Genomic DNA, 57,671 nt, shown 5'->3' on the forward strand with positions numbered 1-57,671 from the left:
AGAAGCTCCTTAAACCGGTTCATGCCTCTGCCTCCAGCCGATAGCCTAATCCGCGGATGGTACGAATAACAAACCCGTATTTATCAGGAGCGAACCGTTCGCGTAAACGGTTGATATGCACATCGAGCGTCCGCTCATTCCCTTCAAAATCATAACCCCATATCTCTTCGATTAGCCTGTCTCTAGTCAATGTCTGCCCCGGATAGCTGCCCAGCTTAAATAACAGCTCAAATTCCTTAAGCGGCAAGGTGACTTCTCCATACGCTGAGGATACCTCGTAGGTTTTACGATTCATTCGCAGCCGGCCAATCCCCACACTTTGTGCAGCAGAGATTTGGTAACGTTTGAGCAGCGCCTTTACTCGCGCAATAAGCACCACTGGCTCAAAGGGTTTGACGAGATAGTCATCACTTCCCAGCTCAAAGCCCTTCACAATTTGTGAGGTCTCTCCCTTAGCCGTCAGCATCAATATCGGAAAATCATAGGTTTGGCGCATCTTCCGGCACAGCTCCCAGCCATCCAAATTGGGCATCATCACATCAATAATGGCTAAGTCTATGTTATGGCTCTCCAGAATCTGAAGAGCCTCCAGTCCATCAGAAGCTCCATAGATGTCATCCATCCCCTCAGCTCTCAGAAATACTTCTACCAATTCGCGGATGTGCGGATCGTCGTCCGCTACTAGTATTTTTGTCATGTATCACTGGAGCCTCCTCTTTATTGTCTTGAATCTCAAGGTTATTCATCTGCAGCTGCTGGGTGGCAAATTCACGATATAGCTCATGGTTTTCCAGCAGTTCTTCATGTCTTCCCATCCCGGTAATCTGGCCCTTTTCCATAAAAATAATCTGCTCAGCATTTACAACAGTAGCCAAACGGTGCGCAATTACAATCGTAGTCCGGCCCTTCATCAAATTGGACAGTGCCTTCTGCACTACGGCCTCTGATTGGCTATCCAGACTGGAGGTCGCCTCATCAAGCATAAGAATCTTTGGATTCCGCAGCAGCGCTCTAGCAATAGCAATCCGTTGCCGCTGTCCACCCGAGAGCTTCACACCTCTCTCACCGACATCCGTATTATATCCTTCAGGAAGCTCATCGATAAAGCCATCTGCATAAGCCATTGCTGCTGCTGCGCGCATCTCCTCCATGCTAACGTCTCGATCCAATCCATAGGTTAAATTCTCAGCAATCGTACCTGCCAACAATGGGCTTTCCTGTGAGACGTACCCGATCAGTTTCCGCCATGAGCGTAATGAGAAGGTTGACACTGGTTTATCGCCTAGCTTAACCATACCTTTCTGAGGCTCATAGAATCGTTCGAGCAGTGAAAATAATGTAGTCTTGCCTCCCCCGCTCGGTCCAACAATAGCCGTCACCTGACCCGGAAGCATCCGGAAGCTTACATCGGTTAGCACATTCTCACCATTTTTATATCCAAAGCTTAGATCTTCTACCGAGATCGGACCCTCTGCACCGTTCGCCTCTTCCTGGCCCTTATATACCTCCTCTTCTGCTGCCAGGGTTTCAATAATGCGCTCTGATGCCCCTTTAGCTTTCTGAATCTGTGTAAAGAACGTGGTCAATTGAGTAAGCGGCATAATAATCTGAATAAGATACAGGATAAAGGCTACCAGCTCTCCAGCTGTCAAAGCACCGGAAGATACCTGCATTCCGCCATAACCGATAATGACCACAAGTAACATCATAAAGACAAAAGAGACAAGTGGACTGATCATAGCGCTGATTTTGCCTTCACGAATGCCAAAGGAGAGCAGGTTCATAATTCCGGTTTTGCCTGCTTCGTACTCTTTTTTCTCTGCACCCGACGATTTCACCAGACGGATCTCTGACAATACACCACTAAGTGTGGCGGTAAAAGAAGCTGTTTCGTCCTGCATGCCTTTGGAGATTTTGTACATCTGCCGTCCAAGCGGCACCAAAATCAACGCAGATAGTGGAAGAACGGTGAACAGAACAAGCGTCATCTTCCAGTTCAAAAATAAAAGCACAGCAATGGAGCCCACAATGGAAATCACTCCGGTAAATAAGCTGGCCAGATGTTCAGAGATCAGCGTTTTGATGATCCCTGTATCATTCGTCATCCGGCTGACGCTTTCTCCTGTCCGATTATCATTGTAATAAGCTACTGGCAACACTAAAAATTTACGCCATAACCGGTCACGAAGACCTGCAACCATCTTCTGGCCTACATAATTCAGCAGATAGATAGAGATTCCCCCGGCGATCGTCTGCGCGATAAAAGCACCCGCTATGCCCACAATTTGCAGCTTGCTGACAGAAGCCAAAGAAAAGCCATCCACCAGATTTTTGGTGAACATTGGGATCACCAGACTAACCAATGTCGAGATCATGCTTAGTGCAATGGCTATTGCCAATAAGCCGTATGAAGGCTTGGTTTCTTTTAATAATGTGAGGAATGGCTTCAGCGCCGTTTTCCCCTTAGCTTCGGATTTTTTCATGCAAAAACTCCCCTTTTCTTGGTGAATCTGCGAGAAGAGTGTATCATCTCTGTTTCGCTTAACCCCATCCTAGCCCTGAATTGTAAACTGAAGTTAAACCCATTGATTCTCTTTTATACAAACGTAGATAGGATAATCCTCAGGCATATTCCTAATAAGGAGGAGCGAACTCTTAACATTTCTACCACCTGCAAACTTGTTATATGCGTTTTTTGTCACTTAGCGGATCAAATTTAAATAAACGTTAAAAAAATGTAAAAAAGTAAAAAAGGAAGTTTGTATCCCTTTTCAACACGTGTTACAGTGATAGAAGGGCCTAATATTGGTCAGTATATCCATGCAAGACATCTAGTGGGAAAGGAGTGACGCATTTGCGGAAAGGCGTTAACTATCCATCTTCTTTCACGTCTTTAAAATGGTTCAATTTTTTTGTATACGGAACCATGGTCCTCTTCTCCAGCTTCTTTCAACTATACCTGCTGGATGTAGGGATGAACAAATTAGAGATCGGTGCCGTATTTTCTATGGGTGCGCTAGTATCCATCTTTGCAAATCCATTCTGGGCAATCTGGACTGACCGATACCAGAATATCCGGAGAATCGTTTTGCTTATGTTAATCGGAACGTTAGTGTTATCCCAGCTTATGTTTCGGGCAAATACATATGAGATGATCTACATCTCCATTCTTTTGTTCTATTTCTTCCAAGGACCGTTATTTGCTCAGAGCAATACGATGATTCTCAGCTATATTGACGGAACTAACTATCGCTTCCGTTCTTTTCGGCTTTGGGGTTCATTGGGGTGGGCACTAATTGCAATTGCCGCCGGATTGGTCCTAGATTGGGCTGGTGTATCTATCTTGTCCTATCTGTTTGCAGGCTTACTATGTGCATCAATGTTATCCATTCTTGCATTACCGAAACTTAACCATACCATTGGCATGGCTCCTATGCCGTATAGAGGCTTCAGCAAACTAATTTATAATCCCTTTTTCTTGTGTTTCATATTGTTTGGTATCCTAGTTTCCATACCGAACACCATGAACACTACATTCATGTCTTTGTATATTACGGACCTAGGCGGCTCCAAGGGAATGATTGGTCTCGCAGTATTCCTCTCCTCTATTTTGGAAGTGGGTGTATTTGTTCTCTGCGACCGATTCCTTAAACGTAAAATATCTGTTCTGCTCGGCTGGCTTGCGCTGGTTAGCGCTTTATTCGTACTACGATGGTGGTTCATGGCGGACGCGACTACAGCCCTCCAAGTAGTGCTCATTCAAATTTTACACTGCATAACATTTGGGGGTTTCTTCTATGTAGGCACTCAACTGACCATGCTTCTTATTCCAAGACCTTACCGTGCTTCAGGACAAGCGCTCTACACACTGACTTGGAGCGGTATAGCCGGTATTGTTGGAGGAGTTCTCGGAGGGTGGATGTATCAAAATCTAGGGGCACAGAGCATGTATCAAGCGGGTGTCTTCTTGACACTGTTTGGAACGCTAGGCTTTACTTTCATGTGGCTCTTTGTAAACCGTGGAGGCTACCGGCCCCCTACAGAGGATGAGGAAGAACTCTCTCACATCGAAATATTATAAGCGAAAATATAAAAAACAGGCACAAACGTACCTAAACGGGACGTTTGTGCCTGTTTTATTATAAAGAACCTGAACGAATCAAGTGTTAGCCTTGTTTTGGAGGCTGAAATGAACTCTTCAGTGAAACGATAAGATTGAATACGAGATGCCCAGGCGCCGAATATTTGCTATCTACATTAAAATAGCCATGACGGAAGAACTGGAATTTATCCTGAGCCACACTGTCCTTAAGCGCGGGTTCCACAAAACCTTGTAGGATTTCAATGGATTTAGGATTAAGCTGATCCAAGAAGCTAGGCTCCGCTTTCTCTACCGTGGAATCCAGACCTTCAACTTCTACAGCTTCATCTACTTCTTCAGCAGAAATCAGTGGCTCGTATAAACGGAATTCTGCAGGCACAGCTTGACTAGCTTCTACCCAGTGCAGAGTACCTTTTACCTTACGGCCTGTAAATCCACTGCCACTCTTTGTTTCCGGATCATACGTACAATGCAGTTCAACAACCTCGCCATTCTCATCTTTAATGACTTCATTACATTTGATGAAATAAGCATGCTTCAGGCGTACTTCATTGCCGGGGAACAAGCGGAAATATTTATTGGGCGGATTCTCCATAAAGTCGTCGCGCTCAACATAAATCTCACGAGAGAACGGAATTTGGCGTACACCCATTTCTTCATTCTCTGTATTATTCTCCGCTTCAAGCCATTCTGTTTGGCCTTCCGGATAATTGGTGATAACAACCTTAAGCGGACGAAGTATAGCCATGGTGCGAGGCACAGTTAACTTAAGGTCTTCCCGGATAAAGTGCTCCAGCATTTGCAGGTCCACTAGACCCTGACTCTTGGAGATCCCTGCTTCGTACACGAACTTACGAATCGCTTCCGGCGTATATCCTCTGCGGCGCAGGCCGGAGATCGTTGGCATCCGCGGATCGTCCCAGCCATCCACATGTTTTTCGTCTACCAGCAGCTTCAGCTTACGTTTACTAGTCATGGTTTGAGCGAGATTCAGACGGCCGAATTCATATTGATGCGGAACAGAAGGCATCTCACATTCCGCTACGACCCAATCATAAAATGGGCGTTGATCTTCAAACTCAAGCGAACAAAGGGAGTGAGTTACACCTTCAATGGCGTCCTCAAGTGGATGAGCGAACGTGTACATCGGGTAGATGCACCATTTATCCCCTGTATTATGGTGATGCGCATGAGTAATCCGATAGATGACAGGATCACGCAGATTAATATTTGGTGAAGCCATATCGATCTTGGCACGAAGAACCTTCTCACCATCTTTGAATTCCCCTGCCTGCATACGGCGGAACAGATCCAAATTCTCTTCGATGCTGCGCTCACGATGTGGGCTGTTCTGTCCTGGCTCCGTCAGCGTTCCCCGCAATTGGCGAATTTCATCCGCGCTGAGGTCATCTACATAAGCTTTACCTTTAGTAATTAATAATTCGGCACGTTTGTACATTTCCTCAAAATAATCCGATGCAAAACGCAGCTCTTCCCATTCATAGCCCAGCCACTTTACATCTTCCTGAATGGAGTTCACATATTCCGTATCTTCTTTGGCAGGATTCGTGTCGTCAAATCTTAGGTTAGTCTTGCCACCGAACTCGTCCGCCAGTGTAAAGTTAATCCAAATCGCCTTGGCATGTCCGATATGTAAGTAACCGTTCGGCTCCGGCGGAAAGCGTGTGACAACTTCTTTTACTTTACCCGTACGGAGGTCTTCGGTAATAACATTTTTAATAAAATTGGAGGGGGTAGTACGGTTCTCCACAGCTATCAACCTTTCGTTCTGTAGTGTTACACTACTTCTTGTATAAACATGTTTCCTACTAATATACCCGTTAACTGTAGATTGTTCAATAAAAGGGGGCACATGGCCTGGATCAATTTTTAGCATCTTTAGACCTTTTGACTTCTCTGCGGGCGATAGAGTAGCATGATAATCATAAGAAAAAATCCATAATCATACATAAGGCCTTGTGCCGAAAAGGAGGCAACCGCTTGTTTAATTATGTCATCGACGAAGAGCTTATCTTAAAGCCACTCATGCCTGAGCATGCTAGGCACATATTCGCGTTAGTGGAGCGCTCGCGGGAACGACTTAGGCAATGGCTTCCTTGGGTTGATGCCGTTACGGAACAGGATCACACCCTTAATTTCATTAAAAATGCTATAAAACAAGGCACCGACAATGGCGCCTTCACTGCTGGACTTTGGGTCCGCGGCGAGCTCGCTGGCGTCATTGGGTATCACCAGATTGACTGGCATAACCGTTCCGTAGGGATTGGTTATTGGCTTGGTGATGGCTATGAAGGCAAAGGTTATATGACCAGTGCCTGCCGAGTTCTAGTAGACTACGCCCTGCTGGAAATGGAGCTGCAGCGGGTAGAAATTCGCTGCGCAACCGCCAACGTAACTAGCCGGGCAATTCCTGAACGGCTTGGTTTTGTGCTCGAAGGTGTGATCAGACAGGCAGAAAAGCTGCCCGATGGCTACGTGAATCACGCCGTATATGGTTTATTACGTAGTGAGTGGCAGCTGCTCGGCTAAGTTGATTAAGGAAAGTTATACAAACACGCAAGCAGAAATAAACCTGGCCGGCATACGCCCCCAGGTTTATTTTATTGAGCAGACCAAGATTAGATCTCTGGCATACCCAGCTGTTTTCGAAACTTGTTCCGTACTACGGCTGAGAGGGCTTCCAGCTCCACAAGCTCTGCCAGAGCAGCCTCCTCTTGCAGCCCAACCTGCATTAAATGCAGTACATGCGCCACGGAAGCATGGCTGTCTCCGTTTTCTTTTTTGACAATTGCATCGCCGGTTGAAATCATTCCTTCACGAAGTACACGTAAGTAAAATCCGCTATACCTTGTATCCAGAACTTGAGCCGGTAGATCTGCGGGTCCATGCTTTTGTGAGATTTTGAAGCAAGGGTATCGTGGTTGGCTAACCTGAAGCAAAGTGGTGCCTATTTCATATACATCGCCAATACACACCTCTGTCTCCAGTAGACCCGTTGTGGTGATATTTTCTCCAAAAGCCGAGTACTCCAGTTTCTTTCCCAGCTGCTGTTCCCAATAAGGATAGTGCTCAATGGGATAGGCACATACCGCCTTGTCAGGACCTCCATGATGTTTAAGATCTGCCTGGCCATCTCCAACAAATCCATTGGTATGTAGCTGAACTGATCCATCTACAGGCGTTTTATAAATTCCGGTCTCCAAAGGTTTTCCCCGATAATCCACCGTCACCGGCCGACCGACATTAAGCGAGACGATCTCCATATCCATTTCCTCCTGTCAGCATGCAGCTCATAAATATCTCATCCACATAACGACCGCCAAGATAAAACTCCTCCCGCAGACGCCCCTCTTCCACAAAACCGCATTCCCGGTAAAAAGAAATCGCTGATTCATTGCAGGATAATACACGCAGGCGAAGTTTACGAATAGCATGCGCCGCAGCGTGTTCCTTAATGGCTTCCATGAGCTGCCGGCCGATGCCTAAACGTTGATAGTTCGGATGAACAGCAATATTAACCTCGCACACATGCCGGTTGCTCTCCATTCTACTAGGGCAGCCAAACCCGACATATCCACATAGCTTGTCATCTTGCAGCGCGACGAGCTGTGAGCCCGGGGGAGCATTCAGTAAGAAATCTTCTTGTGAGCGCCACAACATAGGTCCCGGGCTAGTGTCCTCTGTCCAAATCAGATGGTCCAGATCAATCAGTTCTCGCACGTCTTTAATCTCTGAGGGTCTAATAGTTAACCTTGCCTTGTTGATTTGTTTCATAAGATGTACACCCCTTGCCTTGCACCTCTATAGAATTCACAGCAGATGTTGGAATCCACTGTGTATAGTTATCCTACGGACCGCTCTAACGAATGGTCTTTACGATTGAATAAAGCATGGATGACGAAAAAACCTACAGACAGCAGCGCCATCGCACAAGCCAGCCAGGCTGTTGGTGCCAAACCACCGCTATCATACAGTCTGCCCATGAAGTAAGGGCCAATGACTCTCCCGACTGCACCAATCCCTCCGCTTAGTCCCAAATAAAACGGTGCGCTGCGCCCCGCATGATCCGAGATAAAGGATGGCATCGCTGGAGAAATCAGCATTTCTCCCAGTGTAGCAAGCACCATTCCAAGCACTAATCCAGGATAATTAGGCATCCACAAAAGAAACGCATAGCCACCCAAATAAAACAGGGCACTTGCAGTCATTTGCGCCGTTGAGGTAGACGCGAACCAGCGCTTAATCATTGTTACCAATGGCTGAGCTGCAAAAATCAAAATACCGTTCAGTGTCCAGAGAAAACCATAAGTTTTCTTAGGCCAGCCCTCTGAAATAATGAACGGAGATACCCCTGTATTCCAGATAGAGTTACCGAGAAGCAGGAACAAAGAACCGATCCCCATATAAAGATAAATACGAGTATGCCCCATTAGCTTCCACGTGGATTGTTTCTCTGGTTCATTCTTCTGATGCCCCATTACCTCATGCGCAGGTTCTCCACCGATTTTCTTCAGATATATAAAAAAGAAACCCGCAAATACCGCCGAAGTTACACCATTCATTACAAAGCTTAGCATATAGGAAATATCGGCCAAAAAACCACTTAATGCCGTCCCCAGTGCTACACCAATATTATTGGCGACATAAATAACATTAAACAGCTCACCACGCTGCTTCGTGAAACGAAAGCCGATAAATGCCTGAATGGCAGGTAATGATAAGGAATTAAATAATCCTACCAGTCCCATTGCTACCATAAATAACGTCCAGTTGTTACTAGCTGCCGGCAAGGTGAACAGTGCCAAAGCATTCATGGCGAGCGCTCCGACAATCAGCCGGTTCACGCCTACCTTATGATAGAGTGAGCCCCCGAGTAGTTGACCCACGATCCCACCAACCGATTGAATAAGAATCACCAGTCCAGCATCTGACATGCTGCGTCCAAGCTCATCAAATACATACATCGTAACGAGCGGCCACATCAGCGCACTACCTGTTGCGTTAATTAGGCTGGCAATGAGAAATATTTTCACTTCTTTTGGATATGCCTGTAAAAACTTCATAAGTAGTGTACATCCCCTGTTATATATGTGTCATTAATTCATCCAGTATCATCCCAAAACAGGGCTATGAGCAAGCATACACATTGACGTTTTATCGTGATAAAGTACGCATGAAATCTAAAGGATAAAACGCACATATCGCATGAAATATCCCGTCTCCCTTGGGGTTCACGTCCGCAGTCCTCCCTAGTTCTAATATCTATTCTTATTTTAAAGCCGTGGCTGTCGTCCGTAAAGCAAACAAACAAGAAGAAACTGATTCGCTTTTAGAAAGACGGGGTAATAGAGCCTAGAAACACTCCCCCTTCAAAATTCGCCGTGATCCGATTTCGTTCCCCCGAGCGCGGATATATCACGGCGGATTTTTTTGTGTCTACATAACAAAAAGCACCCCTAAAACATTAACGCCACCAATAAGGCAGACCTTGAATGTTCTATGGAGTGCTCTATAAGACGAGCTTAAGCGTGTTTTTTGACACTGCTGCCGGACATGCTATCTACGGATTGAATAGCCGTAGGTGCTTTACGCAAGTATGCCATCCAATAGGCAGCTGCGACAAATATTGCCCCACCCGTTAGATTTCCGAGCCAGACGGGAACAAAGTTAGTGAAGTATTGCCCCCATGAATAATAACCTTCAAAAATAGCTGCTGGAATTAGGAACATGTTAGCTACAACGTGCTGGAATCCGATCGCAACAAAGGCCATCGTTGGGAACCAAATACCAAGGATTTTGCCGCTGAAGTTATCTGCTCCATAGGAGAGCCATACGGCCAGCGCAACGAGCCAGTTACAGCCGATACCCGAAACAAATGCCGGAAAGAATTCTGCATCGATTTTATGACCAGCCATATCCACCAATTTTTCTAAATACACACCCTCTGAAGTTAAACCCACCACATGACCGAAGAAATAAGCTACAAATAATGCCCCTGCCAGATTACTAATCGTAATGAGCAAAAGATTCTTCACAACTTCCCAGAAAGAAATCTTCTTAGCCATAAAAGCAAGCGGCACGGCCATCATATTCCCTGTCAGTAGTTCTCCACCTGCAAGGAGTACCATGATCAGCCCAACGGGGAAGACTGCGGCTCCGATAAAGTTAGCAATGGAACCCCATTCCTGTGGTGCGCCAGCAATGACGCGAATATCTAATAAAAACCCGAGCGCAATAAACGCTCCTCCCAAAAAGCCCAGAATAAGTACGGTACTTAGCGGATTATGAGCTTTTTTTATGCCGTTCTCTACAGTTACTTCGGCAATTTGCTGCGGTTTGCTATAAGCCATGGTTCCTATCCCCTTCATCTATTTACTTCAAATTTGTTCCTTTATGACCATTGTAGCGTGTCGTAAAACACATTAACGTGATAATTATCACTTTGAGAAAACTAAGTGAAAGTTTTCACTGACATGTCAAATTTACTGCAGCCTGTGCACAAATAGAAGTTTGCGACTGGCCTACTAAGCCAGCATATCTTGTTTTGTTGGATTACATTTGAGCGTACGCAGCAGCTATCGGACACAGTTGTCCTTATATGCAGCAAGATCTCACTGTAGCTATACCTCACTGTAGTCATACCTCACTATCGTCATACTTCACTATCGGCATTCTATCGGACTCGGATGACTCTAATCGTAGCTTTTGAGCATATTTGGCCCACACCCGGACATCGGACTCAGATAACCTTATTCGTAACTTTCGAGCACATTTGACTCGCTATCGGACCCCATAGTCACTATTGGCACCAAAAACACACTAGTTTTACCTCCTTCTATGTAATAGCTGCACTGGAGTCCGAAACCACGCTCAAACGGCGATTTATTGCTAATTAGCGGCCTCTGAGTCCGAAAGCTTCTACGGAGGGCGATGACTCAGCACTATCGGACTCAGTTAACCCTAATCGTAACTTTCGAGCATATTTGGCTCGCTATCGGACCCTATAGTCGCTATTGGCACGAAAAACACACTAGTTGTAACTCGTTCTATGTAATAGCTGCACTGGAGTCCGAAATCACACTCAAACGGCGATTATTTGCTATATAGCGGCTTCTGAGTCTGGAAAATTCTGAGGTGGGCGGTGACTCCGCACGATCGGACTCAGTTGACCTTATACGTAGCTTTTGAGCACATTTGATTCGCTATCGGACCCCATAGTCGCTATTGGCACGAAAAACACACTGTTTGTACCCCATTCTATGTAATAGCTGCACTGGAGTCCGAAATCACGCTCAAACGGCAATTATTTGCTAAATAGCGGCTTCTGAGTCTGGAAAATTCTGAGGTGGGCGGTGACTCCGCACGATCGGACTCAGTTGACCTTATACGTAGTTTTTGAGCACATTTGATTCGCTATCGGACCCCATAGTCGCTATTGGCACGAAAAACACACTGTTTGTACCCCATTCTATGTAATAGCTGCACTGGAGTCCGAAATCACGCTCAAACGGCAATTATTTGCTAAATTGCGGCTTCTGAGTCCGAAAGCTTCTGCAGAGGGCGATGACTCGGCACGATCGGACTCAGTTGACCCTATTCGTAGCTTTTGAGCACATTTGGCTCGCTATCGGACCCCATAGTCGCTATTAGCACCAAAAACACACTAGTTGTAACTCATTCTATGTAATAGCTGCATTGGAGTCCGAAACCACGCTCAAACGGCGATTATTTGCTAATTAGCGGCTTCTGAGTCCGAAATCTTCTGCGGAGGGCGGTGACTTACCACGATCGGACTCAGTTGACCTTATACGTAGCTTTTGAGCATATTTGGCTTGCTATCGGACCCCATAGTCGCTATTAGCACGAAAAACACACTAGTTGTACCTCATTCTATGTAATAGCTGCATTGGAGTCCGAAATCACACTCAAAAGGCGATTATTTGCTAAATAGCGGCTTCTGAGTCCGAAAAATTCTGCGGAGGGCGGTGACTCAGCACGATCGGACTCAGTTGACCTTATACAGAGCTCCTGAGTCCGGAAGCTTCTGCAGAAGGCGATGACTCAGCACGATCGGACACAGTTGACCCTAGTCGTAACTTTCGAGCACATTTAGCTTGCTACCATCACCGAAGCCATTGGATTGCACCTACCCATGCAGCTAATCATTCTGCACCTAACAAAAAAAAGCAGTGATCCTCCCGTAACAGGAGGATCACTGCTTCTCTAGCTTTACAAGGCTGTCTTATTCTTCGATAAATCACTCAGGAACAACGTCCCTTTTTAAACCGTTACAGCCTCTTTGCTTGGTACTGTTGTCGGCAGCGCTTGAAGACCTACTGTATTCAGGAAGTTCCAAGGTTTGTTGTAATGCGGTTGGAAGAAGAAATCGATAAAGGCAAGTTGGTCGATTGTCATATGATTTTGAATACATACAGACACTGTGTTGATCGATTGCGTCAGATCCATCTTGGACATAATTTGAGCCCCGAGAATACGGCGTGTGGCACGATCAAACACTACTTTTAACTGAACCTGCTCAAAGGTGGGCATAAATTCTGGACGGTAGTTATCAATAATCATGGCGGTTTCTACGTCCATTCCTTCAGCCTTAGCTCCTTCTTCAGTAAGCCCTGTTGCAGCGATATTGTCTTCATAAATCTTAATGCCCGAAGTTCCTTGTGTACCCATATAAGGAATGGTCTCTGTTACCAAGTTGCGCGCAACTAAGGTTCCCATCCGTACGGCATTGGTTGCCAGTGGGATATAGGCGTGTTTGCCTGTAGGGTTGTAATGAATCGCACAGCTGTCGCCAGCGGCATATACATCCGGGCAGCTAGTCTGCATATAGTTATTGACTACAATGGCACCATTAGGCAGCATATCGACTTGACCTTTTAAGAGTTCAGTATTAGGACGGAAACCAATGCAGAGAATGACCAGATCTGTCTCATGCTCACCTTTGCTTGTAATAACCTTTGTTACCTTACCGTCTTTGCCTGCAAAAGAGCTAACCTTCTCATTCAGTGCCAATTTAATCCCATGATCCTGAAAAGATTGTTCGATCGGTGCAGTAAATTCCTGGTCCAGATATTTACTCAGAATGCGATCTTCACCATCAATTAGTGTAACTTGCTTGCCATTCATTTGAAAAGCTTCTACCAGTTCTACGCCGATATATCCAGCGCCGACGACGGTGATTTTATTTGCTTGTTTAGCTTTTTCTATAATAGTGTTGGAATGATCATAGTTCTTGGAAAGTAAAATCCCCTCGAGTTCAAATCCTTCAAGCTTCGGTACAATCGGCCATGAACCTGTAGTCATAATCAGCTTATCGTAGGTATCAGCGAACTCGTGGCCTGTCTCCAGATTGCGTACACGCAATGTTTTGGACTTCGTATCCACTGCATTTACTTCATGACGCATATTGGTCTTTACGCCAAGCTCTGCAAGCTTTTCTGGTGAAGAATAGAATAGCCCCTCTGGGTCTTTAACCACTCCACCTACATACAAGGCAATCCCACAGGATAAGAAGGAAATATTATCATTACGCTCATATACAGTAATCTCGGCATCCGGGTAAAGCTGAGCAGTATTCACAATTGCGGCGGTTCCGGCATGGGTACATCCAATGACAGCTACTTTCATTATTTCTTCCTCCTTCAAATGGACAATCGGGTTATATATTTGACTTGCATGACCGATCAATGATGGAATCTGATCAACAATGGGTTAGTTGTGATTTATTTCACTTTATAAACTGATTATATTGTGATATTTATCACATTACAAGTCTTTTTTACCTATATCCTCATATTGTTCACAATTTTAAGTTTTTTCCGCCACTGCTGCCGAATGCGACTCCGTTAGCTTTGCCACGTGGGAGGTACATTATGATCCGTATTTGCAGGAATCCAAAGGAAGCATAAAAAAAGGCCTCCCCTCTAATACCAACAAGGAGAAGCCTTTTATTAAAACACTTTTACACCAAACCGTGAATCTCTCCGTCCTCATCCATCCATAGTCCCTCAGCGGCTGGCTTAGCTGGCAGACCTGGCATCGTAACGATGTTGCCTGTAATAACTACCGCAAAACCTGCACCAAGCGAAAGGGTAATATCTCGGACACCAATCGTAAAGCCTTCCGGTGCTCCGAGGAGTCTAGGCTGGTCGGAGAAGGAATAAGGCGTCTTCGCCAAACATACTTGAAGATCATTTAGCCCAAGCCGCTCGATAACCGCCAGACTCCGCTTAGCCGCCGGAGAAAAGTTCACTTCTGCCCCGCGGTAGATCTCACGGACAATTTTGTTGATTTTGGATGAAATGTCGAGATCCTTCTCATACAGAGGAGCAAACTGGCTCGGGCCACTATTGTCCAAGAGCTTGTTCAGTTCAGAAGCCAATTCCTGTCCACCTGCACTACCTTCCGCCCATACTTTTGAGATCGCGGCTGGCACGTTTAAATTGCGGCAGGCCTCCAATACATCATTAATCTCGCCCTCACTGTCCCCTTCAAAATGATTTATGGCAACTAAAACAGGGACTCCAAATTTACCGAGATTCTCTACATGACGTTCTAAGTTCACCAATCCCGCGCGAAGCGCCGTCCGATTCTCGGTTAGAAGCTCACCTTTAGGCACACCACCGTTATATTTTAAGGACTTAACAGTTACGACAAGAACAGCAGCAGAAGGGGTTAACCCGGCCTGTTGGCATTTGATATCCATGAATTTCTCTGCACCAAGATCCGCTCCGAAGCCTGCTTCGGTGACCACAACATCTCCCAGCTTAAGGGCATAACGAGTGCCAATAACACTGCTGCAGCCATGAGCGATATTCGCAAACGGCCCCCCGTGTACAATAACAGGCGTACCTTCCAGAGTCTGTACCAAGTTTGGCTTAACTGCTTCCTTAAGCAGCGCTGTCATCGCTTCAACGGCCCCGATTTGCTCGGCTGTTACCGGTTGTCCCTCTTGGTCATATCCAATCAGAATACGGTTTAAACGCTTCTTGAGATCAATAAGGTTATCGCATAAGCATAACACAGCCATAATCTCAGAAGCCGTTGTAATCTGAAAGCCACTTTCCCGTACCGCTCCATTTCCGTCCCCGAGCCCAGTCACAATACTGCGTAGGCTGCGGTCGTTCATATCCATGACACGTTTCCAAACGATACGCTGCGGATCCAGTCCCAGCTCATTGCCTTGGAAGATATGATTGTCAATCATTGCGGACAATAAATTATGCGCAGAAGTTACCGCATGAATGTCACCGGTAAAGTGCAAATTAATCTCATCAGCCGGAACAATCTGCGACTTCCCGCCGCCTGTTGCACCGCCCTTCATCCCTAAGCAAGGCCCAAGCGAGGGCTCACGTAAAGCAGCCACAGTCTTCACACCTGCTGCATTCATTGCCTGCGCCAACCCGATGGTTGTTAAGGTCTTACCCTCTCCAGCAGGGGTCGGATTCACCGCAGTGACCAGAACCAGCTTGCCATCTGGCTTGTTTTTCATATCCTCCCATAAGGAAGGTGAGAGTTTGCTTTTATATTTGCCGTATAGTTCCAGATGCTGCTCGTCGATTCCTGCTTGTGCTGCTACCTCTGTAATTAACTTCATGCTTGTATAAAACCCTCCTGCCGTTATTATCCTGCTGTACTCCGCTTTTTTATGCATGTTCGCACAGTTGCTATATTCTCTTCAAAGGATACATCGTCTTTTTAAAGCGTCAAGTATAATTTATCACAATAAAAATTCAAGGCAATCTCCATTAATCCTTTAAAAAAAGAAAATCCCCGCGAGCATCGGTCGAAACCGAGTCGAGGGGATACTTGGAAGATCACTCTGCAACTGACCCCATAATGGATCTACAGTAGTGACTCAATATGTTGTTTCATCGTTTCCGGCGATTCTTTGGGCTCCACACGAGCCACTACATTGCCGCTGCGATCAATTAGAAATTTCGTGAAATTCCAGCTAATGTCACTGCTGTCCCCAGCACCAGGCTGCTGCTCCTTCAAATAATTGAAAAGCGGGCTGGCATCCGGTCCATTAACATCAACTTTGGCGAATACCGGAAAGGTAACTCCATAATTAATCTGACAGAATTCCTCAGCCTCTTCACTCGTACCTGGCTCCTGGCCCGCAAACTGGTTGCAGGGGAATCCTAATACTACAAGTCCTTGATCGCTATACTGTTCGTATAGTTTCTGAAGATCTCCATACTGTGGCGTAAGTCCGCACTTACTAGCCGTATTAGCAATCAGCAGCACCTTACCTTCATACTCCGCAAACGGCACTTCTTTACCCGAAGGTGTAACGCCGGCAAAATTGTAGATCGACATCTTTATTCCCCTTCTTTCCTTTTACTTAGACTACACTACGTATCTTACCCGAACTGTAAGGGAATGCAACTTCTGAACTCTTTTTATAGCCATAGAAAAAGCAGCCCTACAAATTTCATAGGACTGCTCTCTGCGTCTGTGTTATTTCGATACCGGAATTGCGTCATAATATTCTTCCAACGTAATATCCTTCTCATTGATATAGGCAGCAATGTCCTTACCTACATAACGGATATGCCAAGGCTCGTACTTATATCCGGTAATGTCTTGCTTACCTTCAGGATATCTGATGATAAAACCATATTCCCCTACATGCTTGGCCAACCACTCGGCTTCCTTCGTCCCACCAAAACAGCTCTCAGCGGCACACTTGCCATCACTTCCCGAGACATCAATAGCCAGCCCGGTCTGATGCTCGCTATAGCCAGGGACTGCACTGTAAGTACGGGCTTTTTCTTCCCCATCTCTCTCCACATAACGGTTATACAAAGTCGTCTGGGTTGCCTGTGAGCGGTAGGCAGAAACGCCTGCTAAATAAATTCCGTCTTCCTCTGCACCTGCGAACATCTTCTCCAAGGCTTTAGCGGCTTCGCTGCGCATCATACGCTTTTCGATTTTCTCTTTGAAGGTAAACCGGACATCAGGATAGACAAGATCCGTTGGTTTATAATTATCAGGCAAACCATACTGCTTATTTACCATCACTGTAATACTATCAGGCTCTGCAGATATAGGATCTGGAACACTACCTGCATTATCACCGCCTGATTCAGGCGGACTAGAGGGTTCTGATGGATCTGGTGTATCCGATGGATCAGCTACTGCCGGGTCTGTAATCCCCCCTCCATCACTTTCCCCCGTCTCCCCAGGCTCACCTTGAAGATTATCCCCCACATTTATATTTGAACCGTTACTCTCCGAAGCAGAAGGAGACGTGTACTTTCCTATTCCCCAACCGACAGCAATAACGACAATTAACAAGATTATAATTTTAAATTTTTTTGACATCTGTAAGTTCTTCCTCCTCGAAGCCGAACATTCTATTTATCTATTAGACAGGCTTTCCTTCATAAATGTTTCACTAAGAACCTATTTTTAATATAAAAATCAATATGTTCCACGCTATAAAATAAAGGTTACCATAGGTCATTAGCTTCAGCGCTAACTACCCTATGGTAACAAGTTTCATCTATAAAACTCTACTAACTTTATCTGGAAGTGCCGCGACCGCCGCTTTTAAAGCCACCGGATCCATTGCTACGGCCACCGCGTGAAGATCCGCCGCCGCTGTTGCGGCCGCCTTTGCCAGCAGCGCCACCCTTGGCACCGGCGTATCCGCCTTTGCTGCCTTTACCACCTTTGCCGCCTCTAGACGGGCCTGCACCGTAGCCGCTGCCTAAGCCGCCACGTGGAGTGCCTCCAGTGTAGGCACCGCCGTCCGCACCTCTAGCTACGTTCTCACTGTAGCCAGTGCTTGGTCCGCCCTTCCGGTTCGCACCGCGCGAACCGGCGCTAGGCGTTGCCGCGTTACCGCTGGCAGACGCTTCGCCTCGGGAGGCGAAGGCGCCATAGCCGCCGCCTACTCGCACTACGCCGGCAGCCTTGCCGCCGCCCTTAGGAGCAGCAGCGTCATAGCCGCTGCCGCCACGCTTGCCCGCCGCCGCATCGGAACGACCGCGGCGACCTTCTGCAGGCGCGCCCCAGCCGCCTGCTTCTTTACCGCGGCCACGGCCACCTTGCCGCGCTCCGCCTTCGCCGCGCGGAGCTCCTCCGCGGCCAGAGCTGCCGGTCTTCGGCCCGCGGCCCGTGCGCGCTGCTTCAGCGCCGCCGCTTTGGCGACCGCCGTGGCGTCCGCCGCCTTGCACAGGGATGAATTCGCCAACGCCGAATTCATCCTTCTCGTAACGGCGGCGATCCAGCCGCTGCGAGATGCCATGCTCGATCAAATCCAGACCCTCTTGATCACGTGGAGATACGAAAGTAATCGCAAGCCCTTTACCTCCAGCACGGCCAGTCCGGCCGATCCGGTGAATATAGCTATCCACATCAAGCGGCATATCATAGTTAAAGATGTGAGTGATACCTTCAACATCCAGACCCCGAGCTGCTACGTCTGTCGCTACAAGCAGCTGCAGCTTCGCATCACGGAATCTTTTCATCACGCCTTCACGTTTACCTTGGGACAAATCACCGTGCAGCTCGTCACATTCATAACCGGCTGCTTGCAGCGCTTCGTTCAGATTGGATACCCGCCGTTTCGTCCGGCAGAAAATAATTGCCAAGTAAGGACGATCCCGTTCAATGAGGGATTTGAGCGCTTCTTCTTTATTACGGTCCGAGCATTCCACTACTTGCTGTTTGATATTATCCAGCGGAATCGGAGAACCACTCTTAATGATGATATCCAATGGCTCTTTCATGTAATTAGCAGCGAGACGTTTAATCGGATCAGGCATTGTCGCGGAGAACAACATAGTCTGACGGCGATAAGGCACAGCCGTAATGATAGTCTCAACATCCTCCAAGAAGCCCATGTGCAGCATTTGATCGGCTTCGTCCAGAACGAGCATTTTTACGCCGCTAAGATCCAGCGTCTCCCGGCGCATATGATCCAAAAGTCTGCCCGGTGTACCGATGATAAGATGTCTGCCGCCTTCCAGCTTGCGCAGTTGCTTCTCTACATCCTGACCTCCGTAAACTGCCAATATTTTGATATCCGTGTGACGCGCCAGCTTGCGTGCCTCTTCTGTAATTTGCAAAGCCAGCTCACGTGTTGGAGCCATAATCAGCGCCTGAGGGTAAGCCCGCTCTGTATGGATCTTGTCCATAATTGGCAGCAAAAAGGCCAAGGTCTTCCCTGTACCTGTCTTCGCTCTAGCTATTACGTCCAAGCCCTGCACCAATGGCGGAATGGCTTCCTGTTGCACTGGCGTAGGCTTAACAATGCCTTGACTTTGAAGCAATGTACACAGTAATTCTGAAACTCCTAAATCTTTAAATCCCGGCAAATTCTCCACCTCACTATTTTCTCGGTTTAATTTGATTACATCTCTTTCTTAACTTCCGTCTTCAAAAGCCCTGTATGAGGCAGCCTGCATAGGCTGTCCTGTTCTGGGGCATATGCTTCAGATTCAGCTATATTCAAACAAAAGCGGAAGAACACCGTCACCGGCATCCTTCCGTCCCATGTATCCCTTGACCCGTTAAAAGAGTGCGGTCAAAGTTCGGTTTCTGGGCAGCAGCGATCCACCGGACGTTAAGACGGCACTCCATTTGCGTTCCATTCCACTTTATACAATAGAAGTAAAGTTAAGCTTAGAAAGTTATCTTTTATATTGTACTTGATAGAAAGGCATTTGTGTGAAACTGCTGAAGAATAATTATTCAAATCCCTTAAGCTAGAACCTTCCCGATTTAAAAATCGCATAGATCAGCCACAAGAACATCAGAAGAGCCACTACGCTGCCAACCTCCACTGTAGGGAAATTCCATAACACTGAGGGCTGTCCACGCATCGCAGTACCAATTATGAGTCCTGTCATGATGATGCTAAATGCGAGCATCACAATACTGAAAGCTAAACGGTTACCTACCCGGTCCAGCTTACGCTCCAGATTCTGCATCTCAGGTGCCACAATCTCCACCTTTATCTTCCCCTTACTGATCAGCGCGGATAACTGCTTTGCCTGCCCAGGAAGCTCCAGCAGACTCTCTGTTAAGTCCGCTACGCCTCCCAGGAACTTACGCTGCAATCGACTGCCGCTAAAGCGCTGCTTCACAAGTTCCCGCCCAAAGGGTTCCGCCATCTCCAAAATACTGATGGTTGGATCTAAGTTGCTGATGACTCCCTCCAGCGTGAGCATTGTCTTCCCTAACATCGTCAAATCCGGCGGCAGCACTAGACGGTGTTTTCGCGCTATGCCGAACAGATCATTCAGGGCTTTGCCTATGCTCATTTTGCTAAATGGAACATCATAATATTCATCCCGCAGCCGATCCATATCATCATGCAGCGCACTTCGATCAGCATCCTCAGGAATGACTCCAAGACGCAAAATTGCCCGGACCATTGCATCCGTATTTTTGCGCATCAGAGCGATAATAAGTGCAGACAGCTGCTCCTTCATCTCCTCATTCAGCCGACCCATCATGCCAAAATCAATCAAAGCCAGCTTTCCATCACCCATCCGTATAACATTGCCCGGATGAGGATCAGCATGGAAAAAACCATGAATGAAGATTTGTCTAAGCATCATCTCCACAAGTTGCTGAGCGATGGCTTTAAGCTTAACGCCTTTACTCAGCAACTCATCGCGACGACTCAGTGTTGTCCCTACCACATATTCCATCGTCAGCACTCGTGTTGACGTATAGTCCCAATAGATATCCGGGATGTACACTCCCTCATAATCCATCTGTTGATCGATTTTCTCTGCATTACGCCCCTCTTGGCTGTAATCCAGCTCGCCAAGCAGCGATTTCGAGAACTCCTCTACCATACGGCATAGCTGATATTGCCTCGCCCAAGCGAGCCGCTTTTCAGCAAGCATGCTTAAATCTTTGAGAATTTCCAAATCCCTGCTCATCGTTCGCAGAATACCCGGACGTTGAACTTTAACAGCTACGACTTGTCCACTGTGAAGCACAGCCCTATGCACCTGACCGATGGATGCCGCAGCAAGTGGCGTATCCTCAAAAGAATTAAAGATTTCATCCATATGCTGGTCCAGTTCCTGCTCAATGATCGCGCGCACGCGGTCGACAGGAAAAGGAGGCACATTATCCTGTAGTTTTACCAATTCCTGAATAATAGAATCAGGCAGCAGATCTGAACGGGTACTGGCGAGTTGTCCCAGCTTAATAAAGGTTGGACCCAAATCCTCCAGCACCAGCCGAATCCGCTCCCCGAGCGTAAGGCTTGTGTGTGCTTCCTGCGTTACAAGACGACGTGGAAGGGATAGTAAGTGATAGAGCCCCAGCTCTTCCACCATATAGCCAAAACCATGGCGCATAAGCGCCATGGCGATTGCCCGGTAACGTCCGGCATGTCTAATGCGTACTGCCATTTAGTCCGAACGCGTTTCCGCCGATGTTCCCTCTAGATGGGAAATTCCCTCTAGCTCGGCCAACCGGCGCTCCAATACTGCAATTCGCCCTTCCAGCTCGGCAATATCGTTTTGTACAGGCACATTCATTTCCTTCAGCACGCGTTGTACTTGCTCTTGTACAGCAGATTTGAACATGCCTCGTTCTTCCTCACCACGTTCAATCAACCGATCGACGAGAGCCCTAGATTCCGAAGGAGCAAGCTCCCCGCGTTTCACTAGTTCTTCAACAACCTTCTCTACTTTTTCCTTACTGACAATGGTGAGGCCCACTCCTAAAGAGATCGCTTTTTTAAACAAATCACTCATGGCACTTTCCTCCCAAAGATTCCGTTTCATTACATAACGGAGTTTATGATTAAAGTATACCCCACTGTGTACGTATTTCAAAAAAAACACAACATTGCTTAGTTAGTGACCGGAATACGGGCAGCCCAAGTAGCCGCCTGTAGAATTAGTTTACGTAGTGCCGGATGACGGAAGGAGGGTTCATGATGACCAGGCATAAGGAATACTACTCGTCCTAAACCATAGCTATGGCACCATGCAGCTGGAATCCATTGCCCCTCAGATTCATATTGAAGCAGAATAGTCCGTTCTGTGAACGGGTCAAATTCAAAATGATAGGGCTCCTCATCCAATTGGAAATCTTCCACACCTTCGGTGATGTCATGCTCTAGAACTTTGAAGTTCAGGGGTTCGTAAGCTGTGTGTCCGTTAAATCGACCCCCGATTAGCTGTGCAAGCTCGTTACGTTTCGTCAGCGAAGCTCCCGTATGAAGAACAATGAGTCCGCCTCCTCCACTTACGTAGCTGAGCAAACCAGCCGTTTGTTGAGGGGAGACTGTTTCGTTCCACAATTCATTGTAAGCAATACATAGGTCATAACTTGCTAAATGCTCAATGCGCATTAATTTTTTATTTTCTGAACATTGCACGGTTAATAAATCATTTAAGATCTCACTAATTTGTTGGTCCACTCCTTGAAGTGGATGAAACCGGGGATGGGTGTAATCACCAAGTAATAGACATTTTCTCTTGTCCATGGGATCCTCCTCCTTATTCGTTGTTATTATTCGTCACATGTTGCCTATATTCTAAGGAAAACTGCCGCGAATGTCCATGCAGATGGCAGGTATATTGCTCTTTGGGCTTATTTTTCCGGGTAAAAAAGCATCCCCGGCCATGATAACAGGCGGGAATGCTTCTGTGCGATAACGTCATTCGTGTAAAGCTGACGCAACTTGTGACTTAGCGATTCGCCGCCACATATTTGCCTAGCTCTACAATCATGCTTCCCATCCGTTCATGCTCAGGCATAATGATACGCTGTACGCCCTCTTCTTTAAGCGCCTCAGAGGTAATCCGTCCTACAGAAACAGCAAGCACTTTATCCTCGAAAGACTTCAGCATTTCTTCCAGCTTTCCCTGTTCCCGGGCAAATTGACAGAGGAAACGAAACTGTGGTGCACTCGTAAAAGCCACGGCATCAATTTTGCCTGATATGATTTCTAGAAGCAATCTTTCCAGTTCGCCCGGCTCAGGTGGGGTATGGCGATACGGCAGCACTTGGCGGGTAGTAGCCCCAGCCTCCTGCAGCCATGCAAGCATATGAGGAGCTGGATCGCCGTGCAGCTGAAGAACGACTTCTTTCCCCTGCAAATTCAGGGATTGAAGCCCACGAATCAATCCGATTGTACTTCCGTCGTCGTCACGAACCTCCGGCGTAAGTCCTCTTTTTTTCAAAGCATTCACTGTCTTATAACCCCGTGCGGCAATAATAGAACCAGAAAGTACTTCTAAGAAACGTTCTTCGATCCCCATTCGCTCAGCCATATCGAAGAGAGCATCAAGTCCCATCCCTGTAGTCAGGATCGCCAAGTAGGGAGGCTGATTGATCCATGCATTCAAACCTTCCTGCAAGGCCTCGTCATCAAGAAATACAGTTCCTTGAGCAGGCCGGCCTACTGCCGTCCCCCCCATATTCTGAACCAGCTTGGCCATTTCTTCCGATTTGCGTGGACCCGCCAAGGCGACAGTGATCCCTTTTAATTGCTCTGCCATTTCCTATTATCTCTCCTCTCTCCATTGCCTAACCCAACATTATTGTTTATCAGTATACTTGCAAAGGAGTTCAAAAGGGAAGATAAAAAGCACGGTTCTCCTATCAGAAATCATTCTTATTACCAGAAGCGTTTATCTTAAAGCGACTCGCCAGCTTCTGCAGTTCTTCTGCAAGACGGCTAAGGTCGGTAGACGAGGATGCCATCTCCTCTACAGAAGCAAGCTGCTCTTGTGCGGCAGTTGCGATAGTTTCTGTATTCACAGCCGCCTCTTCCGATATGCCGCGAATTTCCCCAATAGCCTTCTCCATATCATTAGATTCCACCAATAAAGTCTGCACAACCCCACCCATGGCTTCAATCTTCTCCGCGGCACTCTTTACTGCTCTTCGGATACGGGAGAAAGAACGTCCGGAAGTATCCACAGCCTCAATGCCTTCGGATACGCGCTGTTTGGTGTCTTCCATCGTATGAGTTACCAGCAGCATTTCACTATTAATAGCGGTAATCTGTTCGGCAATCAAATGTGCGGATCTCTCTGATTCCTCTGCCAGCTTACGCACCTCGGCAGCAACCACCGCAAATCCACGCCCTTGTTCCCCGGCTCTGGCTGCCTCAATGGAAGCATTGAGAGCCAGCAGGTTGGTCTGGCGGGCAATCCCGGTGATGACACCAACAATGCCCTCAATTTGACTGGTTCTTTCATTCAGCTTGTCAATTACACTGCCCAGCTCTCCGACCGTTTCATGGATACCATTGATTTTATCCACCACGCTGATAACCGAATCATTACCTTCCGATGCTGAGAGTGAAGTCTTGTCCATCATTGTGGATACTTGCTCCATATATGTGGAAATCTGCTCGACCTCACTAGCTGTAGCGGCAGTGCTCTCCATTCCTTTTCGTACACTAACCACCTGTCGCTCCGTCCCTGCCGCTACGTCCTGAATCGCTATGGTCACCTGCTCAATCGTTTGGGCAGTCTGATCCGCACTAGCCGTCAGTTCTTCCGCTGAGGAGGATACATTGCTTGTCATCTCCTGCACGCCAATGATCATCTCGCGCAAGCTGATCAGCATTAATTGAAAATTCTCTGCCAGCAGCCCTATTTCATCTTTACGGAAAACACCCATGTCTTCCGACAGATCACCTTTGGCTATCACCGCAGTTGCTTTCCGCAGCCGGAAAAGCGGTCTCAAAATCGATTGAATATTAAAATAGATCACAACCAGCGCAAGCAGAACGGAAACTACAATAACAAGCAGAGCTGTATCGCGGATTCCACTAGTTGCTGAGTTAACCTCGTCAATGCTGATCGTACCTCCGATTCTCCAACCCGTCAGTTCATTGACCATAAAGGTCATCTTTTTGGACGTATCCTTGAAGACATAATCGAAGACCCCTTGTTCTTTCTCGAACATTTTCTTAACAAAATCATCAGACGATTCCTGCCCGATAGCTTCTGTAGGATGAACTAGAAACTTCTTGCTGTTATCAACGATAAGGATATAACCTTCCTTGCCTACCTTAATTGAGGTCAGCTCCCCTAAAGTAGACAGGTTAAGATTCATTGTGATCACCCCATCACCGCCCTTAAGAACCGTTGATATCGCAATCGCGGTTTCCTTATTTACGGTTTGAAAAGCCGGAGAAATCACTGCCCCTTTTCCTTGCTTCAGAGAATTAATATAGGCGCTTTCCTGCCTTGGATCATAACCCTCTGGCAGCTTAGCATCTAAAGCATGAATACCCTTGCCATTGCTTGTACCCACATAAATGTCCAGTACATCCGGATGCAGCGCCACATATTCCTTCAGTCTGGCTTTTACAGCAGAGGAAGTCCCCCCAGATCCCTCACTGTTGATCCCCTCAGATGAAAACTCCGCGGCAAAATAGGAAATCGCATCTATTTTGGATTGAATATTAGAGTTAATGATTTCATTTACGGCCAACACACTTTCGGTAGCATTGTTCACCAGTTGATCTTCCACTTCCTGGCTGGCAGCTTGATAGGTTCGCCAGCCTATTATAATACTGGGCAGCAGCAGTATTATTAGGTATGTAAGAATTAACTTGGTACGGATAGTCATACCCGCATTTTTTTTCATAGACGTCATCATCTCTCTCTCATCTGAGTCTTAGGCAAGGATACATTTACCAGACTTAATATATAATTTAAAATCTGTTTTAGGAACCGATTTTCCTCCTATCTTTCTTTGTTTTTCTCATTTTTTTTGAGAATTGTCATATAAATGCAACAAAAAAGGCCGCCTCAATGAAAGCGGTCTCTCCGGATATACATATTATTACCGCAGCACAGGCTCCGGCACCTCTATCCTAATTATTCTTTTTGTTCTTACAGTTTGGGCAGACGCCCCCGAATACTACATGAGCATGACCAATGGTATAACCGGTATCCTTGGCCACTGTATTCATCCATTCACGCGGAACTTGATTCATAACCTCATCCACTGCTCCACAAACCTCACAAATGATATGCTGGTGATCATCCATACGTGCGTCATATCTGCTAGCAGCTTCACCAAGCTTAAGCTCACGAATCATTTGTTTATCTGAAAGATAACGCAGAGAGTTATATACCGTACCGTATGCTAAGCTATGTCCCTGCTCTACTAGCCGATTCATTACTTCCGCAGCAGTAGGATGGTCATGTGAATTAAGGACGATATCGTAAACGGCTTGACGTTGGGAGGTCAAATTTAGACTTTTCATTCCTATCATCCTCTAACTTATTTTTAGATCAAGTATAAATCTTGTGAATGGGAACGTCAATCCCATTTTTATCCACATGTTACTTTACAAGCTACCTAATCATTCCTGAATATTTAATGTTTACATCAGCCTTCACTTGGAAATCAAGTTTAGAATAGAGCTCCTTCCACACTTTCATTTCCGTATCGTTATTAAAATGCCTTGCTCCATAATGCAGCCCCCAACCCAAGGGATCTAGGCCACTGGCTTGTATTTTGGTCAGCAATGCTAAGATATCCGCTTCCAATTCCTTTTCCCCGGCTTCCTGGATCTTCTTCAACATGTGATGTGTCACCAGATCTGGGCTACTACTCTCTTCGAGAATACCTTTTATCTTAATATGATAACGAATAGTAGCTTTCCCATGCTCTGGTGTTACGATTTTATAGTGCGAGGATGACCTCTCTGTGTAATATTGAAACATAATTCCCTCGGAATGGGCGGGTAAGTTAGTCCGCAGATTCGGGCGTGACAGCAGATTATATAGCCGGGTCTCATTTGGCGTAAGAACCATTTTGATTTTCTCATTATTCAGCAGAGCAATTTTATCAATTAAAAACTCCTTATCCCCTTTGGCCTCAATAATCGGCAGGATTGGATCAATCCCCTCCTCAAAGATATTTCTCATCAGCTGAAAGGAATACACACTAGAAATAAATGGAGACTCTGTGCCTTGTCCACTCATAGCCAGAATAAGAGAATTCGATGGGATCCGCTCCGATTCGGGTCTTACCTTCAGCACTTGAAGTGCTTCCGGACGCCCTATTGCAAAATTGACAATAAGCTGGATATCTCTACGTCGCACAGCCCAATCCATAACATGGAGAATATCTTCACGGGCAACCCCTTCCCCCAAAACAATTGATTTACAATGGGAGTAATCAAGCTCCTTTTCCACTCTGGATTTCATTCTACGAAGGGCTTCCGAAATGCTTGGAGATTCCTCAGTCAAGATTTGCATCTTCTCATCAATCTTAGTAACATCCCCCTGAGGGATGGCAAGCTTCAAGCTAATCTTAAAATTCCCTGCTTCTGTACCTTGGTCAACGCCGATCGCTAACACGAAAATCCGCAAATCAATCTCCTTGAAGTCACAACCGGGAAGAAGAAGGAGCAAGGTAATTCCAATTCCAGCAAGTACTCTTCTCATAGCTTCCCCCTCCTAGCTTTGCGATAACAATAAAACAACAGAGCGATGATGAACATCTCACCAAACCAGCGAATTTGCAGAAACCAGGCACCAAACATATTAAGTTGATACTGATCCTGCCCCATTAAGGACAGAACCATCGCGCTAAACAAGCCTAGGATGCCCCACTCTTTCCAGCGCTCTGCTTTTGGGGACTGTTTTTTTGCAGATGAAAGAGCACCTTTAAAAAGCTCTAAACCTCCATGCCAATGAACGATTACACTCACCAGAGATAAACTTAAATAGGCAAAATAAAAAATAAACAGCATCCGTTCAATAATAAAGGATTCCATCCGAATACTGTCGGCCGTCGAGAACCATGTATACACATGTCTATCAATAGCAACGGTTCCGAAATAGCCGATGGGAACTAAAAAAGTCAAGAGTAATACGAAAAGACCCTCCACACCTAAAATCCAGACATGCTTCAGCTTCAGCCCATGAAATACCCGATTAAATATGGCCAGGTTTAAGTAACCGCTAAACGAAAAGGTAGCCGCCGCAAGGCTCATTAGGTCCGGCTTATGCCAGAAGTATGTAGTGACCTGCAGAACAGAATCCCAATTAAAGTCCGGATTGGTCAATGCTTTTACGAGGCCATAAATAATTAAAGGTAAGGATACGCTGAGAATGATTTCAAGCCCATACAAGAGTGATAGAGAATCGAAGCGACAGCAGATGCAGACCAAGACTAAAAAACTGATCACAACCGTATAAGGACTCGAATCCGGACTGATAAACCGCAGCGTAATATCTACAAAAGAAAGCAATGTAACTCCCCCGGCCACACACCATAAGCCAGCAAAAAGGACCAGTAAGATTCTGGATAACTTCTTAGGAAGCAAAGAGTTAAATATTTCCGGTAACCCCTTGCCGGGGAATTTAGCAATCAGTACAGTAAATATATAGACAAACAAAGTGCCCAAAATCGTTCCGATTAGTATGGACATCAAAGCGCCACCAAAACGTCTGTCTATTAGTTCCCTTGGAACAAAATTAATGATGTTGATCAGGCTGTTCATCAGAAAAAGACAGTAGAAATAACGGCTTTTGGCCATCAATGCTCTCCACCCTTCTTCTTGCCGAGATTATCGAGAAAAAACAATCTGAAATAAGGTTGTCCGAAGGTACGCTGTTTGCATAAATACATTGCGAATCCCACGACACAGACTACTACCCCAACCAATCCTAAAAAAGCTGCGGCAATTAAAAAAATATACTTCAGCACTCGTATGGACAAGCTCATCATATTCAGCGGAATTAGAAAATTAGATATCGCAACAGCAGAAACCAATATGATCATGATATTTCCTACAAGTCCTGCTGCCGTCGCTGCCTGCCCCAAGATAAGCCCCCCTACCGTCGTGGCCGTTGGACCAATTGCCTTGGGGAGCCGTAAGCTCGCCTCAGTCAGAAACTCCATCATCATGAGCATTAAAAGCACTTCCACAAAAGATGGATAAGGCACAGTCGCACGACTGCCCGCAATAAGCAAGGCAATCTGCACACGAATAATCTCTGGGTTATACGAGGTGAGTGTTACATAGAGCGCAGGCAGCCACAACGTCATGCACACACCGATAATCCGAAGCAGCTTTAGGAATCGCCCCACGATAGGAAATTGTATTTTATCATCCATGGATGTAAAGAAATCATTAAAAATAGAAGGCAGCACTATCGCATAACCGGTTGTATCCAGCACTATCGCTACTTTTCCTTCAGACAAATTAAACACCACTCTATCCGGTCTTTCGGTGATGATGGACTTAGGGAGTATTCTTAATTTGTCACTGCTTATAAACTTCTCAAGCTCTCCTGTAGCCTGCAAAATATCAACCTTTAGCGTTCCCATCTTCTCCCTTAATTCTTTTAAAACGTTATGGTCAACACGACTGTCATCGTATAAAATAGCTATCTTTGTTTTAGAGACATCGCCGATGACCATGGTCTCCATTTTGAGATTAGTGGATTGATAACGCCGCCGAATCATGTTCAAATTAATCGCTATATCCTCTGTCAGTGCATCTGACGGCCCCTGTGAAATACTTTCGGCAGACGTTTCACTAACACCGCTGCTCTCCGTACTCATAGCATCGAAGAAATATATCACATCTTTTATACCCAGAAGCACATAACCACTGAGCAAAAGGTCGATCGCCTTCTCTCTCGTAGTCGCCTCTTCAGTGCCCGGATAAGTCATAATGTAATCCTGATAAGCGCTAATACTCTCCATTTCATAAAACGGCGCAATCACGTGGCGGCTGAGTGTCTGCGCATCTGTAACACTTTTGATATAGAGCAGGTTGATTTGCCCAAAAGGGGCAACGCTTGTTTTATCGATTAAATCCGCGAACCCGTTCAGCTGATCTTTGATCCATTCCAGAGAAATATTGTCCTTATCCTGTTGAACTGACATGGAACATCATCCCTCCTATTTATCCTTTACGTCCCAGTTTCCACCTTATTTTGGCACTGTTTCTCTGAATTCATGCACAGCACGATGGAATGGGAAGTTTCTTTTCACAGGACTGTGGTAATAAATGAGATGAAGATTGTAAAGATGGAGGGATAATAGATGGACCCAAACCGTAAAATAACGCAAAGTCTTCCACAATTTCCGGAATCATTATGGAGAGATACCACGGATTTACCGGCTTTTCCAAAGCTGGCTGAAGATATTTCTACAGATGTGGCAGTGGTAGGCGGTGGAATTACAGGCATTACAACAGCCTATCTCCTCAGCAACGCAGGCTACAAAGTCACGCTCTTAGAAGCCGGAGAAATTCTGAGTGGCACTACGGGTTTTACCAGTGCAAAAATCTCAGCACAGCACGGGTTAATCTATCATCATTTGATAAAGCATTTTGGGCAGGAGCAAGCCCGGCTCTATTATCGCTCGAACAGCGAGGCTATGAATTGGATCCAGAATACGGCTGAGGAACTTGAAGTATCCTGCGGCATGAAACATGAGGCGGCTTTTCTGTACGCGGATGCTGAAGATCATAAAACGCTTAAACAACTGGAGGAAGAGTATAAAGCCTATGAACAATTGGGTCTGCCCGGAGAATGGCTAGATAACGTCTCTATCCCTCTGATGGCCAGTGGTGCCATTAAATTACCAGGACAAGCCCGCTTTCACCCGCTGCAATATCTGAAGGGGCTACTGAAGGTCATTCAGGATAAAGGTGGCGTAATCTATGAGCATACGATGATGGCGGATAAGGTGGAGAAGAACGATAAGCTTACGCTTTTTACTGAAAAGGACGAGCATCGGATCACCTGCCGCTACGCCGTTTCAGCTTCTCATTTCCCATTCTACGATGGAGGAGCACTATATTTCTCGCGGCTGCATGCTGAACGTTCCTACTGTCTGGCGATCCAGCCTGAAACGGATTTTGAGGGTGGAATGTATCTAAGTGCAAGCGAACCCACCCGTTCTCTTCGTGCAGTAGAGTGGGAAGGCAGGAATCTGGTCATTGTCGGGGGAGACAACCATAAGACAGGCCAGGGCATCTGTACGATAGGACATTATGAGAATTTGGAGCTATTCGCAGGAAATCTGCTCGGCATCAAAACAATCCCTTACCGCTGGGCAGCACAGGATTTAATCACCCTAGACAGAGTGCCCTACATCGGCAAGATTTCGGACAACGAAGAGATTTATATCGCCACAGGTTTTGGAAAATGGGGCATGACAAGCGGTACGCTGGCCGCACAGATTATCTCGGATCAGATTCAGCGCAAAGATAATCCGTATACCGAATTGTACGATCCGTCCCGCTTCAAAGCTGGCACCAGTCTAAAAAACTTCATCGTGCAAAATGCCAATGTGGCAAAAGAGCTCGTGGCGGGCAAAGTGGAAATCGTCCATAAAAAGACAACTGATTTGGAAGCTGACGAAGGAGCCGTTGTGTTCCATGATGGCAAACGTGTGGGAGCTTATAAGGATACAGAAGGTAAACTTCATCTGGTGGATAGAACCTGTACCCATATGGGCTGTGAATGCGAATGGAACAACGGGGATCGTTCTTGGGATTGCCCTTGCCATGGTTCCCGCTTCTCCTACGATGGCGAGGTTTTAGAGGGCCCAGCTTCGGTACCGCTGACGAAACTCCATGAATAATACCTTTCATGAAAAGGCAGTTCGGCTTCATGAAAATTTGCAGACCATTTTCTAAGGGGCGATTGTAATTGCCCTACAGCATTCAGGTATAATAAGACTTGAATGAAGCAGCTGCTTCAAAAAAGTTTGAAGGAGAGTGACGATAGAGATGGATTTGAGAGGAAAGAGTGTTGTAATTACTGGTGCAGGCAAAGGGATCGGAAAAGCCTTGGCTATGGCACTGGCTAAGGAAGGTGCTAATTTAGGCCTGATCTCCAGAACTTCAGGTGATCTCGAAGCGTTAAAATCAGCCTTAACGGAAGTATATGACGTTAAAGTCAGCATTGCCGTGGCCGATATCGCCGTACGCGAAGAAGCTGAACGTGCTGTTGCTTCCCTGCAAAATGAGCTTGGAGCATTTGATGCATTAATCAACAATGCCGGGATCGCAAAATTCGGCACTTTAGTAGAAATGGATCCTGCAGACTGGGAGCGCCACATCCAAGTTAATCTTTACGGTACTTATTACGTAACCCGTGCTGCACTGCCTGCGATGATTGAGAAAAATGGCGGAAATATCATCAATATTTCATCCACAGCCGGAGAACGTGGCTTCGCGACAGGCTCTGCTTATTGCGCGTCCAAGTTCGCTCTCATGGGCATGACCGAAGCCCTCGCACAAGAAGTGCGCAAACACAATATCCGCGTCGTAGCTTTGACTCCAAGCACCGTCAACACTGGCCTAGCTTCCAATGCTGGACTTAAAATCGGTGACGAAGACCGCATGATGCAACCTGAAGATGTTGCTGAATTGGCACTGACAGCTTTGAAGCTGCCGGATCGCGTCTTCCTAAAAACAGCAGGACTATGGACCACCAATCCGCAATAAAATCGCGCTGGACGCGGGGGGAGCCGGGTGATCTGGGGGATTGCATTTTGTGCAATAGAATCGCTCTAGACGAGGGTGAGGCCTTGGGTGATTGCACTTTGTGCGGGATAACGCTTCAGGATTGCTCTGCTCCGTTTTCTCATTGCACTTTGTGCAATTGAATCCCTCTAGCTGAGGGCGAAACCTTGGGTGATTGCACGTGCACGTGGTGCAATCAGTTTAGTGGCTCCCCTCCTTTTAGGCGATTTGGGCTTGATTCTATTGTACAGAATGCAACAGACTGCCTTATTCAGATAACATTCAGGCTATTCTGTTGCACATTCTGCAATGCAACTTCATTTGGGGGCTTTATTAGGGAACTGGGACTGGAATTAGGTGCTAGCTGTAATGGTGGTTTTGAGTAAAAACTTTGGAGTTGGGTTGGCACTTTGGCTTAGAGTAACATTACGGTTGAGGTGGCACTTTACTTGCGGTAGTTACTTTAACGTGCAATAGTTACTTTAACTTGCTATAGCCACTTTACTTGCAGTAGACACTTTGATTTTTCGCAGGTACCTGAGTTTGCACAATACTTAACGTTTAAATAGATAATAGTTGCACTTTGTACATCTATTCAGCGCAATTAGAGTAGAAATCATACTTTAATTGCACTCTATACAGTTAAAAGAAGGCTAATCTCGGCGATTCACCAGATTCGCACAAATTAGTTGCAGAGAATACACTTATTCGATCGTTTCTGGTGTGACGGATAATTTAAGTGTACAAAGTGCAATTAAACGCCCGCACTCTTGTGTCTTGTGGGATGGTCTTTTATTTTGTTAGTTGAAAATCACGATGTTACCTTGAGATATTGGCTAATTTTCGAGGTTCCCATGTTATATTATTTCGATTCACAATGTCCTGAAAAATATACTAACTTTCTGATCGGAGGTTTATCTATCATGCTGGTAGTAACTAATACTATTAAAGTAAAAGAAGGCCATGGCGAAGCTATTGCTCAACGTTTCGGAGGAAATAATGGTGTGCAGGTTATGCCAGGGTTTGTACGTATGGAGGTTTGGCGTGGAAATGCCAAGGAAGGTGTCGAGGAACTAAAAATCTGCACCGTATGGGAGAATGAGGATGCATTCAAAGGCTGGACCTCCAGCGAGTCATTCCGTCAGTCGCACCGTGGTGCTGGTGGTAATGACGCAATCCTGGGTGCTTCCATCGATAAATATGAACTAATGATCAGCCGCACGCCCAGTAACTAAGGATTTGGACCACCCAAACAGAGCAGTAGTAGCTAGATTGAACCAGCATTGTGTACGGAATGGTAGCCCGATAAGTACAGTTAACTAATTGACTATTAATGCTAGGTAACCGGTGATACGAGCTAATTAACTATTATTGATGCAGCCACCTAATTGTCTTTTACCACTGGGTTAACCAATGGAGCCACCTAATTAACTTTTACCTCCGGGCTAGCCAATGCAGCGCGCTAATTGTCTTCTACCACTGGGCTAAGACAATCAGCCGCTAATTAACACAGTTATCGCTTCTAAATGCTAATTGCTACAGTAAAAACTTAGAGTAATTATCGTCCAGCTGACTGATTGATTAGCCTAATAGATACTGTTCAGTTAGTTGGTACAAGCAGCGCTATTATCCAGCGATGTCCTGTGCCCAAGCCTAAAACAAACAGGGATGTCCGGAGCCAATATGGCTCTGAGACATCCCTGTTTGTTTATAAACTCATTATTTACTTACATCTGGCTGAGGGGTCTCCACCTCTTGATGTTTACCCGGCCAGAACGACCAACGGCCAAAGAGCGTTGTAATAGCTGGTACAAGGAACGGCCGAACCACGAAGGTATCCAGCAGAACACCAAGAGCGGTGATGATACCGAACTGCACAAGCACCTGAATCGGCAAGCTTGCCAATACAGCAAATGTACCTGCCAGAATGAGGCCGGCAGAGGTAATTACCGAGCTGGTCTCATTCACTCCTTCCGCGATAGCCTGCTTAAGCGGCATGGTTTTACGCTTTTTCCAGATATTCGAGATCATGAAGATGTTGTAGTCTTCTCCAAGTGCCACCAAGAAAACAAAGGAATACAGTGGGATCGCTCCCTGAATAGCATCTGCTCCCATCACATAGTGAATGATAATCCAGCCTAAGCCAAGCGCTGAGAAGAAGGAGAGAATAACGGTGCCGACCAGATAGATGGTGGCCACTATTGAACGCAGATATATCAACAACAGTACAGTGATCATTCCGATGACTACGGGGATAATCAGATCGGTGTCCCGATCCCCAATCTCTTTAGTGTCGTGCTGTGTCGCCGTCTGTCCGCTTACCCACACGTGATCCGCAGGGTTCGCAACGTCTACATCGATTAATGCCTGCTCTGCGGTATCAAGAAGGGTGGGAATATGCCCCATCGCTTCTAGTGAGTAAGGATTGCTTTTAAATTCAATATCAAAACCAACAATATCTTTGTTTACTGCCCCCTGCTGCGGATCGGAAACCGTGTCCACATAGGTGAGTCCGCCAAGAATGACCTTTAGATCCTCTCCGCTCGCTTTTCCTTGGGTATCAATAATCAGCTTCGCTGGAGCTAATTCTCCGGGAGAGAACTGTTTGCCAATAAGGTCGAAACCTTCGCGGGACTCCATATTTTTAGGAAAAGAGGATAGGATATCATAGGTAAATTTGATGCCACTGGAGAATGAAGCCAGAATCCCCAGTCCGATAACGGTCACACCCACGATAGCCCATGGCCGGGTTACTACCAAGCCGCCAATACCCTTTTTACGGGAAACCTTGAGTTCAGGAACAGGTTTGCCTTTAGCCTTAGCCCGTTCTACCTCCATTTGCGGTGTGCGCGGAATGAATGGGAAGAACGAGGTCCTTCCGAAGATTGCCAGCAGTGCTGGTACGAGAGTTAGACTGGCAATTCCCATGATGAAGATAGATACGCTGAATGGAACGGCAAATCGATGATAAGCTCCATACTTAGCCAGCAATAACGCGAACAGCGCGAGCACGACGGTGAAGCCACTCATAGCAATGGCGCCTGAAGATTCGGTAATGGAGCGAAGAAGCGCACGACTCTTACTCTCTTCTACCTTCAACAGCTGCCGGAACCGTGAGATCAGGAACAGGCAATAGTCCGTACCAGCTCCGAATAGCAAAACAGTCATAATCGAGACAGCCTGTGAATCTACTGTGATCCAGCCTTCTTGTGCCATTTTTCCAAGAATCGGACTAGTTACACCATAAGCGAATCCAACCGCAATAAGTGGAATAAAAGCCAAGATCGGTGAACGATAAATCACCAATAAGAACACCAGCACAAGCATAACCGTAGCAATTAACAAGGAAACGTCTGCGTTCTGAAACAGGCCTGAAGCATCTATAGAGATGCCCACTGGACCCGTAACACGTAAACTCAGGTCTTTTCCATCTACCTTAGCCGCGGAGGGGTCTCCACCCGTCTCTGTGTTTATGATCTTCTTCATTTCTGTCACAGCTTCACCGAGCTGATCACTATCTGCCGTTTTATCAAAAAGCACCGGGGTTACCAGCGTGCTAAGATCCTCAGATAACGAGGCTTGTAATGCCTGTGGCGGCAGTTGTCCTAATGGGGGAACAAAATTCTGATGGGGCAATGGTTGCTGCTCCAACTTCTTGTACACAGCAGTGATATGTACTAAATCATCTTGTGAAAGCCCACCTTCTCTATGCCATACGAGCAGCGCCGGCACTCCACTTCCACTAGGGAATTCTTGCTCTGCAATAGCTGCTGCCTGTACCGATTGTGAATCATCTGGGAGGTTAGGCGCATTATTAGCAACCTGAGAATTCACTGCAGGCCATAACAGGGTAAGTGCACCTACAAGCACTATCCATACGAGAAGAGTAATCCACTTCGTCTTTTTTCCTGCCACCCATTTTCCGTAGCCTGACATTCCCTTCATCCTCTCCTTTACCTTGCAGCCTTAAAAATGAGCCGCGGGTCATTTTTTATTCTATCATATATATGCTTTAATTTTTAATCAAACTTTTTTTATTTTTCAGAAAAATTAAAACACATCATCACATATAAAATACCCCTCTCTTCACATAAAAAATCAGCAACATGTGAAAAGAGGGGTTTATGGGTTATCTATACTTTTTTCTTCACTTCAATTTAGCCTACGTCCAAATCTCCTTCAGAGAACTGACTGTTATAGAGATCCGCATAGAATCCGCCTTGGGCCAGCAGTTCTTCGTGGTTGCCTTTCTCGATTACACTACCTTGATTCATGACAAGGATGAGATCCGCATCACGAATCGTCGAGAGACGGTGGGCAATAACGAAGCTGGTTCTGTTTTGCATGAGCGCATTCATCGCTTTTTGAATCAGCAATTCAGTCCGTGTATCGACACTGCTCGTGGCTTCATCAAGAATAAGGATCGATGGATCGGCCAGAATAGCGCGAGCAATAGTAATCAACTGCTTCTGTCCTTGTGAAATATTAGAAGCTTCTTCATTTAACACCGTATTGTAGCCAAGCGGAAGTGTGCGGATAAAGTGATCGGCATGCGCAGCTTTGGCAGCCCGCACCACATCAGCTTCAGATGCACCTTCACGACCGTAAGCAATGTTGTCACGAATCGTACCGTTAAAGAGCCAGGTATCCTGAAGCACCATACCAAACTTGCTACGTAGGTCACTCCGTTTCATGTCGGTAATGTTGACGCCATCAATGATAATTTCCCCGTCGTTAAGCTCGTAGAAGCGCATCAGCAGGTTAATCAAAGTGGTTTTACCAGCACCAGTTGGACCGACAATCGCTATAGTCTGACCTGGACTAACCTCAATATTCATGTCCTCAATCAGAATAGCATCCTCTTTATAGCCGAATTTCACATGACGGAACTCAACGGAACCTTCCGGAGCACCTTCATCAAGCTTCACAAGTGTACTATTAACTTCCTTAACTTCCTCTTCTTCATCCAGAAGTTCAAATACACGTTCTGCGGAAGCAATGGTGGATTGAATAATGTTAGCAATATTAGCCGTTTGTGCAATCGGCTGGGTGAACTGACGTGAATATTGAATGAAGGCTTGGATATCCCCGACATCAATCATTTTTTTAGTAACAAAAATACCACCCACAACACAGATAAGCACATAACCCAAGTTACCGATAAACATCATAAGCGGCATAATCATACCTGACATAAATTGAGACCGCCAGCCAGAATCATAAAGCTTATCATTTATTTCATCAAAATCTTTAAGCGACTGCGGTTCGCGGCCGAAAGCTTTAATAATCCGGTGCCCCGTATACATTTCCTCTACATGACCATTCAACTGGCCAAGCGATTTCTGCTGTCTCACAAAATAAGTCTGCGAACGTTTAGAGATCGCCATAATCACAATAAAGCTGAGTGGCAACGTAGTAATCGTGATTAACGTCAGCCATGGGCTGATGGTAAGCATCATCACAATAACACCAATAATAGTGACGATTGAAGTAATTAGCTGCGTTAAACTTTGCTGCAACGTGGTACTGATGTTATCTACGTCATTCGTAGCACGGCTGAGAATTTCCCCGTGTGTACGGGAGTCAAAATATTTTAAAGGTAAACGCTCCAGCTTGCTGTTGATCTGCTCACGCATGTCATAAACTACCTTCTGCGCTACACCCGCCATTACATATTGCTGAATGTAACTAAACAAAGCACTAAGCAGATACAATCCCGCGAGCAGGATCAGAATATCATTAATATATCCAAAATCAATGGAGGCACCTTCTACACCCATCAGTTTACCGTAAGCACCTTCGAACAGTTTGGTTGTAGCTTTACCCATAACTTTTGGACTGAAGATACTGAACACCGTACTGGCAATCGCCATAATTAGTACAATAATCAATTGAACCATACGCGGGCGCAAGTATTTGATTAGGCGACGAAGTGTACCTTTAAAATCTTTAGCTTTTTCTGCCGGCATCCTCATTCCAGGACCACCCGGTCCACCCGGTCCTTTATGGCCGCGGGGAGCTGCAGGTTTATGTTCTCTGTTTTGTTCGCTCATGCTATTTCCTCCTCTGACAGCTGCGAGGATACGATCTCGCGGTACACATCACTGCTCTCGAGCAGTTCACGGTGAGTGCCCATTCCAGCAATTTCACCCTCATCAATTACAATAATCCGGTCCGCATCCATAACGGTGCTAACCCGTTGAGCTACGATCAATACGGTGGATTCCGTAGTTTCAGATTTGAGAGCCGCGCGAAGTTTGGCATCTGTCTTGAAATCAAGAGCTGAGAAGCTATCGTCAAACAGATAAACCTCAGGTTTTCTCACAAGCGCCCGAGCAATGGACAACCGCTGTTTCTGACCACCTGAGACGTTATTCCCGCCCTGAGCAATTTCTGAGTCAAACCCATCCTTCATCGCGGATACGAAATCGTAGGCTTGAGCCACCTTAGATGCATGAATGATTTCTTCATCCGTAGCATCCTCTTTACCGTAGCGGATGTTCTCATTAATCGTACCCGAGAACAATACTGCTTTTTGTGGGATGTAACCGATTTTGCTCCGCAGCTCTTCCTGTGTCATCTCACGTACATCCACTCCGTCTACGCGTACAGCACCTTCATTAACATCATAGAATCTTGGAATCAGGCTAAGCAGTGTAGATTTACCCGATCCGGTACCCCCGATAATTGCGGTAACTTCACCCGGACGAGCACTAAAGCTAATTTTCGAAAGTGCAGGCTGTTCTGCCCCTGGATAGGAAAAAGATACATTCTCAAACTCAACAAAACCACGCAAAGAATCGCGTCCGTCTTTTTTAGTAGCTTGAGCTGTTGTATGCAGTTCACTCTCAGTAGGATCTGTAAATTCAGGCTGCATATCCAGTACCTCATTGATACGCACGGCTGAAGCTGAAGCACGCGGAATTAACACGAACATCATCGATACCATAATCAGAGAGAACATAATTTGCATTGCATATTGGATAAATGCCATCAGGGACCCAACTTGCAAGTCGCCATCACCAATTCGGATTCCACCAAAATAAAGAATAGCAATCATAGAAAAGTTCATTACAATCATCATCAGCGGCATCAGGCCGGCCATAATTTTATTGACCTTGATAGCTGTATCCGTAAGATCACGGTTAGCTTCAGTGAAACGTCTATTCTCATGATCAATCCGGTTAAAAGAACGAATAACACGAATACCTGTCAGATGCTCACGCAGCACCAGGTTTAATTTATCAAGCTTAATCTGAATGGCTTTAAACAGTGGCAGACCCTTCATCCCAATAAAGAAGATCGCCCCTACAAGTACAGGAATAACGACTACAAAAATCAATGATAATTTAGCATCTTCAGATACTGCCATGATGATACCACCAATCATCATCATCGGTGCTCCGATCATCATGCGCAACATCATAGTAAGTACCGTTTGAACTTGTGTAATATCATTTGTTGTACGTGTAATCAAGGAAGCTGTACCCAGCTTATCGAATTCATGCAGCGTAAAATTTTCTACATGGTTAAATACTCGTGCACGGGTAAGTTTACCAAACCCGGCTGCTACTTTTGCCGATAAGTAACTGGCAATTACCGAACATAAAGCACCGCCACCTGCAACCAGGAGCATGAAACTACCTATTTTCCAAATATAAGCGCGATCTCCTTGAACAATCCCTTTGTCGACGATGTCGGACATCAGAGTAGGAAGGTATAAATCGCCCATGGACTGCAAAAATACAAGGATTAATACAGCACCAATAGCTACCCTAAAAGGCTTCAGTTGTTTAAATAATTTAATCAAGCTTCTCATCTCCGTTCATTTGTAGCCTATCCCAATCAGGTGGTGGATTATCCTCAACGTATTCATGTACCTTAAGCAATAGCTCTGTGAGCTGTTTAGTGTCTTTTTCGCCTAAGTGTTGCACAAGCTTATCAAGCATCACATCACGATAATGTTCTGCTTTTCGTGTGAGTTCTTTTCCACTTTCCGTTAATTTCACGCGTACAACTCTTCGGTCCGAAGGATCCGCGCGTCTTTCCACCATCTGTTTCGCTTCAAGACTGTTAATCAGCTGCGTGATGGTAGGAGGAGTGAATCCAAGTAGTCGGCTGATTTCAGACACCTTGAGACCCTCTTCATCAGAATGATTCCATTTTTCAATGCATATCATTAAAGTCATCTCACTTGGCTTGTGGCCCTCAACGCCCTTTTGCCATTGAGCTTTGTGCAGGCGTTTCATCGCCGCAAAAAGCCCGTGTGCGACTGAATTTTCAGTATTTTCTGTATTTCCTCCGTTTATCCCAATTTCCTTCACCTCTGTTTTAGTTAGGTCAACTAATTATTAAACACTATATTATTTAGGCTACCTAATTATATTTTCGCCAGATTACTTTGTCAAATTATGAATACGCTATCAATTATTACGAAAAAGAAAACTCCCCAGCACGAGTGCAAGGGAGTAGTTATCGGTTTATGTATTGCTCTGTATTTTAAGGATTGAATAGATGTTTTCATCCCTTAGAACCAAGCTCCGTGCTCATAGGTTGTAATGCCTCCATTACTTCCAGAGCCCACAGGTCCAATGATAATGAAGCTAAACAATGCTAACACGCTTACCATCATCAACAGTGATTTTTTCATTTTTTCTCACCCCCTTTACTAGTTCTCTATATTTATCCTGTTGAGAAGCAGTAGCGTAATCCCTGCTCGTCTCAAATAAGGTTATACAATTAATGAAATCTTTTCCGTTGTTTTGCTTTATAGATAACTCCAAAGATTTCAGAAGATAATCTACACCTGTGCTATAACATTGCTTATTTATTTCATAGATTGCTACTTGATAGTACAAACGAAATACGCGATCTACATTATTAGGCTCCTGGAACCCTTCAAACCTCAACATTTCTCGTGAGAATCGTGTAAGTACACTGTCAGCAGAGAACCCGTAACGATTAGCAGCATCCATAATAGTTATAAGCCCAGCTAAGATTTCACCTGGGTGATCTGCTAAAAAGGCCGCGTAGGAAGATAGAACATCCACATTACCCATCAACAACTCAATTGTGAAACCATTGCCCATTGCGAATAACCGAAATTGTTCTACCGCCTGACGACCTTCTTCGTTCATCATTTCAAACCAGCCAAGATCTGCGTAGCCTGCAGTATACTTTTTGGCTTCTTCATATTTACCTTGCTTGGTCAGCGAAATCGCTTTAAGCAAATACCCATGACCGTAATAAACCACTAATGGACGTTCCGTATGAAGAACTTCCTTACGTTTATCCACATTACTTCGTAGTTGCTCGCGGTAAACAGCATTAGCCAGCGTTCTTAGCTCATCAGCGAACGACTCCATTTTATTCCATCGACGAAGATCGAAACATAACTGTGTCAAAGTTAAGAGACCATCCAATTGCATATTTTCTGGTAGACGATTCCTGAAAGGTTCAAAAGTAATAACTGCATGTAACTTCTCGTCTGAATCGACGATGGATAAAATTGCTCTAAAAATACGATAATGACTTATTGCGAGCCGCTCCGAGTAACTGTCGGACTCATTCTCAGCTACAACTTTATAAAAAAATATCGATTCATCTATTTTACCTTTTTTAAACAATTTATCAGCTACCGAATAAACGATATCCAGAGACTTCGGATATTCCAGTAATCTGCTTAAAGTGTCCTCAATACAAGGCTGTTTGCCCAATTCAGCACAACGAATCAAAAAAGGCTCCACTCTACGGCGTGAGACCTTCTCATCATTGAAGCATTCATCAACATATAGAGGATATAACCAACCTTCTGGAAAACCAAAGGCTTTTATAATTGCATCTACTTGTCCCAAGGACATAGGCTTCGGCGGATTTCCATGCAGAATTGCACTGAGGCTGCCTCGATTCAGGCCACAAATTTTTGAAAATGAGGCGAGATTATGGCCGGAGCGGGACAAATTTTTCTCAATTTCTGAGCGTATAGTTGTTAACTTTCCCTCCACTCGGCACCCCCAAAGTTTGACTTGAAAAGATTCTATTAATTGACATTATAGGTGAAAGTTATGGATTGTACAACAAATAGATTGTACGACAAATAGAGGAGCCTAATACGCTCCTCTAGATCAGTAACATCTTCATAGTATTATAATTCTATGTTGTTGGTAGTTTAGCTAACAGTGATGGCGGTTTTGGAACTTCTACTATAGGATGTAATGCCGGCTTTCCGGTTACGCAAATTTTCCATCATCTTATTTTGTGCCAGCAAAATATAGCTGTCTAATCGCTCACTGAGCTCTAGAACAGCACGGTCACTAAGACTCCGTTGCTCTGCAACCTCCAGCAATTCACATCTAAGACTCTCTATAGTTACAAGTAGCTCATCTTCTTTATAATCTTTTCTATGATTATTCTTGGAGGAATTTGGATTTTGTGTCACATCTCTCTCCTTCTCTCTATCAACATCTTCTCCTATCATAAGTCATGATACCAAAAAACATATTTTCAAAAAAAAGAAAAATTGTAGAGCTTCTAACAAAAACGGAATTACTACTTATTCAGAGTCCTCCGCAAGTTCGTCAGAGAGCTCATTTGGATACTGTTCTCGCAAAAGTCCCTTTGCAAAAGCAATCCATTCGCGTGCCGCAAAAGATAAATAACGGTCTCTACGCCACGCCATAGCAAGCTGCCACGGAATTACCGGATCCGTCAAAGGCACAACGACCAATCGTGAACGATCCATATCCCGGCAAATGGTTTCTGGCAGCAATGCGATTCCCATTCCGGCAGCCACCATACGGCTAATTAAGTCCCATTGGGAGCTCTCATAGATAACCTTAGGCTGAAATCCCGCCTTCACACATTCCGTAATAATCCGATCATGCAGCGTAAAATCCTCCCGGAACAGCACAAACTCCTCTTCGGCTAGTTCACTTAACGGAACAAGGTCTGCCTCGGCCAATCTATGTCCAACAGGTAAAATAAGATTCAGCTTCTCTTCAACAAAGGTGAAGCAATGAAGTTTGGCTGTATTTACAGGCAGCACAACCATTCCGATATCCAACAAGCCCGTTTCTACATCTTCCTCCACTTTTTTCGCGCCATCCTCATGCAGACGAATAGTAACCTGCGGATAACGTTTATGAAATTGACCAATCACCGAAGGAAAAAAGCTCGCTCCTACCATTGGAGGCAGACCGATGCGGATGTGGCCCTGCTCCAAATTTCGTAAGCTATCCAGCTCAGAAGACAAGCTGGCGAACGACTCCACGATATTTTGCGCTTTGGTGAACAGAATTTCCCCCGCATCTGTAAGCCGGACACTTTTCCCTTCACGGTAAAACAAATCAGCCTCCAGCTCGATCTCCATATTCCGGATCATTTTACTGATCGTAGGTTGTGAAATATATAAGGATTCGGCAGCCCGAGTAAAGCTTTTCATTCGTGCTACTTGGACGAAATATTCTAATTGTCGGATATCCATTTTCCAACCTCCGATCCATAGACAAAAGGAATGTCATTTATTCAATCTATTCATTTTACCTATGAAAACAATTGATGTAAACTTTCATTATCATGAAAGGAGCGAAGCCTTATGAAAAAGATTGTTATAGGCTTGCTGCAGGTAGCGGGACTCACCCTATTCTCATTACTAATCAATGCTGTAACCCCATTTTTGCATATCCCTATTCCCGGAAGCATACTCGGAATGATTATATTGTTTCTTCTGCTTGAGTTTGGTGTCATTCATCTGAATTGGGTTGAAGTTGGTGCTTCTTGGCTACTGGCTGAGCTCTTGCTGTTCTTTATTCCATCTGCTATCGGCGTAATGAAATACGCCAATATTCTGGAAACTGATGGTTTACGTATCCTCGCGGTGGTCATTTTGGGTACGATTGTTGTAATGGCCAGTTCCGGATTACTTACCAGTAGAATTTACAAAGCAAAGGAGCGGAAAGGATCATGTTAAACGCTCTATTATTCTTCGGTCTTACGGTTGCTGTATATCTACTGGCGAAACGCATATATGCTTCTAGTGGCAAAGTGTACACCTCTCCATTGATCATTACACCAGTGCTTATGATTATCTTCTTACTCATCACAGGCATTACTTATGATTCTTACAATGCGGGAGGCAAATGGCTGACGGATTTGCTGCAACCGGCAACTATGGCCTTTGCAATCCCTTTGCATAAAAACTTCAAGGTGCTCAAAAAGCACGCCGCCGAAATTGCGGCAGGCGTGCTGTCAGGGACGATAACAGCGGTGATCTCTTCCATTCTGCTCGCCAAATGGCTGCATGTCAGCGGCGATCTGGCAGCCAGTCTGGTTCCACGTTCGGTGACTACACCGATCGCTATGAGCATCTCGCAAAGTATCGGCGGTGTACCGAGTATTACTGCAGTCTTCGTCATCATTACCGGGATACTCGGTACAATGATGGGCCCTACAGTACTCCGCATCTTCCGCATTGACAATGAAATCGCGCGGGGTGTATCGCTGGGAACCGCTGCGCATGGTACAGGAACATCCAAGGCCTTCGAGCTTAGTTCACTGACCGGAACCATCTCCAGTATTGCGATGATTCTGTCCGCGCTGTTATCCATAGGTGTGGCGCCAGCTTTACTCGCAATATTCCTCCACTAGGCTAACCCAGCTTGAGCCAAGGACATGTCTCTTTAGCACATCTAAGGCGGCATGTCCTTTTTTTAAGAATCCAAACTTAGAATTTAACCGGAAGTCCACTTTGTGCGGACTCGTAAGCCGCACAAGTTACTTTAAGCGTCTTGAATCCATCCTCATAGTCACTGAGAATACGCGAACGATCTCCTGTCCGTACAGCATACAGAAAAGCTTCACTTTCCACTAAATATGGATTTCCTGTGTTTTCAAATTCGGTGCTATTGCCACTTCGCACTTCCAAGAGACGATCCGGGTTCCAGTCCAGCAATCCCCGATCATTATAGAAACTAAGACCTACACTTCCTACCGGATCAGGCAGCACACATGTATTTGAAATATTAGCTATGATTCCATTCTCAAGCTTCAGAGATACGGTACCTACATCGGCTACACTCACACCTTCATGCTGCTCATGCATAATTCGATTTCCGAACATGCCGTATACTTCTTTTACCTCTCCTGCCAGATAACGCACCAAATCGACGATATGAGTGGTTTGCTCGGTGAACTGTCCTCCAGATTGCTCCTGATCACGCCACCAAGCTACGCCCGGCATGCCGCCCATCCACTGGCCCATGACCATACCGATCTTATCACCACGTAGTGTTTCCTTGAGCCGTTTAACATTCTCTTGATAGCGGAAATGGTAGCCTACCGAGGTCAATAAATTATGTTCTTTAATATCTTGCAGCAAGCTGGCAGGAATTTCAGTAGTCATACTAAGCGGCTTTTCTATAAAAAAAGGAATATCCCTCTTGATTAATGAACGTTCAATCGCACCATGAGATTGTGGAGGCACACAGATATAAACAGCATCAAGCTTCTCCGCATCCAACATCTCTGTAATATCACCATATCCAGCAGCTCCATATGGACGTGCCATATCTTCGCCTTTGGCTTTACTGCTTCCACAGACTGCCTGCAACTGGACATCAGCCATCCCTGCCAGCAAATCAGCATGTACCTTAGAGAACCAACCTGTACCCACAATACCCACTTTTAATGTCATATTATTTCCTCCTGCCGATTGATTATGAATACCCTTTCGTAGATTATAACCTCTTATGAGCGTATAAGATAATCTCTCCATTCTTCGGGAAGCAAATGCATATATGGACTCTGCAAAAAACGGTCATCCGCCAACACGATAATGCCCGTATCCGTCTCGCTGCGAATCAACCTGCCTCCGGCTTGGAGTACCTTACACATTCCCGGATAGACATAGGCATAATCAAAGCCATTTTTTCCTCTGGCATTAAAATATTGACGCAGCAGATTGCGTTCAAGACCAAGCTGTGGCAGGCCAACGCCAACAACCATAACCCCATTGAGGCGATCCCCTGGCAGATCCACACCTTCTGAAAAAATCCCTCCAAGTACAGCAAATCCCAATAACGTCTCGTCATTATCTGGACTAAATGCGGCTAAAAAACTTTCTCTAGCTTGCTCGCTCATGCCAGTATCCTGCATCAATGTCCGGATTTCAGGGTAATACTCCGTAAAGGCCTGATATACGTTTTGCAAATAGAGGTACGAAGGAAAAAACACCAGATAGTTGCCCTTTTTAGAGACCATTTGGCTCAGTGCTTTAGTCAACGGAACTAGGGAGGCTTCCCGGTCATGATAACGTGTGGAGACAGGTAAGACGGTTACTTCCCACTGCTCTTTCTGAAAAGGGGAAGACACGGTTAAACTGTAATCTTCCTCCGCTGCACCAATCATATCCCGGTAGTAAGATAATGGAGAAAGTGTAGCTGAGAACAGGATCTGACTGCGAAAGCTCTTGGACATCTGCCGTAGCAGATGCGAGGGATCCAAATTGAATAGCTTGAGATAGACATCCCCTCTACGAACCTCCGCATAGGTAATGTAGCGTTCATCATAGGTCTTAAAGGTGCGGAGCATGCCCTGAACTGCAAAATAGGTATCCAAGAGGACATTTCCCCCTTCTCCTTCCCCATTCAGTGAGACAATACTGGAGCTCGGGTGAATAAGCTCCTGTTCCGCCTCCAAAGAAAATATCTCAAGCAAAGCCGGCAGCTCCTCCGGGAACGAGTCCCACTGCCCTTGCCCCTCTTCATTGCAAATTTTGCGAAGGGAGATGAAAAAAGCATTCACCGATTTAGCGGCTGTACTCAAATTCCGGTTCATTTCTTTATATTGGCGCTGAATTTCCAGGAAAGGGGCTTTCAGCAAAGAGGCGGAGAACATCTCCCGTCCCCGGTCTACCAGATTATGTGCTTCATCTACTAGAAGTACCGTTTCTCTCTTTCTTTCCTCTGTTAGCCGTTTCAGACTGATGCGAGGATCATATATATAATTGTAATCGCAGATCACAGCATCACAGGCATAGGCTGCATCCAACGAGAACTCAAATGGGCACACTTTGTGTTTGTGAGCATACAGTGCAAGGGTGTCTCTGCTCATCAGCGTCTCATGCTCTAACAGATCCATTAATGCCTCGTTGATCCGGTCATAATAACCATCCGTATAAGGACAGGAATCCTTACCACATATCCCCTCTTCGCGAAAACAGGCCTTCTCTTTAGCGGTAAGTGTGATGACATGCAGCTGAAGACCCTGCGTTAGTAACAGCGAGATGGCTTCCTGCGCGGCAAAACGGGTAACCGTCTTTGCCGTTAAATAGAACAATCCTTTAGCTTGTCCTTCGCCCATCGCTTTAAGGACAGGGAACAACGTCGACATTGTTTTCCCGATACCTGTGGGGGCTTGAGCGAACAGACTGACCTTTTCCACGACGGACTTGTATACAGCTCCTGCAAAATGACGTTGTCCCTTTCGATAAGAGGAGAACGGAAAGCTCAACCCCCGAAGACTCTGCTCCTTCTTAGCATCATGACGAACCATCATCTCAGCGTATGGAGCATATCTAGCCACTGTGTCATTCACAAATGAAATCAGTTCTTCAAAAGACAACGTTCGGTACAAGCTTTTTTGCTCATCAGTGGCCCGGTGGACATAGGTAAGCTTAACCTGAATAGAAGAAAGCTCTTGCTCCAGAGCCACCATATATGCGTACATCAGCGCCTGTGCCCAATGAACCTCATGTCCTTCATCCAGTAAATCCAGCAGTCCGGAGGTTGATTTGATTTCTTCGACCGTAAAGCTCCCATCCTCCGAGACAAGCAATCCATCACAACGCCCATCTACAACATAAAGCAGGTTTCCATAAGGAATCTCCGTTTTCAAATAAACCTCCTTGCGGTCACCTTCCTTATATTGCTTTTGGATCTTCTGATGAATTCTTGTGCCTTCGACCATAGCGCCCGTTCCATGAAAGCCAGGTTCAATGCTTCCGCTGCGAAAAACATATTCAACGAGAGTTCTAACTGATAAAGCTACTGTAGAGCTCATCCAGCATCACCTCCTTTTATTATCCATATATCCTTTTTGTTCCCAATTTCCATTTTAGTCCTGAATTCGTTGTATAACCCTGCATGAGAGCAGGAGCGTCAGCTTCAACCCTTTGTGTTCAACTTTACGCGCTCCACTAAGCTTATACTTAGGTTCTTGATTTTTGACATTCTATAGCTAGCCCTGCATAATAAATTTTATTACTATGGAATTATTTTGTCTGGGCGCTGTTTCTTCCTAGCCGGGAAATGGCGTTTTATCATGTAGAAAGAAGGCGAAGCTGTGTCATCCTTTAACTTTAAACAGTGGATCGTTAAACCTTTTGTGTTTTTCACAATAATTTTTATTCTAAAAGCTTTCTTGGCATGGGGCGTAATCTTTGACGATATATTGCCCTGGAAATCATTATTAACTGAAATCCCCTTTGCTTGGGCGCTCTTCTGTATCATTGAACGTTTTGGTTCCAAGCGCAAGCTCGGATATTACATGACCGTAAATTTATTAGTGACAGCCATTTTCTTCGCAGCCATTATGTATTTTAAATATTACGGTGTTATTGTGACTTACCATGCAGCGGAGCAGGTGAATCAAGTCACCGCCGTCAGCAACAGCGTATTCTCACTAATGGATCCATACTACCTGCTGATTTTTACAGACATCATTATTCTTGGCGTCTATTTCTTCTTTAATAAAAAAGGCCGGGTCTATAAGAAAGAGAATATCAACCACCGCCGTGGCGGAAAACTTAAGTATAGTGTTCTGTTTGCAGTCTCACTTGCTTTATGTTTGTTCAACATCTTGCCTAATAAGGCCAGTATGAACGAAATTAAGAAAGCTCAAGAAATGGGAATTCTTAATTATGAAGCTTATACGATCTTCGCTAAAGAAGAGCCTGAGCTAGTCGATTCAAGTGACATTACACAAGATGCCATCAACAAATTGAAGGGGATTAATACTGCGGCTAGTTCTCCACTTCAAGGCATCGCTAAAGGCAAGAACCTTATTATTCTTCAAATGGAATCTTTCCAGAATTTCTTGCTGGGACTTAAATTAGACGGTCAAGAAATTACACCGAACCTGAACAAGGTAATGAAGGACAGTCTTTACTTCCCTAATTTCTATCAAATGGTTGGCCAAGGGAATACGTCGGATGCAGAGTTCGTAGTTAACACTTCCTTCTACATCCCTCCACGTGGAGCGGCAACGATGTCTTATGTGGATAAGGTACTTCCAAGTCTGCCACGCGTGCTTAAAGAAAATGGATATCAGACTGCAACCTTCCACACCAATGTCGTAGAATTCTGGAACCGCGGCGAGCTGTATGACTCCCTCGGCTTCGATCATTATTATGACCGCAAATTTTTTGGTGAAGATGATGTCTTCTTCTTTGGAGCTTCTGATGATACGCTCTACAGTAAGACAGCCGATAAACTAAAAGAAATGGACCAACAGGAGCAGCCTTTTTACGCTCAAGTCATTTCAATGTCAGCGCATCACCCTTTTACTATTCCGGAAGAAAAATACCGCATGAAGCTGCCGGAGCGTTATGAAGGTACTTTTGTTGGTGACTATATCCGTTCCCAGAACTATGCGGATGATGCTTTTGGACATTTTGTAGAAGAGCTAAAAGCAAATGGTGTCTGGGACAATAGTGTAATCATGATTTATGGAGATCATATGGGATTGCCGATTTATTCCCTCGATCATGATGATAAAGAATTGATGACTGAAATCTATGGTCATGAATACAGTTATGCGGATATGATGAACATCCCTCTGCTTATTCATGCAGGTGCTGGCGTAGCATCGCAGACCATTGACGAAGTAGGCGGGGAAGTAGATATCATGCCAACCGCAGCCAGTCTGCTTGGGATTTCATTAGAGAATAACGTATATTTTGGTCAAGATCTACTCAGTCAGACTTATAATTTGCTGCCAGAACGATATTATTTACCTTCTGGTTCATTCATTGCCAGCTCAGGATTGCTTATTCCTGGTAACAGCTTTGAAGACAACACTCAGTACTCTATTTATAACAATGGAACAACGCCGAGTGCCACTGAAGACGAATATAACCGTGCCTTGAGGCTTTTACAGCTTTCCCACAGCTATATCACTCAGTTGCCTGACAAACAACCTAAACAATAAATTACAGGGCGTAGGCAGCCAACGAACAAAAACAGCAGAGCAGCGATTCTCCAATAAGGAGAACCGCTGCTCTGCTGTTTTTATAAAGATATCCATTCCGAAGCTTAGCTGACTAACGCTTCTGGTCCTCGATCATACGGTAATACTCTGCAAAGTTGCGTAGTTCTTCGGGCTTCAGTATGGATAAATGCTCCGCCAGCAGTTCTTTGGACCGGAAATGTCCTTCTTCGAGCACCTGCTGACCTTTTTCGGTGATCGTCACTACAACCGCTCTCCGATCCTTCCCATCCGGCTCACGTTTGATATAACCCAGCACCTCCAAACGGTCCAGCATCACCGTCACCGCACTGGATTTGACCTCCATACATTCTGCCAGCTGTACCACCCGCGACTTCTTTTCTTTCGCTATCATATTTAACAGACCCATCTGTGGCACCGTAAGTCCGAGTTCTTTGTGCAAAGACATTTGAGACATAATCTTACGCTGTACTCTCCACATGGATAGTCCTAGACGATCTATTAACGGATCTATTTGATGTGGCATATTTGTTCAACCCCAATCCGTTTTTAATAACTCAAGCGTACCATTAGAACTGGTTATGATTCAATGGTTTTGTCTACTAAACCATTGAAAGCATGATGGAAAGCGCAAACTTCCACCATTCTCCAATTTCCGACACAGAAATACTATATTCCATGTAAGGTTATAAGCATATCAATACGATATAATCGTAGAGGTGAGAGCTATTATCACTGAGAACATAATTTGTCAAGGTTGGTGCGAAGAATGAAATTAGCAACTAAATTAACTTGGATGATGTTCGTCGTCTTACTTCTTGTAGGATCATCCATCGGGTTTTTCGGATACCGTACAGCTTATAAGCAAGTAGACGAAGCCGCAGGTATCGAATTGGTAGGATGCGCTAATATTACAACCGGCCTGATTGACCCCGCAGACATTTCCGCATTGTTGGCAGGCGATCAAAGTAAACTGGAGGCTGTAGAGGATCGAATCGGTTGGATTGTAGCACATAAGGCTATTTTTAAAGAGGCATTCATCTTATCCTTAGACGGAAAAGTACTTGCCGCAGATTCAAGCTTCCAGGCTAGAGGTTATAAAGCAGGCGATACTTTTTATTTCCCAGCTGAAGTTAAGCAACATATCACTGAGTCCAAGCATTCCTCCTACTCCAAGGTTTATACATACGAAGGTACCTCACTTAAGACAGGTTACGGCCCCATCTATCAGGATCATGATCCGTCTAAACCTATAGTTGCGCTGATGGCTATTAATTTCGATGGCTCCATAATTCAAGAACGAACTCAAGATATCATTGTTCAGCCTTTTATTATCGGTGCTTCCATTCTGGTTATAGCTATTGTGGCAGCTTATCTGTTAATCCGCCGAATGATTAGTCCGTTAACGAAGCTGTCCAAAGGGGTCAATCTTGTTGCACAGGGCGACCTTACTCATAATCCTATTTTATTCAACAGCAAGGATGAGATTGGTACATTAGCCCGTGATTTCAATGACATGACCCAAAGCCTGCGCTTACTTATTACCGAGGTCAATGAGACCTCCATGCAGGTAGCCTCCTCTTCCGAAGAGCTCTCCGCCAGTGCGCAGGAAACCAACCGGGCCGGTGAGTATAGCGTCAATGTTACGATTGAGCTTGCCGATAGCGCGAATTCGCAGCTGCAGAATATGGAGGGTGAATATAAGTCTGTACAAGACCTGTCTCATTTCATCACAGAGATTGCAGGCAATGCAGATAACGCAATGAATAATGCGGTCAGCAACGCTAATAAAGCGCGTACAGGCCGTGAGGCAATGGATTCCACCACACAGCAGATGAGAGTCGTAAGTGACAGTATTACCGACCTAGCACTCATTATTGAAACCTTGGGTGGTTATTCCAAAGAAATTGAAAATATCGTGGGTACTATTGCCAGCATCGCAGAAGAAACCAATCTCCTGTCCCTGAATGCAGCGATTGAAGCCGCAAGAGCTGGAGAAGAGGGAAGAGGGTTTGCGGTCGTTGCCCATTCCGTACGTAAGCTTGCTGAGCGCTCAGCCCATTCCGCTGCGCAAATTGGCCAACTGGTCAACATCATCGTAAACCAGATGGATCAGGCAGGAGAAACTATGAAACGCTCTACAGAAGAGATGGAGCACGGCAGAGAAATGATTGCCACGGCAGGCCAGTCCTTCTCGGAGATTGAAATGTCTGTCTCGGGAATGGCCTCACAAAGCCAGCAGATCTCAGGAACGGTTCGCCAGCTTTCGCTGATCTCCGACCGTCTCGTTACAACCCTTCAGAATATCGTAAATGTCGCTAATCAGACAGCCAGCAGTGCAGAGACATTATCCGCTTCCTCAGAAGAACAGCTTGCCGCAATGGAGGAAGTTGAGTCTGCAGCAGCTTTCTTGTCCTCACTAGCTGAGAAGCTGCAAATTCTGATTGAACGCTTTAAGGTTTCTTAATAGCAAAGGGGCTAGCATCCAAGCAGAGATATTCTGCTTAGACGCTAGCCCCTTATTCTATGTATTGAGATCATCTGCTACGATACTGCTGTATTCGCTATAAACCACTGGCCCAGCTCATGCACCGGCATTGGCCGCCCATAATAATAACCCTGCATCACTCTGCAGCCTAAGGATTGCAGCAGCTCAATCTGCTCTGGTGTCTCCACACCTTCCGCCACGACCTCCATATTAAGATTGGTGGCAATCGCAATGATATTACTGATAATGGCTTTCTTGGAATGCATCTTGCTCTTACGAATAAACACTTGATCAATCTTGAGTGTGTTCACTGGAATCTCATCTAAATTACCAAGGGATGAAAAGCCTGTCCCAAAGTCATCCAGTGATACCCTTACCCCAAGTGCCCGAAGTCTGGAGAGCTGCGCAACCGTCTCTTCCATGTTATTCATCGCAATGGACTCTGTAATCTCCAGTTCAAGGAAATGCGGCTCTAGACCTGAACGTGTGAGTGCTTCTTCTACTACATCGTATAAGCCCCCGCCCTCAAACATCCGTGCTGACATATTTATAGAGACTGCGACATTTGCTATCTCTTCCTTATGCCAAAGCATGTTCTGGCTGCATACATCATGCAGCATCCAATAGGTAATCGGGACAATCAGTCCCGTTTCCTCTGCAATGGGAATGAATTCAGCCGGGGAGATTATCCCATGTTCAGGGTGCCGCCAACGCAGCAGTGCTTCAAGACCCACGGTAACGTTCATATACGAATCCCATTTTGGCTGGTACACAACCATAAACTCGGAGCGTGCCAGCGCTTTACGAAGATCCTTCTCCAGCGACATCCGTCGCAGCTGATGGCGGTTCATCTCCTGATCGAACACACTGAATTTATTCTTACCCGAATCCTTAGAGGTATAAAGAGCTGTATCGGCTGCCTTCATTAACGCTGAGCGGTCAGTTCCATGCATAGGGGTCATACTGATCCCCACGCTTGCAGTAACATATAGCTCATTACCTTGAATACTGTAATATTTCTTAAGCTCATATAAAATGTGCTCTGCTTCCTCTTGCGCGTCCTCCACAGTACAATCTGGAAGAGCGATCAGGAATTCATCTCCGCCCAAACGAAAGACCTTGCCCTTACTTCCTACAGAGCGTCTTAATCTTATAGCGACCTCTCGCAGTAACAAGTCCCCTATATCATGTCCAAGCGTATCATTAATCGACTTAAACCGATCCAGATCCACAAAAAATACGGCGCCAGATCTACTCCCGAAAAATTCATCTTTAAAATAACGTACCAGGCCATGCCTGTTCGGAAGATCAGTTAGTGGATCATAATAAGCCATCCGTTCCAGCACATGCCGGTCCAGAAATACAGCACCACCAGAAATCGCAAGCATAAATAGCGTTACCAAGGACACTCCCATTAAAAGAATAACATCAGTCTCCATAAAAAAAGTTGTATTGCCTAGTAGACCGTTATATTCAAAATGAGTCGCCCTTACACTCGTATAATGCAATCCAGTCACCGAAAATCCGATAAAGAGAGCAGAGTATAACTTCCAGCGGTTAAAACCCACATAGTCTTTAAAATTGTGAAATAGAAATAATCCGATAAAAGACGAGAGCATAACGAGGATTACAGCACATGTCTGAGTCCATATCTCATAATGAATCTCCGCTGCGATCTTCATGGAGGACATTCCGATATAATGCATAGCCGAAATTCCGCTGCCTAGAAGAACACCACTAACTATTAAACAACTTTTTCTTAAACGTGGCACAAACGTAATCCGGAATGCCGAATAGCAGCACAACACACCAACCAATAACGATAATACAGCCCTGCCTGGATAATAATTCACGCTAAAAGGAAAACGGCTCGCCATAATCCCTACATAATGTATCGACCATATGCCACTGCCGAGTACACATGCCCCCGATATTAACCATAAGCGACGAACTTTCCCAAACGAACGAGGGACTTGCGAGATCAGATTCAGCGCGGAATAAGCTGCAGTCGCCGCTAGCGCAAATGATAGTAAAACAATCCAAACGTTATAGTGGATTCCCATTTTATCCATTAGTTAACCTCTTCACCGGTTTTGAATACCGTAATCGCTGCAGCGTATTTCTCAAGTAAAAAATCAGTACACGAATATCAGATAAATGGAAGAGTGCGTAAAGATTATAGGTTATCCCTGAAAAGCAACTTTAGATGTATTCTACCTTGTATTCAGCCGATTGTCTAAGAAAATACTGGAATTTATACCCTTTTTTTATGTCGGCAAAAAATGTCCATATTTGATGCATTCACTCACCCCGAAAAGTTGGATATGTGACCTGTGGTTGATGGGGTTTTGGGGAAGGTCTTTCTCCATAACCATTGATTCAAAACTACCAGAACTAACAGATAGATGTAAATTCCTCCGGTAAATAAAGTGAAGACATAATGAATACCCGCCATCCCCATCAGCAAAAACATAAGCATGAAGGCGACTCCAGTGTAATCCTTTTGTTTGGCTGCCTCATAACGCTCTGAAAAAGGTAAGCTCCGCGGATAAACACGAAAGCAGATGACTGAGAAAATCAGCATGGCGAATAATACCACTACTAAATCAGGTACAATGTGCACACCGAACAACAGAATGAACAATACCGCATCTACAGCAAATAAAGGCAAGACTAGCCGTAGCAGTGCCGCCTTAAGCATCCCACGGTAAATAGGCGTGCTATCGGGTAAAGGAATCAGCCTATAAATCCAAGCTCCTTTATAACTTGTAGAGTATCGTAGCATCTGTATTACAGTCTGCATTAACATCGTGCAGAAATAGATTAACAAGTACACTTTTGAACCTTTAAGGGAACCATCATAACTATTCTGCAATATACCAAATATAAAAATAAACGGGAATGCGATAGAAAAGCCAAGTGCAGGATAGACCTTCAACTTAAAATCGCGCTCATTCTTCATCATGGACCAAGTAAATCGAAAGAAAATCCCCTCTGCCGGTTCCTTGCATACTCTGCGCGAGAGCCACTCTGCGATCTGGCCCTTGTCTTTTCCACCGGAGCCTTGCTCCGCCAGCTTTTGCAAATTCCGTTCAAACTGCGGCATCAGCTTAATATAGGCTGCGATCAGTACAAGTGGGGTTATCAAAGCCAGCATTGAAAGAATGAAGTAATAGGGTTCTCTAGCTCCACCAAGCAACAGTTCAAACGGAGCCGCGAACCAAACCGGAAAAATAAAGTACTGCCACCAAGCAGGATGATAAGCAGCTCCAAGCTCAGTGAGGTTGAACAACCGGGAGATGAATTGATAGCCCACCATTATTCCGATCGTCAGAAGGATTTGCGTATAATTTATAATATCCTTGAGCTTCTCCCCATCAAAAAAACGCATGATCATCAGGTAGAGCAGTGCAGTTATTACGAGGATAAAACAGTCTAACAAGACAATTGTCACCGCATACATCAGAAAAAAAGCGATCCCCTGCTTAAATAGGCTGAATACCAAAGATGGACCAGTGATCGACAATGTAACTGTCCCTAAGTAGAGAAGTACGTGGATGGTTTTGGCCATATTTAAGGTGGTACGGTTGACGGGTTTGGAAAAAAGAATATTTTTATCACGTAAATCAAGCATTACTGAAGAAAAGTCAGAGATCAGGGTTGTGGAGACAAAAAACATAATGATCCCAAAGGTTAAGCTCATTTGCAGCATATAGTGATCGTTGGATAGCGTTAGCGGAATTAATATTAAACCAAATAGTAAATAAATCCACTGTAATCGCAAGGGTGAACCTTCTTTAGCGTTCTCCTTTTTCTGCATACCTGCAAGCGCTGTAGGCGTTCTTCTTCCGTCCATGGTCAGTTTGATCTGTAAAATACTCCGCATGGTGTCGTAATCGACTCCAAATCTTATAAAGGCACCCCGCAGCTTATCCAACAGCCTCAGCACGAAGAAATCAGTCATAAGAGGATACCTCTTGCTCCTGCATGACCGCAACAAATTCACCAGCGATATCACGGTATTTATCAAATCCGGTTAATTGATTGAAAATATCTTCAAGCGTCCCTTCGCGGCCTTTCTCCTTCAGCTCTGCAAAACTTCCGTCCGCCACAATATCCCCGCCATCAATCAAAATGATCCGGCTGCTGATTTTCTCAACCACATCCATGATATGTGAGGAGTAAAAAATGGTCTTCCCCCGTGCCGCCAGCGATGCAAAAATCTCCTTCACTATCATCACGCTATTAGCATCCAAACCACTTAGCGGTTCATCCAGGAATAAAATATCAGGGTCATGCAGCATGCTGGAGATAAGCAGCACCTTTTGCTTCATCCCTTTTGAGAACGAAGAAATCCGCAT

General features: G+C 45.3%; 44 protein-coding genes (2 of these 44 cut by a window edge). 9 read left to right on the forward strand and 35 right to left on the reverse strand.

Annotation, left to right across the window (positions count from 1 at the left end; genetic code table 11):
• The 3 genes in view from MHB56_RS12800 to MHB56_RS12810 are tightly spaced (each overlapping or abutting the next) and all read right to left on the reverse strand, a layout consistent with a single transcriptional unit that may run on beyond the window.
• On the reverse strand, positions 1-23 hold the start of the coding sequence (locus MHB56_RS12800) for a HAMP domain-containing sensor histidine kinase (protein WP_340393023.1). Its footprint begins 1,030 nt before the window's first position; the window shows 23 of its 1,053 coding nt (coding positions 1-23); its start codon is at positions 21-23; the stop codon falls past the left edge of the window.
• Positions 20-697 (reverse strand): response regulator transcription factor, encoded by a 678-nt coding sequence (locus MHB56_RS12805; RefSeq protein ID WP_076123953.1) that lies wholly within the window; start codon positions 695-697, stop codon positions 20-22. The genes MHB56_RS12800 and MHB56_RS12805 overlap by 4 nt, the downstream gene beginning before the upstream one ends.
• Entirely contained in the window at positions 627-2,483 is a 1,857-nt protein-coding gene (locus MHB56_RS12810) for an ABC transporter ATP-binding protein (RefSeq protein ID WP_341143642.1), read from the reverse strand. The genes MHB56_RS12805 and MHB56_RS12810 overlap by 71 nt, the downstream gene beginning before the upstream one ends.
• A 362-nt stretch (positions 2,484-2,845) precedes the next feature.
• Here MHB56_RS12810 and MHB56_RS12815 point away from each other — a divergent pair, with 362 nt between their 5' ends.
• Positions 2,846-4,081, forward strand: coding sequence for an MFS transporter (locus MHB56_RS12815; RefSeq protein WP_305953522.1), 1,236 nt, complete (start codon positions 2,846-2,848; stop codon positions 4,079-4,081).
• Positions 4,082-4,166: 85 nt separating this feature from the next.
• Here MHB56_RS12815 and MHB56_RS12820 read toward each other — a convergent pair whose 3' ends face one another.
• Positions 4,167-5,873 carry a glutamine--tRNA ligase/YqeY domain fusion protein gene (locus MHB56_RS12820; RefSeq protein ID WP_341144374.1) on the reverse strand — a complete coding sequence of 569 codons (1,707 nt, stop codon included), beginning with the start codon at positions 5,871-5,873 and terminating at the stop codon, positions 4,167-4,169.
• A 230-nt stretch (positions 5,874-6,103) separates the two neighbouring features.
• On the opposite strand from MHB56_RS12820, the gene MHB56_RS12825 reads away from it, so the two are divergent.
• A complete protein-coding gene (locus tag MHB56_RS12825; RefSeq protein WP_036681941.1) occupies positions 6,104-6,652 on the forward strand; it encodes a GNAT family N-acetyltransferase in 549 nt (182 codons plus the stop codon).
• Positions 6,653-6,741: 89 nt separating this feature from the next.
• On the opposite strand, the gene MHB56_RS12830 is transcribed toward MHB56_RS12825, so the two are convergent.
• The 18 genes from MHB56_RS12830 to MHB56_RS12915 form a co-directional block, all read right to left on the reverse strand.
• Complete coding sequence (locus MHB56_RS12830) at positions 6,742-7,386, reverse strand: MOSC domain-containing protein (protein WP_341143643.1); 645 nt, start codon at positions 7,384-7,386, stop codon at positions 6,742-6,744.
• A complete protein-coding gene (locus tag MHB56_RS12835) occupies positions 7,367-7,897 on the reverse strand; it encodes a GNAT family N-acetyltransferase (RefSeq protein ID WP_076123959.1) in 531 nt (176 codons plus the stop codon). Before MHB56_RS12835 ends, MHB56_RS12830 begins: the two co-directional genes overlap by 20 nt.
• A 68-nt stretch (positions 7,898-7,965) precedes the next feature.
• Positions 7,966-9,186, reverse strand: coding sequence for an MFS transporter (locus tag MHB56_RS12840; RefSeq protein WP_341143644.1), 1,221 nt, complete (start codon positions 9,184-9,186; stop codon positions 7,966-7,968).
• Between the two features lie 459 nt (positions 9,187-9,645).
• Positions 9,646-10,473, reverse strand: coding sequence for a formate/nitrite transporter family protein (locus MHB56_RS12845; protein WP_036681949.1), 828 nt, complete (start codon positions 10,471-10,473; stop codon positions 9,646-9,648).
• A 1,930-nt stretch (positions 10,474-12,403) separates the two neighbouring features.
• Positions 12,404-13,768 (reverse strand): FAD-dependent oxidoreductase, encoded by a 1,365-nt coding sequence (locus tag MHB56_RS12850; protein ID WP_341143645.1) that lies wholly within the window; start codon positions 13,766-13,768, stop codon positions 12,404-12,406.
• Between the two features lie 334 nt (positions 13,769-14,102).
• Positions 14,103-15,737: a formate--tetrahydrofolate ligase gene (locus MHB56_RS12855; protein ID WP_076123967.1), complete on the reverse strand. Its 1,635-nt coding sequence runs from the start codon at positions 15,735-15,737 to the stop codon at positions 14,103-14,105.
• 248 nt (positions 15,738-15,985) lie between these two features.
• Positions 15,986-16,462, reverse strand: coding sequence for a glutathione peroxidase (locus MHB56_RS12860; protein WP_036681956.1), 477 nt, complete (start codon positions 16,460-16,462; stop codon positions 15,986-15,988).
• A gap of 141 nt (positions 16,463-16,603) precedes the next feature.
• A complete protein-coding gene (locus tag MHB56_RS12865; protein ID WP_076179201.1) occupies positions 16,604-17,470 on the reverse strand; it encodes a M15 family metallopeptidase in 867 nt (288 codons plus the stop codon).
• Positions 17,471-17,670: 200 nt separating this feature from the next.
• On the reverse strand, positions 17,671-19,470 hold the full coding sequence (locus MHB56_RS12870) for a DEAD/DEAH box helicase (protein WP_341143646.1): 1,800 nt from the start codon (positions 19,468-19,470) through the stop codon (positions 17,671-17,673).
• A gap of 390 nt (positions 19,471-19,860) precedes the next feature.
• Positions 19,861-21,528 carry an ABC1 kinase family protein gene (locus tag MHB56_RS12875; RefSeq protein ID WP_076182022.1) on the reverse strand — a complete coding sequence of 556 codons (1,668 nt, stop codon included), beginning with the start codon at positions 21,526-21,528 and terminating at the stop codon, positions 19,861-19,863.
• Positions 21,529-21,876: a phasin family protein gene (locus MHB56_RS12880; RefSeq protein ID WP_036681962.1), complete on the reverse strand. Its 348-nt coding sequence runs from the start codon at positions 21,874-21,876 to the stop codon at positions 21,529-21,531.
• Between the two features lie 98 nt (positions 21,877-21,974).
• Positions 21,975-22,613 (reverse strand): ThuA domain-containing protein, encoded by a 639-nt coding sequence (locus MHB56_RS12885; protein WP_076123974.1) that lies wholly within the window; start codon positions 22,611-22,613, stop codon positions 21,975-21,977.
• Positions 22,614-22,818: 205 nt separating this feature from the next.
• Positions 22,819-23,631 (reverse strand): uroporphyrinogen-III synthase, encoded by an 813-nt coding sequence (locus MHB56_RS12890; protein ID WP_076123976.1) that lies wholly within the window; start codon positions 23,629-23,631, stop codon positions 22,819-22,821.
• 103 nt (positions 23,632-23,734) lie between these two features.
• The gene (locus tag MHB56_RS12895; protein WP_175623594.1) at positions 23,735-25,738 is read right to left on the reverse strand and encodes a methyl-accepting chemotaxis protein; all 2,004 of its coding nucleotides are present in this window, start codon (positions 25,736-25,738) and stop codon (positions 23,735-23,737) included.
• A gap of 229 nt (positions 25,739-25,967) precedes the next feature.
• Entirely contained in the window at positions 25,968-26,363 is a 396-nt protein-coding gene (locus MHB56_RS12900) for a Fur family transcriptional regulator (RefSeq protein WP_076123979.1), read from the reverse strand.
• Positions 26,364-26,454: 91 nt separating this feature from the next.
• A complete protein-coding gene (locus MHB56_RS12905; RefSeq protein ID WP_076191747.1) occupies positions 26,455-27,552 on the reverse strand; it encodes a Ger(x)C family spore germination protein in 1,098 nt (365 codons plus the stop codon).
• Positions 27,549-28,649, reverse strand: a complete 1,101-nt coding sequence (locus tag MHB56_RS12910; RefSeq protein WP_280753192.1) for a GerAB/ArcD/ProY family transporter — start codon at positions 28,647-28,649, stop codon at positions 27,549-27,551. The genes MHB56_RS12905 and MHB56_RS12910 overlap by 4 nt, the downstream gene beginning before the upstream one ends.
• Entirely contained in the window at positions 28,649-30,007 is a 1,359-nt protein-coding gene (locus MHB56_RS12915) for a spore germination protein (RefSeq protein WP_076123985.1), read from the reverse strand. The genes MHB56_RS12910 and MHB56_RS12915 overlap by 1 nt, the downstream gene beginning before the upstream one ends.
• Positions 30,008-30,166: 159 nt before the next feature.
• On the opposite strand from MHB56_RS12915, the gene MHB56_RS12920 reads away from it, so the two are divergent.
• From MHB56_RS12920 to MHB56_RS12930, 3 genes are all read left to right on the forward strand, one after another.
• A complete protein-coding gene (locus tag MHB56_RS12920) occupies positions 30,167-31,714 on the forward strand; it encodes an FAD-dependent oxidoreductase (RefSeq protein WP_076191737.1) in 1,548 nt (515 codons plus the stop codon).
• Between the two features lie 148 nt (positions 31,715-31,862).
• A complete protein-coding gene (locus MHB56_RS12925) occupies positions 31,863-32,582 on the forward strand; it encodes a 3-ketoacyl-ACP reductase (protein WP_036681981.1) in 720 nt (239 codons plus the stop codon).
• 941 nt (positions 32,583-33,523) lie between these two features.
• A complete protein-coding gene (locus tag MHB56_RS12930; protein WP_280753193.1) occupies positions 33,524-33,835 on the forward strand; it encodes an antibiotic biosynthesis monooxygenase in 312 nt (103 codons plus the stop codon).
• Positions 33,836-34,319: 484 nt separating this feature from the next.
• Here the strand turns inward: MHB56_RS12930 and MHB56_RS12935 are convergent, their stop codons facing one another.
• The 7 genes from MHB56_RS12935 to cidR form a co-directional block, all read right to left on the reverse strand.
• A complete protein-coding gene (locus MHB56_RS12935; protein WP_076123989.1) occupies positions 34,320-36,545 on the reverse strand; it encodes an MMPL family transporter in 2,226 nt (741 codons plus the stop codon).
• A 212-nt stretch (positions 36,546-36,757) separates the two neighbouring features.
• A complete protein-coding gene (locus tag MHB56_RS12940) occupies positions 36,758-38,653 on the reverse strand; it encodes an ABC transporter ATP-binding protein (RefSeq protein ID WP_076182009.1) in 1,896 nt (631 codons plus the stop codon).
• Entirely contained in the window at positions 38,650-40,410 is a 1,761-nt protein-coding gene (locus MHB56_RS12945; RefSeq protein WP_076123992.1) for an ABC transporter ATP-binding protein, read from the reverse strand. The genes MHB56_RS12940 and MHB56_RS12945 overlap by 4 nt, the downstream gene beginning before the upstream one ends.
• Positions 40,403-40,924 (reverse strand): MarR family winged helix-turn-helix transcriptional regulator, encoded by a 522-nt coding sequence (locus tag MHB56_RS12950; RefSeq protein ID WP_081383179.1) that lies wholly within the window; start codon positions 40,922-40,924, stop codon positions 40,403-40,405. Before MHB56_RS12950 ends, MHB56_RS12945 begins: the two co-directional genes overlap by 8 nt.
• A gap of 279 nt (positions 40,925-41,203) precedes the next feature.
• A complete protein-coding gene (locus MHB56_RS12955; RefSeq protein ID WP_076123994.1) occupies positions 41,204-42,604 on the reverse strand; it encodes a DNA-binding protein in 1,401 nt (466 codons plus the stop codon).
• A gap of 164 nt (positions 42,605-42,768) precedes the next feature.
• A complete protein-coding gene (locus MHB56_RS12960; protein ID WP_076099698.1) occupies positions 42,769-43,038 on the reverse strand; it encodes an aspartyl-phosphate phosphatase Spo0E family protein in 270 nt (89 codons plus the stop codon).
• A gap of 114 nt (positions 43,039-43,152) precedes the next feature.
• Positions 43,153-44,082, reverse strand: a complete 930-nt coding sequence (gene cidR / locus MHB56_RS12965) for a cidABC operon transcriptional activator CidR (RefSeq protein WP_341143647.1) — start codon at positions 44,080-44,082, stop codon at positions 43,153-43,155.
• A 111-nt stretch (positions 44,083-44,193) separates the two neighbouring features.
• Between cidR and MHB56_RS12970 the strand changes: the two genes are divergently transcribed.
• Positions 44,194-44,568 (forward strand): CidA/LrgA family protein, encoded by a 375-nt coding sequence (locus MHB56_RS12970; protein WP_076123997.1) that lies wholly within the window; start codon positions 44,194-44,196, stop codon positions 44,566-44,568.
• Entirely contained in the window at positions 44,562-45,245 is a 684-nt protein-coding gene (locus MHB56_RS12975; RefSeq protein WP_076123999.1) for a CidB/LrgB family autolysis modulator, read from the forward strand. The genes MHB56_RS12970 and MHB56_RS12975 overlap by 7 nt, the downstream gene beginning before the upstream one ends.
• Positions 45,246-45,321: 76 nt before the next feature.
• On the opposite strand, the gene MHB56_RS12980 is transcribed toward MHB56_RS12975, so the two are convergent.
• Together MHB56_RS12980 and MHB56_RS12985 are read right to left on the reverse strand one after the other, a co-directional pair.
• A complete protein-coding gene (locus MHB56_RS12980) occupies positions 45,322-46,290 on the reverse strand; it encodes a Gfo/Idh/MocA family protein (protein WP_076124001.1) in 969 nt (322 codons plus the stop codon).
• 53 nt (positions 46,291-46,343) lie between these two features.
• Complete coding sequence (locus MHB56_RS12985; protein WP_341143648.1) at positions 46,344-48,656, reverse strand: helicase C-terminal domain-containing protein; 2,313 nt, start codon at positions 48,654-48,656, stop codon at positions 46,344-46,346.
• A 282-nt stretch (positions 48,657-48,938) separates the two neighbouring features.
• Here MHB56_RS12985 and MHB56_RS12990 point away from each other — a divergent pair, with 282 nt between their 5' ends.
• Positions 48,939-50,804: an LTA synthase family protein gene (locus tag MHB56_RS12990; RefSeq protein ID WP_076124004.1), complete on the forward strand. Its 1,866-nt coding sequence runs from the start codon at positions 48,939-48,941 to the stop codon at positions 50,802-50,804.
• A gap of 112 nt (positions 50,805-50,916) precedes the next feature.
• Here MHB56_RS12990 and MHB56_RS12995 read toward each other — a convergent pair whose 3' ends face one another.
• The gene (locus MHB56_RS12995; RefSeq protein WP_081383180.1) at positions 50,917-51,348 is read right to left on the reverse strand and encodes a MarR family winged helix-turn-helix transcriptional regulator; all 432 of its coding nucleotides are present in this window, start codon (positions 51,346-51,348) and stop codon (positions 50,917-50,919) included.
• Between the two features lie 243 nt (positions 51,349-51,591).
• On the opposite strand from MHB56_RS12995, the gene MHB56_RS13000 reads away from it, so the two are divergent.
• Positions 51,592-53,289 (forward strand): methyl-accepting chemotaxis protein, encoded by a 1,698-nt coding sequence (locus MHB56_RS13000; protein ID WP_076278297.1) that lies wholly within the window; start codon positions 51,592-51,594, stop codon positions 53,287-53,289.
• A gap of 77 nt (positions 53,290-53,366) precedes the next feature.
• On the opposite strand, the gene MHB56_RS13005 is transcribed toward MHB56_RS13000, so the two are convergent.
• The 3 genes from MHB56_RS13005 to MHB56_RS13015 all read right to left on the reverse strand — a co-directional run.
• On the reverse strand, positions 53,367-55,382 hold the full coding sequence (locus MHB56_RS13005; protein WP_340941123.1) for a bifunctional diguanylate cyclase/phosphodiesterase: 2,016 nt from the start codon (positions 55,380-55,382) through the stop codon (positions 53,367-53,369).
• 233 nt (positions 55,383-55,615) lie between these two features.
• Positions 55,616-57,274 carry a hypothetical protein gene (locus MHB56_RS13010; protein ID WP_076124007.1) on the reverse strand — a complete coding sequence of 553 codons (1,659 nt, stop codon included), beginning with the start codon at positions 57,272-57,274 and terminating at the stop codon, positions 55,616-55,618.
• On the reverse strand, positions 57,267-57,671 hold the 3' portion of the coding sequence (locus tag MHB56_RS13015) for an ABC transporter ATP-binding protein (RefSeq protein WP_036682032.1). The gene runs 402 nt beyond the window's last position; only the last 405 of its 807 coding nucleotides appear in the window; its start codon lies off the right edge, out of view; it ends in the stop codon at positions 57,267-57,269. The genes MHB56_RS13010 and MHB56_RS13015 overlap by 8 nt, the downstream gene beginning before the upstream one ends.

The organism is Paenibacillus sp. FSL H8-0315 (assembly GCF_038005365.1).
Taxonomy (GTDB): Bacteria; Bacillota; Bacilli; order Paenibacillales; family Paenibacillaceae; genus Paenibacillus_AQ; species Paenibacillus_AQ odorifer.

What these genes read in the sequence shown, in the direction of transcription:
- MHB56_RS13000 (WP_076278297.1), top strand. Translation starts at nt 51,592, where the DNA reads ATGAAATTAGCAACTAAATTAACTTGGATGATGTTCGTCGTCTTACTT.
- cidR (WP_341143647.1), bottom strand. Translation starts at nt 44,082, where the DNA reads ATGGATATCCGACAATTAGAATATTTCGTCCAAGTAGCACGAATGAAA.
- MHB56_RS12885 (WP_076123974.1), bottom strand. Translation starts at nt 22,613, where the DNA reads ATGGACAAGAGAAAATGTCTATTACTTGGTGATTACACCCATCCCCGG.
- MHB56_RS12835 (WP_076123959.1), bottom strand. Translation starts at nt 7,897, where the DNA reads ATGAAACAAATCAACAAGGCAAGGTTAACTATTAGACCCTCAGAGATT.
- MHB56_RS12805 (WP_076123953.1), bottom strand. Translation starts at nt 697, where the DNA reads ATGACAAAAATACTAGTAGCGGACGACGATCCGCACATCCGCGAATTG.
- MHB56_RS12905 (WP_076191747.1), bottom strand. Translation starts at nt 27,552, where the DNA reads ATGAGAAGAGTACTTGCTGGAATTGGAATTACCTTGCTCCTTCTTCTT.
- MHB56_RS12880 (WP_036681962.1), bottom strand. Translation starts at nt 21,876, where the DNA reads ATGAGTGATTTGTTTAAAAAAGCGATCTCTTTAGGAGTGGGCCTCACC.
- MHB56_RS12940 (WP_076182009.1), bottom strand. Translation starts at nt 38,653, where the DNA reads ATGAGCGAACAAAACAGAGAACATAAACCTGCAGCTCCCCGCGGCCAT.
- MHB56_RS12935 (WP_076123989.1), bottom strand. Translation starts at nt 36,545, where the DNA reads ATGAAGGGAATGTCAGGCTACGGAAAATGGGTGGCAGGAAAAAAGACG.
- MHB56_RS12920 (WP_076191737.1), top strand. Translation starts at nt 30,167, where the DNA reads ATGGACCCAAACCGTAAAATAACGCAAAGTCTTCCACAATTTCCGGAA.
- MHB56_RS12830 (WP_341143643.1), bottom strand. Translation starts at nt 7,386, where the DNA reads ATGGAGATCGTCTCGCTTAATGTCGGTCGGCCGGTGACGGTGGATTAT.
- MHB56_RS12850 (WP_341143645.1), bottom strand. Translation starts at nt 13,768, where the DNA reads ATGAAAGTAGCTGTCATTGGATGTACCCATGCCGGAACCGCCGCAATT.
- MHB56_RS12995 (WP_081383180.1), bottom strand. Translation starts at nt 51,348, where the DNA reads ATGCCACATCAAATAGATCCGTTAATAGATCGTCTAGGACTATCCATG.
- MHB56_RS12875 (WP_076182022.1), bottom strand. Translation starts at nt 21,528, where the DNA reads ATGGCAGTACGCATTAGACATGCCGGACGTTACCGGGCAATCGCCATG.
- MHB56_RS12845 (WP_036681949.1), bottom strand. Translation starts at nt 10,473, where the DNA reads ATGGCTTATAGCAAACCGCAGCAAATTGCCGAAGTAACTGTAGAGAAC.
- MHB56_RS12930 (WP_280753193.1), top strand. Translation starts at nt 33,524, where the DNA reads ATGCTGGTAGTAACTAATACTATTAAAGTAAAAGAAGGCCATGGCGAA.
- MHB56_RS12980 (WP_076124001.1), bottom strand. Translation starts at nt 46,290, where the DNA reads ATGACATTAAAAGTGGGTATTGTGGGTACAGGTTGGTTCTCTAAGGTA.
- MHB56_RS13005 (WP_340941123.1), bottom strand. Translation starts at nt 55,382, where the DNA reads ATGGATAAAATGGGAATCCACTATAACGTTTGGATTGTTTTACTATCA.
- MHB56_RS12985 (WP_341143648.1), bottom strand. Translation starts at nt 48,656, where the DNA reads ATGAGCTCTACAGTAGCTTTATCAGTTAGAACTCTCGTTGAATATGTT.
- MHB56_RS12970 (WP_076123997.1), top strand. Translation starts at nt 44,194, where the DNA reads ATGAAAAAGATTGTTATAGGCTTGCTGCAGGTAGCGGGACTCACCCTA.
- MHB56_RS12895 (WP_175623594.1), bottom strand. Translation starts at nt 25,738, where the DNA reads ATGAAAAAAAATGCGGGTATGACTATCCGTACCAAGTTAATTCTTACA.
- MHB56_RS12900 (WP_076123979.1), bottom strand. Translation starts at nt 26,363, where the DNA reads ATGAAAAGTCTAAATTTGACCTCCCAACGTCAAGCCGTTTACGATATC.
- MHB56_RS12890 (WP_076123976.1), bottom strand. Translation starts at nt 23,631, where the DNA reads ATGGCAGAGCAATTAAAAGGGATCACTGTCGCCTTGGCGGGTCCACGC.
- MHB56_RS12840 (WP_341143644.1), bottom strand. Translation starts at nt 9,186, where the DNA reads ATGAAGTTTTTACAGGCATATCCAAAAGAAGTGAAAATATTTCTCATT.
- MHB56_RS12975 (WP_076123999.1), top strand. Translation starts at nt 44,562, where the DNA reads ATGTTAAACGCTCTATTATTCTTCGGTCTTACGGTTGCTGTATATCTA.
- MHB56_RS12915 (WP_076123985.1), bottom strand. Translation starts at nt 30,007, where the DNA reads ATGTCAGTTCAACAGGATAAGGACAATATTTCTCTGGAATGGATCAAA.
- MHB56_RS13010 (WP_076124007.1), bottom strand. Translation starts at nt 57,274, where the DNA reads ATGACTGATTTCTTCGTGCTGAGGCTGTTGGATAAGCTGCGGGGTGCC.
- MHB56_RS12860 (WP_036681956.1), bottom strand. Translation starts at nt 16,462, where the DNA reads ATGTCGATCTACAATTTTGCCGGCGTTACACCTTCGGGTAAAGAAGTG.
- MHB56_RS12925 (WP_036681981.1), top strand. Translation starts at nt 31,863, where the DNA reads ATGGATTTGAGAGGAAAGAGTGTTGTAATTACTGGTGCAGGCAAAGGG.
- MHB56_RS12865 (WP_076179201.1), bottom strand. Translation starts at nt 17,470, where the DNA reads ATGTCAAAAAAATTTAAAATTATAATCTTGTTAATTGTCGTTATTGCT.
- MHB56_RS12910 (WP_280753192.1), bottom strand. Translation starts at nt 28,649, where the DNA reads ATGGCCAAAAGCCGTTATTTCTACTGTCTTTTTCTGATGAACAGCCTG.
- MHB56_RS12810 (WP_341143642.1), bottom strand. Translation starts at nt 2,483, where the DNA reads ATGAAAAAATCCGAAGCTAAGGGGAAAACGGCGCTGAAGCCATTCCTC.
- MHB56_RS12855 (WP_076123967.1), bottom strand. Translation starts at nt 15,737, where the DNA reads ATGAAGTTAATTACAGAGGTAGCAGCACAAGCAGGAATCGACGAGCAG.